Raw genomic sequence first — 54,656 nt, 5'->3', positions numbered from 1 at the left:
AGATCGCCGGCCGGCTCGCCGCCGGGGAGTGGGTGGTCGACCTGCGCAACCGGATCGCCTTCGCCGAAGGGCATGTCGCCGGTTCGTTCAACTTCGAGGCCGAGGGACAGCTCGCCACCTATACCTATCTGGCCTGGCTGGTCCCGTGGGGCAAGCCGGTGACCCTGCTCGCCGAGTCCGCCGCACAACTGGCCGAAGCCCAGCGCGAGTTGGCCCGGGTCGGCATCGACCGCCCGGCCGCCGCGGCCATCGGGGAGCCGTCGCGCTGGGCCCGTGAAGGCGAAGCGCTCGCCTCCTTCCCGCGGGGCACGTTCGCCGACCTCGCGGCGCATCCCGGGGACGGCATCGTCGTGCTGGACGTCCGCCGGGACTCGGAGCGGGCGACCGGCCATGTCGCGGGCTCGGTCCACATCCCCGTGCACACCCTGCGCGACCGCCTCCACGAGGTTCCCGACGGTCAGGTGTGGGTGCACTGCGCCGGCGGTGTGCGCGCCGCCATCGCCGCCTCCCTGCTGGACGCCGCGGGCCGTGACGTCGTCGCGGTCGACGACCGCTTCGACTCGGCCGAGAGGGCCGGGCTCACCGTCCGTACCCCCTGACGGCGTCCGCCGCCGGGCATCGCCACCGAGAAGTCGAAGAAGACCAGGATGACGAACAGGAGCGAGACCAGGATGAGCCTCTTCCAACGCGGCCGGGGCGGCCCGGCGCGGGTGACCGTGCGGGAGGCCGCCGTCCGCACCGTGGACGCGTGGGCGGCCGGAAACAGTGCGACCTCCGTGTTGCTCGACATACGCGAAGCCGACGAGTGGCAGGCCGGACACGTCCCCGGCGCCGTGCACCTGTCCCTCACGGCACTGGCCGCCGGTGCCGGGCTTCCCGGTGAGGCGCAGGCGCGGCCGGTCGTCGTGATCTGCCGCTCGGGCCGTCGCTCCCAGCGGGCCGCCGAACTGCTGCGGGCCAGGGGCGTCGAGGCCGTCGACGTCATGGGCGGCATGCAGGAGTGGGCCCGGGCGGGACTGCCGGTCGTGGACACACGGGGCGGGAACGGGACCGTCGCGTGAGCGCTGTGCTACTCGCTCTGATCGCGGGGGCCGTCATCGGTCTGGCGCTCGGCGCCCTGGGTGGCGGCGGCAGCGTGCTGACCGTGCCCGCCCTGATCTACCTGCTCGGTTTCACCCCGGTCGCGGCCACCACGGCCGGCCTGGTCATCGTCACCGTCACCTCCGCGACCGCCCTGTCAGGGCACGCCCGCGACGGCCACGTCCGCTGGCGTACGGGGCTGCTGTTCGCGGCGGCAGGGATCGGCCCGGCCATGCTGGGCGGCGCGCTCGCCGGACACCTTCCGGCGGCCGCGCTGACCGTGGCCTTCGCCTCGGTCGCGGCCGCCGCCGCGGTACGCATGCTCAGGCCCCGCTCGGTCTCGGACAGCACCGTGCACGTGCGGCCGGGCCGGGCGGCGGCCGCCGGTGCCGGACTGGGCGCGGTCACCGGCGTGCTCGGTGTGGGTGGTGGCTTCCTCGCGGTCCCCGCGCTGGTCAACGTCCTCGGCATGCGGATGCGGTCCGCCGTGGGCACCAGCCTCCTCGTGATCACCGTCAACTCACTGGCGGCGCTGGCGATGCGCGCGGGTACGGCCCACGGCCTCGACTGGTCCGTCATCGGACCGTTCGCCGGGGCGGCGATCCTGGGCGCCTGGGACGGCAGGCGCCTGTCGGCGAAGCTGTCCGGGCCCACCCTGCAGCGGGCCTTCGCCCTCGTCCTGCTGGCGATGGCCGGCTTCATGCTGGTCGACGCGGTGGCGGGATGACCGGGCGAACGCGCTCGCCCGGCTGTGGCGCCCGCTGTCCCGGTTCCCGATCCCCTACGCCAGCGACAGGAACAGCTTCTCCAGCCGGGCCCGCATCGCCTCCGGGTCCTCACCGTTCTTGCGGCCCGATTCGATGTCCGTCACGCACTGCTGCAGGCCGGTGGCGATGATCGCGAAGCCCGCCCGGTCAAGGGCCCGCGAGGCGGCGGCCAGCTGCGTGATGACGTCCTCGCAGTCCCGCCCCTCCTCGATCATCCGGATCACGCCGGCGATCTGGCCCTGCGCACGCCGCAGCCGGTTCAGCACGGCCCTCAGGGACGCACCCTCAAGCTCCAGTTCCACCATCACTCCTCCGATACCCCTAGGGGTACTGTACGTCCCGGTTCGGGACGGCGGCGACCAGCAAGGATCACCTCTGCCATGACCACCACCCCCCTCACCCTCGACACCACCCAGGCCCGCGCCCGGCTGGCGGAACTCACCGTCATCGACGTGCGCACCCCCGGCGAGTACGCCTCCGGCCATCTGCCCGGTGCCCTCAACATCCCCCTGGACCAGGTCCGGCGCGCGCTGCCCGGGATACGGCACGCCGCCGGACGCGGCGACGTCCTCGTGGTGTGCGCCTCCGGCGCACGCTCGGAGACCGCGTGCAGGCTGCTGGCCGAGGAGGGCATCCCGACGGCCACCCTCACCGGCGGCACCACCGCCTGGGCCGGCGAGGGACACGACCTGCACCGGCCGGCCGTCTGCGACACCCGGGCCCGCTGGAGCATGGAGCGGCAGGTGCGCTTCACTGCGGGCACGGTCGTGCTTCTGGGCCTGCTCCTCGGCCTGCTCGTGCATCCGGCCTTCCAGATCCTCTCGGCCGGCATCGCGGGCGGCCTCGTCTTCTCCGCGCTCACCGACACCTGCGGCATGGCCGCCATACTGGGCAGGCTGCCGCACAACCGCCCCCGCCCGGCGGACCTCGCCGCGACGCTCGCCGCACTGCGCCGGGGCTGACCACCGCTCTCACGGACCTGCTCACGACGCCTGCCGGATGTCCGTCTCCGGTGGCTGTCCGAGTGTGGTGTGGACGGTGCGGTGCGGTGTGAGGCAACGGTCGGGGAGCTACGGCGATGGGAGGGACGGGACGCACACGGGGGCGACGCGGGCCGGGCGCTCGCCGGCCGTCCTGCTCCGAGGCCGCAGGGCCGGCTCACATCAGGAGGTGCCGTTCTACGGCCGGGCATCTGCGGGCTGTTCGGCCGCACCGACCCGCTGGAGGAGCAGGCGGGCCAGACCGCGCGCCTCCTCCGGGGTGAGCGCCGCCCAGACGCCTGGTTCACCACCCCGGTCCTCCCCCACGTCCAGGGCGATCCGGCTGACGGGCCGGTCCGGGTGTCCGAGGCTCAGGCACCGCACCTCGATCCTGCGACCGCACCTCGTCACCAGGGATTGTCGTCGGCACAGCGCTCTTCAGGCCGGTAAGGCCGGTCGAGCCGGTCGTTCGCTGCCGTCGTCATCGGTCTCACGCTCCTCCGCCGTCGGGTTCCTCCCCCGGCGGCCGCCACCCCTGCGGCCCTCATACCGGGCGGGGTATGAGGAAGAGCGCTTTGTGCGCGGGAGTTGTTCCCACGCGCCGGGGACGAGAGCCCTCGGAAAGAGCCGATGGGCCCTCGTGCCGCGCCCGCAGCGGATGCAACCGTGAAGTTGGGCCCCTGTGCGCCGTAGACCTCACTGACAGCCCCTGGAAAGGCGGTGGGGACGATGACACTCCCTCTGGTGGTGGGCGTCGACGGATCGGACTCGTGTCTGCTCGCGGTCGACTGGGCGGTGGACGAAGCCGTCCGGCACGGCGTTCCCCTGCGCTTCGTCTACGGCTCCCTCTGGGAGCGTTACGAGGGCGCGCTGCCGGGCACCGGCATCGGTCGTCCCTCCGAGCAGGTGCTGGCCGAGCACATCGTGGCCTCCGCGGCCGAGCGCGCCGAGCGGCACAACCCCGCTGCGAAGGTCACCACCGACATCGTCCCGGAGGACGCCGCGACCGCCCTCGTGCGCGAGGGCGGGGCCGCCTTCGCGGTGGTGACGGGCTCGCGCGGGCGCGGCCCGCTCAAGGGACTGCTGCTCGGCTCGGTCGGTCTGGCCGTCGCGGCCCGGGCGCGCTGCCCCGTGGTCGTGGTCCGAGGTGATCGGGCGGGTCTGTCCGGTACGCACGAACGGATCCTGCTCGGCCTCGGGGACGCGGACACGGGTTCCGAGGCCCTTCGGTTCGCCTTCCGCGAGGCCGACGTCCGGGGCTGCGTCCTGGACGTCGTACGTGCCTGGCGCCACCCCGCCTTCGAGGCGAGCGGTGAGCGCAGCCGGGCGGAAGAGCCGGCCGACGCGTCGGCCTCCGCGCTGCTCGATGCGTCGCTCCGTGCGCCGGTCGCCGAGTATCCGCGGGTCCGGACCCACCGCTCGGCGCTCGAGGGGCCGGCGAGCAAGGTCCTGGTGAACCGGTCGGCGGCCGCCGACCTCGTGGTCATCGGTGCCCGCCGCAGGAGCAGCCACTTCGGCCTCCAGCTCGGCCGGGTGGGCCACACGCTGCTGCATCACGCCCAGTGCCCGGTCGCGATCGTGCCCCAGCAGCCGTGAGCGCCGGTGCGCCACGCCGCTCCGCTCTCAGCCGAACAGACTGCGCACCCTGATCGTCTCGACGTGCCGCCACGAGCCACCGGGCAGCAGCAGCCAGTCGCCCTTCGTCGACGAGGCCTTGCGCACGACGGCGGTCCGCGCCGCCCTGCGGGACGGCAACCGGGAACCGCAGCCCGCTGCCTCGGCCCGCGGCCGGGCCAGTGCCCCCTTGCTCATGGCTCCTCCCACAACCTGGGGCGCGGTACGTCAACCGCGTTCGCCTGCATGAGCCCTCACTCCCTCAGACATCATCGTCCTTTTCTCGGAGGATCGCCCTCGGACGTGTTGCCCTGGCGAGATCGCCGGAGCGCGTGCAGCGTGGAAGCGAACGTGGCCGATCGACGGGGTGCAAGAGCCGTAGGAGAGGTGGGACACATGGACAGGGATGCCTCCGGCCCCCGGGTGGTCGTCGGTGTCGACGGATCGCCGTCCTCGTACGAGGCCCTGCGCTGGGCCGTCCGGTACGCGGGCCTCGTCGGCGCCACCGTGGACGCGATCGCGGTGTGGGAGCTGCCGGGGCTGTACGGGTGGTCGGCGCCCGCGGTGGACACGGACGTCGACGAGGAGGAGACCCGGCAGCGGATGCACCACGAGCTGACCGACGTGCTCGGCGCGGACGCGAGCGGCTCGGTCCGTAGCCAAGTGGTGCACGGCAACGCCGCCGACGTGCTGCTGCGGGCCGCCGAGGGAGCCGAGCTCCTGGTCGTCGGCAGCCGGGGCAGGGGCGGGTTCGCCGCCGCCCTGCTCGGCTCGGTCAGCCAGCATGTCTCCCAGCACGCGAGCTGCCCGGTCGTGATCGTGCGCGCTCAGCGGCAGTGACCCGGTCGCGCCCTGCCCGGCCCGTTCAGCGCACATGCGACGCCCGTTGCGCTCCCGGCGGTCCCGGGGGTTCCCGCAGCACGCTCCAGGCGATGGGACCCAGCAGGTCGGCCAGCCGCCGGAAGACGTCCAGCAGGAGGTCGTCGATGGTCACCACGCCGACGAGGCGGTGTCCGTCCAGCACCGGCAGCCGGCGTACGCCGATGCGGCGGAAGGTGCGGTAGACCGTCTGGACGTCGTCCGCGGCGTCGACCGTGACCACGCCCGCAGACATCACCGCTTCGACCGCCGTGGCCGGGGGCAGCCCGCCACCGAGCCCGCGCACCGCTATGTCGCGGTCGGTGACGATGCCGCGCAGCGTCCCGTCCTCCACGACGAGTACGGAGCCCACGCCGGACTCGGACATCGTCCGGGTCACCTGCGTCAGGGAGACGTGCGGTGGGACGGCCACCGCGGGAGCGGTCATCATCTCGGACACCTTCACCCGGGCTCTCCCTCCAGGTCCGACGCCCGTGGGCGTCGCTGTGTCATACGACGTCGAGCACGTCGGCAACGGGCCGACGGGGACTTGGACGGCCTTCGGGCCCGTAGCCGAGCCGGATGGCCATCTGCACATGAGCCATGGCCGAGACGGGGTCGCGGACCGCCCACCGCAACTCGTCCCATTCCAGGGGCTGGGACGTCAGCGAGGCGACCAGCCCGTCCGTCGTGGCCCGGAGCAGGACCCGCTCCAGCGCCTGCCCCGCGCACAGCCAGTCCTCCGGCCGGTCGCGGGGGGTGCCGAGCAGGGCGATCTGGGGGTTCCGTTCGAAGGCCGCCCAGCCGCGACCGGGCACTGGGCGTCCCGCGGCGAAATCGCGTACCGGAGCGGCGGTCCGGCGGCTGCGGGGCCCGAACGCCTCGGCGGGGATGCCGTCCGAGGCCTCGGCGCCGGCCGTCGGTTCCGTTCTGGCCCAGCGTGCCGTCTCACCCCGTACACCGGGATCCACGGCCTCCCGGCCCTCGGCGTCACCCACCAGTTCCAGCAGCAGCGCCACATGCCAGGGGCCCGGGAACAGCAGCTCCGCTCCCTCGGCGCGGGCCGCCTCGCGCAACCGGTCCTTCAGCGCGCCCGGTATCTCCTCCTCGAGGTAGGGATGACGACTGGAGTGCCGGCGGCGGATCGCCGGCTGCAGTGCGGCGAGGGCTTCATCGGGCCGAGCCGCGCCGCCGAGGTCCAGTTCGGCCAGCAGCGCGGGATCGGCCGGGTCGGGCAGCAGCCGGACCACCGGATCCCGGCCGGCCGCGGCGGCGGCCACGCGCAGGTTGAGAAGCGCCGCGCCGCAGCCGAGGTACAGGCCGCGGTTGTCGGGATCCGTTCGCGGCAGGGCGCGCTCCAGGTCGGCGTAGATGCACAGGACCCCGCTGTCGTGCCGGTAGCGGAACCTCCAGGGCTGGGCGTTGTGCAGCGAGGGGGCCGCCGTGGCATCGGCCACGAGGGCGGTGATGTCCGGCGTGGCGAGGGGTGGCGTGATCACGATGGCCTCCCGGGGGTCGCGGGCCCGGCCGTCGCCCGCGGTGACGAACCGCACCTGCATACCGGACGGCATACCGGGTCCCGTCTCCAGCCTGGGCGGCACTCGCTGTCCGGGGCAGGGCCGCCCGGACCCGACCCGGGGGCCGGTGGGCCCTCGTGCCGAGTCCGGCGGACGCCGACCGCCGTCAAGGGCCACATGTCCCGCCGGCTCCCGGAAGGTCCGCTGTACGCATGCCTGCACGAGGCCACAACGCCGGCTCCCTGGTGGGCGGGTGTCGCGGCCGCGGGGAGTTGCGGTACACACGCCTCGGGACCGTGGCCCTCGCCGTCGCCGGTCGGGCGGCCGGGCCGGTTGTCGTGGTCCGGGGCGAGACCTCGGGCCTCCGCGGGCCTCGCGGGCACACACGGCCGGGTCGTACTGGGCGTCGGCGAAATCCCGGCGGCGGTCGCCCCGCCGGTCCGTGGTGCACCCTCCGCTCACCGGCGCCCCAGGCCTCGGCCGGGAGGAGCAGGCGGCCGCAGGCCCGGTTCGACTGCGCCCGGCTGCCCCGGATGATCGGCGAGAAGATCCGCCAGCCGCTCGTTGCGCACACGGTGCCACGCCGCACCGGTCGCGACATGGCCGTCGCACCGGGCTTCCCGTGCCGCCCTGGCGATCTGCGCGCGTACGTTCAGGCCCGCGTCGGCGGAACGACGAGGACGGGGCACTGGGCGTAGTGCAGCACTCCCTGGCTGACCGAGCCCAGCAGCATCCCCGTGAAGCCACCGTGCCCTCGTGTGCCCACCACCAGGCCCAGTGCGTGGGCGGAGGCCTCGGTGAGCGCCTGTACCGGGTGCCCGGCGACCAGTTCGTGCCGCAGGTCCACGTCCGGGTAGCGGGTGTGGCGGCCCGCCACGGTCTCCGAGAGCAGTCGCCGGCACTCCTGCTGGACTCCGTGCTCGTCGAAGATCCTGAGCGGTCCCCGCTGCCAGACGTACAGTGCCCGCACCTCGGCACCGCGCAGAGAAGCCTCCTCGAACGCCAGGTCCACTGCGGCGGCCGAGTGCTCGCTGCCGTCGACGCCGACGACGTAGAACGCGGGCTCCTGGGAGACGTGTTCCGTTTCCGGGACGACCACGACCGGGCACCTTGCCCGAGCCATCAGGGGCAGGGCGACCGCGGCGGAGCCGAACACCTCCTGGGTTCGGCTGAGGTGCTCCGAGCCCAGCACGACGGCCGTGGCGGTACGGCTCTCCTCGCCCAGCACCCACACGGGGTCGCCTTCGGCGAGTACGGCGTCCACCTCGACGGCGGGATGCCGGGCCGCGACGAAGTCCACGGCCTCGGCGAGGAGTTGCTTTCCGCTCCGGTGCAGACCCTCGTTCCACCCCTCCCAGGACGCCGGGACGTCGGGCCCCCGTTGCCCCCTGGTCGGCACGCCCTCCGCGCGGACCGGCCGCAGCGGCAGGCCCCGGCGGGCCGCCTCGTCGGCCGCCCAGGCCAGCGCCGTCCGACGGGTGGGACCGGTCTCCACACCGACCACGATCGGCCGGCGCTCACTCGGCGAGGACATGATCGCCTCCAGCCTCCGGCCCGGCGGCCGTCGGCGGCACGTGGGCCGCGGCGTCCACCGGTTCCGGCTCGTGCACCAGGTGCCGGACGCAGGCGCCCGGACCCGGGAAGTACAGGGTGACTCGTCCGTCGTCGGACGGGCGCACGTCGTAGGGCGGGCCGCCGTCGGCATGGTGGACGCCGACGACCTCGCCGTACCGGGTGACGACACCGGCCGTGGTGCCGCGTACGACGATCCCGTCGCCGGCGCGGGCGGGCATGAGGGCGGCACGCTCACCGCGGTGTGTGGGCGGCGCGGCCCGGTCGGTTCGCCGTCTCGGTGCCGGCGTGGTCATGGTCCTCGCCTCCTTGCCGCGGTGGCCCGTGGTGCGGCGGCCCGGGACGTGCCGCCACCTGCCGTCCCGCGGTCCTGCCGCCGCCGTCCGGTCCCATGCAAGTCGCGCGCCGTACCTGCTGCCAGGGGCCGTTGGTCCCTGTCCCGGGCAGGTCGGCCTCACCTGTCTTCGGAGTCACCCGGTGCCTCCGGAGTCACCCGGCGGCCCCGGCCGTCGGATCCGGCGAGAGGATCCGGGACTCGATGTCCGCGCGCACCTTCATGGTCAGCTCGTCCAACGCCCGTGAGCGGACGGCCCGGACGGGCTCGGGGTCCTCGATCCGGCGGGCGGCGGCCGGCAGACCGGCGACGTCCTCGCGGAAGCGCTCGCGCGCGTCCTGCCAGCGGTCCGGGGGGCCCGTCCGCCGCCCGCCGGACATGACCGTGCGCAGCAGCGGTCGCGCCGAGCCCGGAGGTTCCTCCCCGGCCAGGGCGACGACGTCCGGGTGTCCGGCGCGCCGGTGGACCTGCTTGCGTCCGGGGGCCGAGACTTTCGCCGAGGACAGCTTCATCACGGGCCGGCCGTCGTACTCCACGAGCTTGTACGCCGCGTCCAGGTAGGGGGCGTCCGCGGCCACGCCGACCCGCGTACCCACGGCGTACACGTCGATCGGGGCGCCGGAGCGCACCAGCCGGGCCACGCCGTACTCGTCGAGTCCGCCGCTGGCCACGATCCGCACGTCGGTCAGCCCGGCGGCGTCCAGGAGGGCCCGCGACCGGCGCGCGAGGGTGTCGAGGTCGCCGCTGTCCAGACGGATCGCACAGCCCGGTCCGCGCCGCAGGTCGTGCAGGACCCGGGCCGCGATGCGGACCCCCGCCTCGGTGTCGTACGTGTCCACGAGGAAGGTGACGGGGCCGCGATGGCAGCGCGCGAAGGCACGGAAGGCCTCCTCCTCGTCGTGGAACGTCTCGATGTAGGAGTGCGCCATGGTGCCCGATGAGGGAATGCCCAGGGCCGTCGCAGCGGCGACGTTGCTCGTGCCGGCGAAGCCCACCAGGGCACCGAGGCGGGCCGCCTGCAGACCGGCCCACGGGCCGTGCGTACGGCGCAGGGAGAAGTCCACCACCTGGCGCCCGGCCGCGGCCAGCACACAGCGTGCCGCCTTCGACGCCACCACCGTCTGGTGACACACCTGGTTCAGCAGGTACGTCTCGACGAGCTGGGCCTGCGGCAGTGGTGCGGTCACCTCCAGCAACGGCTCCCCGGCGCACACCGTGTGCCCCTCGGGAACGGCGCGCACCTCGCCCTCGAAGGCCAGGCCGAGGAGCGGTTCGAGGTCCCGCACCGGGCGGTGCAGGGCTGCGGCGAACTCCTCGGCGTCCTCCCGCTCGACGCGGTATCCGGCCAGGAAGTCCAAGGCCGGTTCCAGGCCGGCGGCGACCAGGAAGCCACGGCCGGGCGGAAGATCGCGGACGAACAGGCCGAAGGTGGCCGGTGCCCGCATGTCCTCCCGCAGATAGGAAAGGGCCATGGTCACTTCGTAGAGGTCGGTGGTCGTGACGTCGGACATGGTGATCGCCGCCGTGTGTGGTCGTGCCCCCGTCACCAGTCTGATCGCGCCCGGTAGGGGCAAAAGGGACTTTGAGGACCCGTGACGGGGGCTGTTCGGCCTCGGCACGGGAGCCCGGAGCGTGCTGAACTGGAATCAGGAGAAGAGCGAGGAGGTATGGCCATGGGCACACTCACCCGCAGGCAGAGGATCCCCTTCCCAGACATGCCCGACTGGTTCGAGACCATTCCGAGCAGGTTCGCGATGCCCTCCATCCGTATCGAGGACTACACCGAGAACGACCGTTACGTCATGCGCGCCGAGCTTCCGGGCATGTCTGCCGAGGACATCGACGTCGTCATCGGCGACGGGGTTCTCACGGTCAAGGCCGAGCGCACCGAACGGGACGCGGACAAGAACCACAGCGAGATCCGGTACGGCGCGCTGAGCCGCAGCGTGACGTTGCCGCCCGGCGCCGACGAGGACGACGTCAGGGCCGACTACACCGATGGCATGCTGACCGTCAGCGTGGGCCTGGGCTCCGAGAAGGCAGAGGCCAGGCACGTCGAGATCAAGCACGGCGGCTGACGCGTCCGCCCACGCACCGGCGGGCTCCGTGGGGGGCCCGTCGTTATCCGCGGCCAGTTCGTCTCGCAGCCGGGAATCCAGCGGCGGGGCGGCGCGCAGACCCTTGCGGCGGGTCCGTTCGGCCTCCCGCCCGATCCCTTCGCCACGGTCCGGACACTCGCCGCCCGCTGCCGAAGGGCCGCTGGCTGCGCCCGGGCCGGCGCCCACTCGGCGGCGCGCACCGGGAAGGGCCGTCGTGCCGTTCCACCGGGGCCGTTCGGCTCTAGGCGGCGGGCGGCAGGGCGCAAGACTGGGACCGTAGGCACCCGACGGAATCCGGAGGCGGCCGTGAACGCACACGAGACTTTCTCCGCAGGGGGCGACGCCCGGCGGAACCTGCCGTCCCGCCCCTGGAGCCCGGGCGAGGCCGGACGGCAGGACAGGCTGGTCCGCTACCTGGGCGCCGTCGCCACCGCCGCTGCCAGACACGCGGCGGTCGCCGAACGGCCGCCGCAGGCTCCGGCCGAGGAGACCCCCTGGCCTGCCGCGCAGATGCCCGAGGCCACGCTTCCGCTGGTGCGGGACGTGATGGAGGTGCCCGCCGCCTGTCTGCGGGACGACCTGCCGTTCCGGGAGATCGCCCGGCTGCTCGCGCGCGAGCACGTCGGAGCGGTCCCGGTGGTGGACGACAGCGACCGTGTGGTGGGGATCGTCTCGGAGTCGGACCTGCTGGCGAAGGTGGCGTTCGAGGCCTCCGGTCACCGGCCCGGGAGGGTCGGCAGGCTGCGCGAGCGGCAGCTGCACAGCAAGGCCCGTGGCGAGACGGCGGCGGATCTGATGACCAGCCCCGCGATCACCGTGCTGCCGGGCTCGACCGTCGCCGAGGCGGCCTGGCTCGCCGCGCTGTCCCGGCTGAAGCGGATCCCGGTCACCGACCACGAGGGCCGGCTGGTGGGCGTCGTGCGCCGCGACGCGCTGCTTCAGGCGCTGATCAGGGATGACGCGGGGATACGGGAGGAGGTCGAGGGGAGGATCGAGGCCGTCTGCTCACCGGGCGACCGGAAGGCCGTCGAGGTGACCGTGCACGACGGCATCGTGGAGCTGACCGGGCGGGTGCCGTCGGCGACAGGAGCCCGGCTGGTGGCCGAGGTCGAGCAGATCGCCGATGTGGTCGAGGTGAAGAACCTGCTCACGGCGGGCTGACCGCGCCTCCCCTGCCCTGTCAGCCGGTCAGCGTGCCCCGGGGCTCAGGAACTCCGCGGCGCCAGGTGGGATGCGAGGACCGCCGCCTGGACTCGCCGCTGGACTCCCAGCTTCGCCAGCATCCGCGAGATGTGGTTCTTGACGGTCTTCTCCGACAGGTACAGCCGCTTGCCGATCTCGCGGTTGGTGAGACCGTCGCCGATCAGGGCGAGGATGTCGCGTTCGCGTGGCGACAGGCTGGCCATCTCGGGCGGCAGCGACGACGAGGGCTGCCCCGGGTCGGTGCGCAGGGAACGCATCAGACGGGACGTCGTCGCCGGGTCGAGCATCGACTGTCCGGAGGCGACGGTACGTACGGCGGAGACGAGGTCGGAGCCCTTGATCTGCTTCAGCACATAGCCGGAGGCTCCGGCCATGATGGCGTCCAGCAGGGCGTCCTCGTCGTCGAACGAGGTCAGCATCAGACACGCCAGCTCCGGCATCCGGCTGCGCAGCTCCCGGCAGACCGAGATGCCGTCGCCGTCCGGAAGCCGCACGTCGAGCACGGCGACGTCCGGGCGCAGCGCGGGCCCTCGGGTGAGGGCGTGCTCGGCGGTGTCCGCGTCACCGACCACGGAGATGTCCGGTTCGGCGTCGAGCAGATCGGCCAGGCCACGTCGTACGACCTCGTGGTCGTCCAGCAGGAACACCCGGATCGGGTTCTGCTCCGTGAAGGTCCGTGTCTCGGTCATGACGGCCTCTCGTTCCCCGGGAAGGCACGGACCGCGGGATGTCCGCGAGGCGGATCATCCATCCAGCGGTCCCGTACTGGCTAGGGCCGACCGGCCCCGGTCACTCCGTGGTGGGCGGGTGCGAGGTCGAACTGCACGTCCACCACGCCTTCCACGGCCCGCACCAGGTGTGCGGCCACCGGGACCAGGGCGGTGTCGCGGATCCGGCCCGTCAGCGTGACGACTCCGTCGTGCACTTCCACGTGGATCGCCGAGGCCGGTGCCGGGAAGAGGTACGACACGACCTCGCGCCTGACCTCCTCGGCGATGTCTTCATCGTTGCGCAGGAAGACCTTGAGCAGGTCGGTGCGGCTGACGATGCCGGCCAGCAGTCCGGCGTCGTCCACGACCGGCAGCCTCTTGACCCCCTCCTGCGCCATGGCGCGCGCGGCCTCGGCGAGAGTGGCGTTCGCCCGGACCGTGACGGCGGGCGAGGACATGAGGTCGCCGGCGGTCAGGGCGCCGGCCTTCGCCATGTCGGCCGGCCGGCGCAGCCGCAGGTAGCCGGCCTGCGGGGCGTCCCGCAGTTCCTCCGTGGGCAGCATGTCGGCCTCGGAGACCACGCCGACCACCCGGCCCTCGCCCTCGATCACGGGCAGGGCGCTGACCTGCCAGTCCTGCATCAGCCGCACGATCTCCTTGAAGGGGGCGCGCCGCCCCACGGCGACGACCGTGTGGGTCATGACATCGCTGACGATGTGCGGAGTGCCGTACATGGTGACCTCCGTAAGGTCCTGGCGGCCGGTCCGTTCTCAGCATGTGCCGGTGCCCGGGGAACCGGCCAGGGGCCACCGGTCCCCCGGGTGGGCCGTTCGGCTCCCCGCCCGCCGGTCGTCGGTCGCGGGCAGCGGTTGCTTGGCACGACGGCGTGGGGCGCCCTGCGCGGTCCGGCCGCCGGAGGAGGGGTTCCGGTCCGGGGCCGGTCGGTCCCGTATGGGGACTTGCGGCCCTTCGCCCCGCGAGCGCAGCGGCACCACGCTGGACTGGATCCCTCGTCCCGGGAGGTGGAGACGATGACTCGAACGGTCACGGCAGGTCTCGACGGCTCGCCCGAGAGCCGGGCCGCCGCCGAATGGGCGGCGCGCGAGGCAGCGTTGCGCGGTCTGCCGCTCAAGATCGTTCACGTCTGGGAGCCGGTGCCCGAATCCGTGGCCCAGGCACCGCTGCTCGGCGGCGAGACCCGGCAGCACTGGACCGAGGAGGTCACCCGTGAGGCCGCCGAAGGGCTGCGGCTGCGCCATCCCGGAGTCGAAGTGATCACCGACCGGGTCACCGGGGATCCGGCCCACGCCCTGACCGAGGCGGCGGACGCCGCCGAGCTCATGGTGCTGGGCTCGCGCGGCTTCGGCGGGATCGCCGGCTTCATGGTCGGCTCGGTGAGCCTGGCCGTCCTCGCCCACTCCGAACGTCCCGTGGTGCTGGTCCGGGCCGGAGAGCAGGCCGCCGACGAGCACAAGACGGACCCGGTGGGGGTACCGTCCGCCGCGACCCCCTTCCGGCCCGTCGTGCTGGGCCTGGACATCGGCACGCCCGACGAGACGCTGCTCGGATTCGCCTTCGACGCCGCCGCCCGGCGCGGGGCGTCCCTGCGGGTCCTGCACGCCTGGAGCGAACCGCCCACCTCCTTCTACCGCTTCTACGGTGACGCCGAGCTGTACGACGAGCTCGCCCGCGGGCAGGCCAAGGCCCTGACCGAGCTGCTGCGGTCCTGGCGGCAGAAGTTCCCGGACGTGGAAGTGATCGAGGCGAGCCGGTGCGGCAGTGCCGCGCAGGTTCTCGTCGACGCCTCCCGCGGGGCCTCCCTGGTCGTCGTGGGCCGACGCGTCCGCACCAGCCCGCTCGGCGTCCACATCGGCCACGTCGCGCATGCCGTGCTGCACCACGTCGTGGCCCCGGTCGCCGTCGTTCCGCACGACTGATCCCTCGAGGGAGCGGTGAACACCAATGGACCTTCCGATGGACCTTCCGATCGTCGTCGGCGTCGACGGTTCCGAGCCGAGCCTGCGGGCCGTCGACTGGGCGGCCGACGAGGCCGCCCTGCGCGGAGCCCCGCTCCGGCTCGTCTACGCCTCCCTCTGGGAGCGCTACGAAGGCGCGCTGCTCGCGCAGGAACTCGACAAACCGCTGGAGGAGGTGATGGCCCGGGATGTCGTCGGTACGGCGGAGGAACGCGCCCGGCGCCGCCGGCCGGAGCTGAAGGTCACCACCGATGTACTGCCCGAGGAGCCGGAGTACGGGCTCGTACGGGAGAGCGGCGCCGCCCTCGCCATGGTGCTGGGCTGTCGTGGCCGCAGCGGCATGGCCGAGGCGCTGCTGGGTTCCGTGAGCCTCACGGTCGCCGGGCACGCGCACTGCCCCGTGATCGTGCTGCGCGGCGCCCACGACAACCGGGCCCGCTCCGGGATCCGGGGCCGGATCGCGCTGGGGGTGGGCGAGCAGCCGACCGGCTCGGCCGCCGTACGGTTCGCCGTCGAGGAGGCCTCCCTGCGCGGGGTGCCCCTGCAAGCCGTACGGGCCTGGCGGCGCCCGGCGCACGCGACCCCGCATTCCCAGAGGCAGCAGGCGGTCGAGTTGCTGGAGCAGGCACTGCGGGACGTACCGGCCGAGCTGGACGCGGACCGCCGTACGGTCGAGGGCCACGCCCGTGACGCCCTGATCGCCGTCTCGCGCGAGGCCGACCTGCTCGTCGTCGGCGCCCGGCGCAGGCACGGTCCCGTCGGCCTCCAGCTCAGCCGCGTCGCCCACGGGGTGCTGCACCACGCGGCCTGCCCGGTGGCCGTCGTACCCGAGCACGCCTGACGGAACGCCAGGCGGACGGCGGGACCCTGGTGCCCGAGCGGCGGGGGCCACGGCCCAGCACCTTGTCGCAGCCATCGTGTCGCTGCCTCACCACCAGGCACCGGCAGGCCGACTCGCACGCTGGGGACGTCGCGGGGAGGCGCGCCCGGTCCCTCCCGGCGGCGGTGCGGATCAGCCCGTCCGGTGGCCCCAGCGGGGCTCGACCAGGTCCCACTCCCGGTCCCAACGGGCCATGCGACGCCGGTCGAGCCACACCCGGCCGAGCGCTCCGGCCCCATAGGCAGGGGCGGCGACGGCCAGGGCGGCCGCCGCGCCGAAGAGACCGGCCTCGATCGCGCCCTCGGTGGGGTTCGCCGGCTTCGCGGGGGTGAGGCCGCCGTGGTCGTCCTGCCAGACCACCACCCCGGCGCCCGCCTTCAGACCGCTGTCGACCAGCGTGTCACCGGTACGGGGAGTGCCGTCCGGCGCTGTCCAGCGCACCTTCGCCCGGACCAGGCCGCCCGCAGGCCAGGCCGACGTGGTGCCGTGCGGTGCGTCGGCGAGGAGTACGGCGCGGACGGGATGCCGGTGAGCGCGCTGGGCCGCGAACACATCCCCGGCGGCGCGTGCCGTCACCAGCCCTGCGACGGCCCCGCCGACGACGACCAAGATCCAGACGGCCAGGACGAGCCAGGCCTCCACGACGTCCTCGCGTCGCCGCAGCGGATTGCTCCGCCAACGCCACATCCCGGCCTTCGCGTTCATCGCCGTTCCTCACTGGGGTCCCGGCAACGGCTGGGGTGGTCGCGTGTGCACCTCGAAGACGTCCCCCAGTCCTGTGACCCGCAGGATCCGCCGGAAGTCCGCGCTCTCCGTGATCAGCCGCAGCCGGCCCTGCCGGGCCAGCGTCCGGTTGCGTGCGCGGCACAGGACTCCGAGTCCGGTGCAGTCGATGAACGTGACCGGCCGCAGGTCGAGCACCAGGTCGAGCTGGGGGCACGTGGTGAGTGCGTCGAGCCGGCGCGACAGTGCGGGGGCGCTCAGCACATCGATCTCGCCGTACAGGGCCACGACGGTCGCTCCGTCGGCCACGCGGTGGGCCGCGAGCGCTTCCGGTGCGGTGGGGTGCTCTGCCGTGCGGGCCGCGTCGTTCTCGGACATGGCACGAGCGAACCGGGCGGGCCGGGCGGGCCACAAGGGCCGTCCGGCCCCGGTCGCCGGTCCGTGCGGGGCACTCCCTCGTCCTCGCGACGGCCGCGGCTCCCGATCGGCACCGTCCGGCCGCGGCTCCCGATCGGCACCGTCCGGCGGCGGGCGAGGGCCGGACGGCCCAAGCGCCACCGCTCCCCCGCTGGGGAAGCTGAAGGTGCGGGCGGTCCCGGCATCGTGCCGGGACCGCGATCCCGCGGCGGAGCCGACGAAGAGCCACAGGGAGCTGCCATGAAGGGCTTCGTGTTCCACGGTCCGGGGCAGGCGTCCTGGCAGGACGTCCCGGACCCCGCCCTCAAGGAACCCACCGACGCCATCGTGAAGGTCGGCGCCGTGACCATCTGCGGGACGGACCTGCACATCCTCAAGGGCGATGTCCCCGAGGTCCGCCCCGGCACGGTGCTCGGGCACGAGGCGGTCGGCGAGATCGTCGAGGCCGGCAGCGACGTGCGCACCGTACGGCCGGGGGACCGGGTGCTGATGTCCTGCATCGCCTCGTGCGGCCGGTGCCGGTTCTGCCGGGACGGCTCGTACGGCCAGTGCCGGGGCGGCGGAGGCTGGATCCTGGGCCATCTGATCGACGGCACCCAGGCCGAATACGTCCGCGTTCCCTACGCCGACCTGTCCGTGCATCCGCTGCCCGCCACCGTGCCCAGCGAGGACGCCGTCCTGCTCGCGGACATCTTCCCGACGTCCTACGAGGTCGGTGTCCTCAACGGGCACGTGCGGCCCGGCGACACCGTCGCCATCGTCGGCGCCGGACCCATCGGACTCGCGGCCGTCGTCACGGCGCGCCTGTTCGCCCCGGAACGGATCATCTCGGTCGACATGGCTCCGGCCCGGCTGGAGGCCGCCCGGCGGCTCGGCGCCGACGCCGTCGCCGACGCACGCGAGGAACCAGGCCAGTTGGTCGCCGATCTGACCGACGGTCTCGGCGCGGACGTGGTCATGGAGGCGGTCGGCGTCCCGGAGAGCTTCGAGCTGTGCACCCGCATGGTCCGCCCCGGCGGGCACGTGGCCAACATCGGCGTGCACGGCAAGCCCGCGACGCTGCACCTGGAAGACCTCTGGATCAGGAACGTGACCATCACGACCGGGCTGGTGGACACCTACTCCACGCCCACTCTGCTGCGGATGGCCGCCGCCGGCCGGCTGCCGACCGGGCAACTGGTCACCCACACCTTCCCGCTGGACCGCATGGAGGAGGCCTACGACGTCTTCTCCCGGGCCACCGAGACCGGCGCGCTGAAGATCGTGCTCGGCGGGGAGCAGCACGCGGAGGTGGCCGTTCCCGCGGCCTGACGCAGAAGGAGCGTGACGGCCATGGCCGAACGGACGAGAGCGAACGTGGCGACCGAGGCGCCGCTGGGCGATCTGGGCCGCCGCCTGGCCGCCCGGCGGGCCGGGCTCGGGCTGACACGAGGGGAGGTGGCCGCCCGTGCCGGGATGGCCGTCACCTACCTCGGGTATCTGGAGGAGCATCCCGGTGCCGCCCCGGGCCCCGGCCCCCTGACCAGACTGGCCGAGGCGCTGGAGACCACGGTGACCGAGCTGACCGGCGGCGCCGTCGATCTGCCACCCGGCCCCGGACGTGCCGTTCGCGAACCGCACTTCGCCGAGCTGACACCGGGCGAGTGCCGGGCGCTGCTCGGCTCGCACGGGGTGGGACGACTGGCGGTGCCCACGGATACGGGGCCGGTGATCGTGCCGGTCAACTACAGCGTGGTCGAGGGTGCTTTCGTCTTCCGGACCGTGCTCGGCGCGACACCGTCCCTCGCGGCCGGCCAGGCGGTGGCCCTGGAGGTCGACCGCATCGACGACACGTTCAGCCAGGGCTGGAGCGTCCTGATCCGCGGCAGTGCACGGTCGGTGACGGATCCTCAGGAACAGCAGAGGCTCACCGAGCAGGCGTACAGCGCCCCTTGGGCGGGCGGAGGGCGTGACCTGTGGGTGCGCGTCGAGCCACGCACGGTGACCGGTCGTCGGATCACGGTCTGAGAGCGGCCGCCCACGCCCTTCTTCGCATGCGCAGCAGTGGTGCGTGGGTCACCTGCTGTCGCCGCTGTCGACGCCGCCCAGCGCGGCCCGGCCGGCCTCCAGCCGTGCCACCGGTACCCGGAACGGTGAGCAGGAGACCTAGTCCAGGCCGAGCACGGAGGCGCCGTTCAGGCCGATGTCCGGGACCGTCTCCATCATGCCGGGCGTGGAGAAGCGCGTGCCGGAGCGCACGGACAGCAGCGGCGGGTCGTCCGGCTGCCCCAGCCGTCGCCCGGTGACGGTCTCCGGTGCCGAGAGGTGCCGGGAGGCCTCCGGCGACAAGCCCTCCGGCTCCTCGCCCGTGGCGAGGAAGGCGCGGCAGGCCTCGGTGGTGACGGTGACACCGGGCGGCACGGGCAGGCCCAGCCGGGTCATCTCGGCCAGGTTGGCGCCCTTGCCGCCGAGCAGGTCGGCCAGGTCACGTCCGCCGTCCCGGGAAGTCGTACACGTGACGGACCATGGCGGCGCTCCTACGCTGAGCGGTCTGTGTACGGCTCCAGCGTCCCGCGGGGGAGAGGCCCTCGGGGGAGGTGCACTCGGTCCCGCCGGGCGGCCCGACCGGCCCAACGGCGCCGGCGCGGGGCGCGGGCCGGTGAAGCGGTTCGCGCCTCCCGTGCCCACCCGGCCCGGGAGGCGCTACGGTGTGGGAAGACCCATCGGTTCCGAGCCATGTGCTGATGGGGACTGGAGGACGTGGTGACCGATTCGGAGGAGCCCCGCGTACGACTGCCGCAGCTGAAACTCGACGAACTGCTGGAGGAGCTGCAGGCTCGGATCAGCGCAGCCCGCGGCACACAGGATCGCGTGCAAGGTCTGCTGGAGGCGGTCCTCTCCGTCGGCCGCGAGCTCGACCTGGAGCAGGTCCTGCACTCCATCGTGGAGGCGGCCGCGGTGCTCGTGAACGCCGAGTACGCCGCCCTCGGCGTCATCGGACCGGACGGCACACGGCTGTCCGCCTTCCACACGGTGGGCGTCACCGCGGAGCAGATCGCCGCGATCGGCCCCTATCCGGAAGGACACGGCATCCTCGGCGAGCTGATCCGGCACCCGCAGCCGCTGCGGCTCGGCAAGATCTCCGCACACGTGTCCTCCTACGGCTTCCCGCCGGGCCACCCGCCGATGAACAGCTTCCTCGGCGTCCCGATCCGGGTCCGCGACCAGGTCTTCGGCAACCTCTACCTGACCGAGAAGCGCGGCGGGCGGGAGTTCGACGAGGAGGACGAGTCGGTGCTGTCCACGCTGGCCGTGGCCGCCGGCGTGGCCATCGACAACGCACGCCTGTACGAGGACTCCAGGCTGCGCGAGCGCTGGCAGCGCGCGAACGCGGAGATCAGCCACAGCCTGATGTCCGGCATCGACCGTGCCGAGTCCCTGAACCTGATCGCCGAGCGTGCCCGGGAGATCTCGGGCTCGGCCCTGGCGGCGGTCGCCATGCCCATGGAGGGCACGAAGTCGCTCACCGTGGAGATCGCCGTCGGAGTGGACGCGGAGGCGCACCGGGGACTGGTGCTGCCCATGGACGCGAGCCTCATGGGGCTGGCGTACACCGCGACCGCCCCGGTCACCAGCGACGACGTGGTCCACGACGAGCGAATCACCCCCGAACCGCCGCGCTTCGATGGGCTCGGACCCGCCGTGGCCGTCCCGATCGGCACGGGCGAGAACGGCGTGCGTGGCGTCGTGCTGGTGGCCCGCGAAGCCGGCCGGCCGGTCTTCCTCCAGAAGGAGACCGAGTTGCTGCAGGGGTTCGCCGCCCAGGCCGCGATCGCGATGGAGCTCGCCGACCGCAGGCATGACGCCCAGCAGATCGCGCTGCTGGAGGACCGCGACCGCATCGCCCGGGACCTGCACGACCTCGCCATCCAGCGGCTGTTCGCCACCGGGATGACCCTGCAGAGCGCGGGCCGATTCATCGAACATCCCGAGGCCGCCGAGCGGGTGCTGCGGGCCGTGGACGACCTCGACGAGACCATCAAGATCATCAGGTCGACGATCTTCGGGTTGCGGGCGCACACGGGCCCCTCGAGCAGCGGACTGCGGGCGAGGGTCGTCCGCGCCGCCGGCGAAGCCACCCCCGTGCTGGGCTTCGCCCCCAGCGTGCGCATGGAAGGCCTGGTCGACACCGACGTGCCGCCGGAGATCGCCGACCATGTCGTCGCCGTGCTGACCGAGGCCCTCACCAACATCGCCCGGCACGCCCACGCCGACCGGGCCCAGGTGACGCTGACGACCGACGGCCGCGAGGTGCGTCTGCGGGTCGCGGACAATGGCGTGGGCATCCCTTCCGGCGGCCGGCGCAGCGGCCTGCTCAACATGGCCGAACGGGCGGACAACCTCGGCGGACGGCTCGAGGTGACCAGCCCCGAGGGAGGCGGTTCGGCACTGGACTGGCACGTTCCGCTGCCCGCCGGGTAGGCCGCGTGGTCCTCGGTCCCCTCGCCGCCGGGCGCGCAGGGCCGACGGGGGCACGGGATCGGGACCACTCGGCCCATGTCACCAACGGCTCCGCCGCCGCAGCCTGAAGGTGTCCGAAGACGGCACCCACGCCTCTGGAGGACGCCATGAACGGCACTCCGGCCCTGGTGAACGACGTGATGACCCACCGGGTCGTCGCCCTGCGCACAGGGGCGGCCTTCAAGGACATCGTGAAGGTCATGCGCGACTGGCAGGTCAGCGCCCTGCCGGTGCTGGACGATGCGGGCCGGGTCGTCGGCGTCGTCTCCGAGAGTGATCTGCTGGCCAAGCAGGAGTACCAGGACGGTGACATCGGCCGGTACGGGCAGATCCGCCACCCCGCGGAGGTCGGCAAGGCGGACGCGGTGACCGCCGCCGAGCTGATGACCGCCCCGGCTGTCACCGTGGCGCCCGACGCCACGCTCGCCCACGCCGCGCGCCTCATGGCCCGCGCCCGGGTCAAGCGACTGCCCGTCGTCGGCCGTGACTTCGCTCTCCGTGGCATCGTCAGCCGCTCCGACCTGCTGAAGGTCTTTCTGCGGGACGACGAGGACATCGCCGAGGAGGTCCGGCGCGAGGTCGTCGTACGCCTCTTCGGCCCGCGCGCCGTCACCGTCCGGGTGGAGGTGTACGACGGTGTCGTGACACTGGCCGGCCGGGTCCGTGAGACGGCCCTGGTCCCGCTCGCCGCCCGGCTCGCACGGGCCGTGGCGGGCGTGGTGGACGTGCACTGCGCACTGGCCGGACCGCCCCGCCGTCCGGACCTCGACCCCGACCTCCCCGAGGCCGGCAGGGCGCCCACGCCCTGACGGACGGCGCACGACAGGAGGCGGCGACGATGACGCGGAAACCTCCCACGGCGGCCGGCCGGGTACGGCTCTGGCGCTGGCGCCGCAATCCGCTCAGGCGGCGCAGCGACCTCGTCGAGGGCTGGGTCGTGCTCGCCGCCTGGCTGCTCGTCCTCGTCGGCGGAGGCCTCGCGGGCGTCGTGGCGGCCCAGGTCACCGACTCGGCGTTCGCGGCGCGGGCGGCCCGGGCGCATGCCGTGTCCGCCGTACTCACCGACGACGCGCCGAAGACGCCTGTCACCGCCGGCGGGTACGACGACGGCCGTGTGTCGGCCGCCGTGCGCTGGACGGACCCGGACGGATCCGTGCACACGGGCCGGACACAGATCTACCCGGGAGCCCCGGCGGGCACCCCGGTGGCCGTGTGGGCGGATCGCGCCGGCCATCTGGTCTCGGCACCGGTCACCGGTGAGGCGGCGACCGTGCAGGCGGCCCTGACCGGCGCCCTCGTGGCCGTACCGGCCGGTGCGGCTGTCTGGACCGTGGGGTGGGTGGTCCGCTCCCGGCTCGTGCGGCGGCGCATGGCCGAATGGGACGAGGAGTGGAAGCAGATCGGGCCGGAGTGGGGGAACCTGAGCGGAGGGCGGGGCTGAACGCGGATGCGGCCGTCGGTGCGTCACCGACGGCCGCACAGGCCTGCACAGGTTTGTCGTCTTGTCGGCACTCGGCTTTGTCGTCTTGTCGGCACTCGGCTCGTCACTCGGCACCGGACGCGGTGAGCCGGCAGTCCACGCCCACGACGCCCTCCACGCCGCGTGTCATGCGCGCGGCGAGCTGGATCCGCGCGGGGTCCTGCACCCGCCCGGTCAGGGTCGCGACGCCCTCGGTGACCACGACGTGGACCGGTTCGACCGGGGCCGGGAAGAGCGGGTCGACGACATCGCGCCGGATCTCGTCGGCCAGGTCGTTGTCCGGCCGCAGGAACACCTTCAGCAGGTCCCCGCGGCTGACCACGCCTTCCAGCACGCCCTCCGCGTTCACCACGGGCAGGCGTTTGACGTGCCGCAGCGCCATGATGCGTGCGGCCTCGGCCAGCGCGGCGTCGGCGTGCACGGTGACTGCCGGGGTGCTCATCACCTCCTCGGCGCACACGGCCCCCGCCTTGGCCAGGTCCGGCAGCCGGTGCAGTTGCGTGAACCGGTCCGGGTCGCTGTCCCGGAACTCCTCCTTGGGCAGCAGGTCGGCCTCGGACACCACGCCGACCACCCGGCCGTCGCCCTCCAGCACGGGCAGGGCGCTGACCTGCCACTGCTCCATGCGCTCGACGATCTCCTTGAACGGAGCCTTGCGGCCCACGGCGACGGCGGCTCGCGTCATCACGTCGCTCACCCGGTGCGGGCTGCTGTCCATCGCGCTCTCCTCACAGGACCGGGGTCACGTCAGACTGCCGCTGCCGTAGGGGGCGTAGAGGTCGAGCAGCCGGACCCGGGAGGCATGCAGCCGCTGGGCGACCACACGCCCGACCCAGACGGCGATCGCGCGCCCGAATTCCGGGTCCTCCGCGCACGTCGCCCGTACGGCCTCGGCGTCGAACTCCCAGGCCCGCACCGGGCTCATGGCCTCGGCGCCCAGGTGCCAGAGGTACGGCGGGAAGTGCCAGGACCAGCCGACCAGTTCGCCGTAGCCGAGGGTCTCGATGACGGCGGTCCGGCGGCCCGGTATGTGCAGGTCGAGGGCGACGGTGCCGGTGCGCACGATCCAGAACCGGTCGGCGCGCCGGCCCTCCTCGAACAGACGGGTCCCGGCCTCGAAGGAGACGTCGTGGGCCAGGCGCAGCAGCCGTTCGCGGTGCATGGGCTCAAGAGCCGCGCTCATGGTGGTGGTGGAGGTCATCGCACCGGCTCCCTTCGTGGCTTCTGCTCCCAGCGTGGGCCCGTCCGGCCGAGGGCGCCACGGGCCACTCGGGCCGGGCCGGGGGTCCTTCGGCCCCGGGACGGACGAACGGCCGGCCGACGGGTCGCGACAGGCTCGAAAGGGCGGCACGGCGTCCGCGACCTCGCACATTGTCGGCACGCACAGCACGGCGAGAGACACCATGAGCGGCTCCACCCGCCCGGCGGAGGGCGTCGTCCGGCACCGGACCGCCACGGCACCCGGACCCACGGCTCCGTCACGGCATGACAGGGCGGGAAGGACGCCACGAGAACCGGCGGTACGGCAGGGACGCCGAGGGCCCCGGCGCGGAACTCCGCGCCGGGGCCCTGGCCGAGCAGTGGGCGCCGGATCAGCCGTTGTGGTCCTTCGACCCCGTCGCCGTCTTCGAGTAGGCGTCGTGCCAGGCGGCCTTGGCTCCGGAGTCGCCGATCCGGTAGACGTCCACGACCGCTCCCATCGCGACGGCCAGCGAGAGCACACCGACGACGATCCGTACCGGCAGGGCGGACCAGCGCGTGCCGTTGCCCTGTCCGGGCTCGGCGGGAGTGCGCCGCCCCGCCCACCACACGACCGCCGCCAGTACGAACAGGCCCAGCGCCCACGGCAGCAGTCCGTCGCCCAGCTCGGTGTGCCGGCGTACCAGGGCGTCATCCTCCACGTGTCGTTCGAGCCACTCTCCGGCGTGCGTGGTCAGCGGCACGCCGGCCAGGGCCACGAAGGCGAGCACCGGGAGCAGGACGCCCAGCCGCCGGGCGGCGCGCGGCCAGAGCGCGGCCGTCACCAGAGCCAGCGCGGTGAGGGGTATCAGCACGACGACCACGTGGACGAACAGGACATGGGCGGGCAGACCGTTGATCAGAGTCATCCAGGGGCTCCTGAGGGGGGTGTGGGCGCGCGCCAGCCTTACACGGCCACCTCTCAGTCAGCTCTGAGCCATTCAAGCCACAGGGAGCTCGCGGCGGAGACTTCGCCACGGCACTCCAGGGGCCGGACGAGGGTGACCACCGGGCGCACAACGCCCGTTCAGACAGCTCGAGTTGAGCGGTGCGACGGATCTCTCGTCGTCGGGGTGCCGGAAGAGGTGCAGCAGTGATCGGCCGGGCGGCCTCGGGAGGGGTGCCGCCGGGACCGGGCCGGGGCTCGCCTGAGCAGGCGGCGCTCGTGCAGCGCCGTGGCGTACGCGTCCGCCGTCCCACCGGGCCTCCATCCGCCTGCTCAGCACTCGATGACGTTGACGGCGAGTCCGCCGCGGGCCGTCTCCTTGTACTTGACCTTCATGTCGGCGCCGGTCTCCTTCATGGTCTTGATCACCTTGTCGAGGGAGACGTGGTGGCGGCCGTCGCCGCGCAGGGCCATCCGGGCGGCGGTCACGGCCTTGACCGCGGCCATGCCGTTGCGCTCGATGCACGGGATCTGGACCAGGCCGCCGACCGGGTCGCAGGTCAGGCCGAGGTTGTGCTCCATGCCGATCTCGGCCGCGTTCTCCACCTGCTCCGGGGAGCCGCCCAGCACCTCGGCGAGGCCGCCCGCCGCCATCGAGCAGGCGGAGCCGACCTCGCCCTGACAGCCGACCTCGGCGCCGGAGATGGAGGCGTTCTCCTTGAAGAGCATGCCGATGGCGCCGGCGGCGAGGAGGAAGCGGACGATGCCGTCCTCGTCGGCGCCGGGCACGAAGTTCCGGTAGTAGTGCAGGACCGCCGGGATGATGCCGGCCGCGCCGTTCGTCGGGGCGGTCACGACCCGGCCGCCGGCGGCGTTCTCCTCGTTCACCGCCATCGCGTAGAGCGTCACCCACTCCATCGCGCTGCTCGCCGGGCCGCCCTCGCTGCGCAGCGCCCGGGCCGCCGCCGCGGCCCGCCGACGGACCTTCAGGCCGCCGGGGAGGATGCCCTCGCGGGACAGGCCGCGGGAGACGCAGCCCTCCATGACCCGCCAGATCTCCAGCAGACCCGTGCGGATCTCGTCCTCGGTGCGCCAGGCCTTCTCGTTCTCCAGCATCAGCGCGGAGAATGACAGGCCGGTGTCACGGGTGAGTCGCAGCAGCTCGTCACCCGTGCGGAACGGGTGGGCCAACTCGGTGTCGTCGGCCTTGATCCGGTCGGCCCCCACGGCGTCCTCGTCGACGACGAAGCCGCCGCCGACCGAGTAGTACGTCTTCTCCAGCAGCGGCAGCCCGTCGGCGTCGTACGCGAACAGGGTCATTCCGTTGGCGTGGTACGGCAGTGCGCGCCGACGGTGCAGGACCAGCTGGGTCGAGGCGTCGAAGTCGATCTCGTGGCCAGAGCCGATCTCGGCGCCGAGGAGACGGATGCGCCCGGTGGTGCGGATCCGCTCCACGTCCAGGTCGGCCTGGGTGACGTCGACGGTGTGCGGTTCGTTGCCCTCCAGGCCGAGCAGGACGGCCTTGGGGGTGCCGTGGCCGTGGCCGGTGGCCCCGAGGGAGCCGAACAGCTCCGCTCGTACCGCGGCGGTCTGGGCGAGTGCGCCGTCCTTCTTCAGCCGGGCGGCGAACATCGCGGCGGCGCGCATCGGGCCGACGGTGTGCGAGCTGGACGGGCCGATGCCGATGGAGAACAGGTCGAAGACGCTGATTGCCACGCCGTACTCCGTGGGGTGGGCGGGAGTGCCCGAGCGGTCCCGGGGCACTCCCCTGCGGGAGGGTTGTCGGTTACCGGCCGGGGTGGGCCGCGGCCGCGGTGATGCCGGCGGTGGCGTTGGCCTCGTCCACGACGAGCCACGCGTGGTCCCTGGCGTAGCGCAGGTGCCGCGGAATCCTCATGGCGAGCTCCCGGTGGGACCGGATGGGGAGTTGACGCGCAGGGTCATGGGAGGGCGGGTACGGCGGCGGGGGCAAGTGTGCGGCGGAGCCGGTTGAACAGCTTCGGCTGGTTCAGGGAGAGCACCGCGACCGGGGTGTCCTCGCGCCGGTAGACGGCGGTGAAGGAACGGCTGTCGAGGTCGCCGTCCACGACCTGCGGCTCCGCGCCGGGAGCGACGTGTCCGGCGAGCTGGATGCGCACCTGGTACTGGTCGGACCAGAAGTACGGCGCGGTGACCGGGGCGGGGGCCGGCACACCCGAGAGCAGGGTGCGGGCGGCGGTCGTCGCCTGTTGCGTGGCGTTGCTCCAGTGCTCGATGCGGGCGTGCCGTCCGGTGAACGGGTTGGGGCAGCGAGCGACGTCACCGACGGCGACCACGCCCGGGACGCCGGTGGCGCAGCCGGCGTCGCACACCACGCCGTCGTCCACCTCGACGCCGGAACCGGCGAGCCAGTCGGTGGCGGGCCGTACGCCCACCCCGGCCACCACGATGTCGGCGGGCAGCACGCGCCCGTCCGCCAGCCGCACTCCGGTGACCCGGTCCTCGCCGATGAGTCCCGCCACGCCGGTTCCGCACAGCAGGCCGACCCCGTGATCGCTGTGGAGGGCGGAGCACACCAGCCCCATCTCGCGCCCCAGTTGGCGTTCCAGCGGTACGGCGAGCGCCTCGACGACGGTGACGTGAAGCCCCAGCCGGTGGGCGGTGGACGCCACTTCGGCACCGATGAAGCCGGCGCCGATGACGACGACCCGGGGCAGACCGTTCAACAGCTCGGCGCGCAGGGCGGTGGCGTCGTCCAGGGTGCGCAGGGTGTGGACGCCGGCCAGGCCGTCGGTACCGGGGAGTGTCCGCGGGGCGGCGCCGGTCGCAATGACGACGCCTTCGGTGCGCACGTGCCGGCCTCCGGCCAGAGTGACGGTACGGGCGGCGGGGTCGAGCCGCACCGCGCGCTCGCCGAGCAGCCACTGCACGTCCAGGTCCGCGTACTCGTCCGCATCGCCGAGGGCGAGGGCGTCGGCGTCGATGTCGCCCTTGAGGAAGTCCTTGGACAGCGGCGGCCGGTCGTAGGGGGCGTGCCGCTCCTCGCCGACGACGACGATCCCGCCGTCGTAGCCCTGTGCGCGCAGCGCGCGGACCGTGCTCAGGCCTGCCAGTGACGCCCCGACGACGGTGATGCTCCTCATGCGGGCTCTCCGAGGATGTGGAGCCGTCGGCCGCACGGTGACAGCCCGTACGGCGACGGCGTGAGAGGTGACGGTCTCGAATGGATGGCTCGAATTGGTTGCCTCACCCGCATGTCTCAGATGACACAACATCATTCGCTATACGCAACATGCTTCCCGGTGCTTCGGGTCACTGTCAAGGGGAAGGGAGGCAGCAGTCCCCGATGGCGAAGAGAATTGCGCATCGCGCAACACCGTGAGGTGGCAGATGGACGGGCGATACCGGGGGCAGGTGGCGTGCAGCGGCGTACGCGACGGCTCCACGGCACCCGCGAAGACAAGAGTTGTTGCGCATGGCGCATCTTCTTGTACCAAGCAGAACGCGCCTCTTGACCCGGCACCATCTGCACCGGAAACATGTTGCGTATCACTCTCATCGTTGCGTATTGCGCACTAACGGAGGATGTCATGTCTCCTCGCCCGCAGCCCGGCCGCGAGTTCGTCCTCACCCTCTCGTGCCCCGACCGGGCCGGACTCGTCCACGCCGTCACCAGCTTCCTCGTGAGTCACTCAGGCAACATCCTCGAGAGCCAGCAGTTCGACGACCGTCTGCAGGACCGCTTCTTCATGCGGGTGCACTTCGAGGTCTCGGACCCGGCCACACGCCTGGAGCACCTGCACACCGGCTTCGGCCCCGTCGCGGAGGCGTACCGGATCACGTGGCAGCTGCGCGACGCCTCCACCCCGACCCGCACCCTGATCATGGTGTCGAAGTTCGGTCACTGCCTGAACGACCTGCTCTTCCGCCAGTCCACGGGCTCGCTGAACATCGAGATCCCGGCGATCGTCTCCAACCACCGCGAATTCGAGCCACTGGCGCGGAACTACGGCATCCCCTTCCACCACGTCCCGGTGACCCCGCAGACCAAGGGCGAGGCGGAGGCCCGGCTGCTGGAGCTCGTCGCCGAGATCGACGTCGACCTGGTGGTGCTCGCCCGCTACATGCAGATCCTCTCCGACGACCTGTGCAAGCGACTCGACGGCCGGGCCATCAACATCCACCATTCCTTCCTGCCGAGCTTCAAGGGCGCCCGGCCGTACGTGCAGGCGCACCGGCGCGGGGTCAAACTCGTCGGGGCCACGGCGCACTACGTCACCCCCGACCTCGACGAAGGCCCGATCATCGAACAGGACGTCGTCCGCGTGAACCACTCCCACACGCCGGACGAGTTGGTCGCCATGGGCCGCGATGTCGAGGCCCGGGTCCTCTCGCGCGCCGTGCAGTGGCACAGCGAGAGCCGTGTGCTGTCCAACGGCAACTGCACGGTCGTCTTCCACTGACACCGCCCAGAGCGCGGCCCGGCGAACCACCGACGACGGCTCCCCTCCCGGGGAGCCGTCGTATAGCCTCCCTCTGTCCTTCCTCCGCGACGCGTGGGCCGCACGGGACGGCAGTGCGTATAGTTGCGCTATGAGCAACCACGCCGCAGATAGCGAAACAGCTGCACCGGCGGTGAACGGGGTGCAGTCCGTCGACCGTGCCGTCAGCGTCCTGGAGATCCTCGCCCAGCGCGGCGAGGCGGGTGTCAGCGAGGTCGCCGCCGAGATCGACGTGCACAAGTCGACGGCGTTCCGTCTGCTCGGCGCACTGGAGGCACGTGGTCTGGTCGAGCAGACCGCGGAGCGCGGCAAGTACCGGCTCGGCTTCGGCATCGTGCGCCTGGCCGGGGCGGTCACGGGCCGCCTCGACATCACACAGCAGGGCCGGGAGGTGTGCGAGCGGCTCAGCGAGGAGATCGGCGAGACCGTCAACATCGCCGTCCTCCAGGAGCACTACGCCGTCAATCTGTACCAGGTGCGCGGACCGGGCGCCGTCGGCACCCACAACTGGGTCGGGCAGCTCACCCCGGTGCACGCCACGTCCAGCGGCAAGATCCTGCTCGCACACCTGCCCACGCAGGAGCGTGCCGAGGTGCTCGCGGCCTCCGGGCTGCGGAAGCACACCCCGCACACCCTGACCGCCCGGACGAAGCTGGAGAAGAACCTCACCGAGGCGCGCGAACGCGGGTACGCGGTGACGCTGGAGGAACTCGAGATCGGACTGCACGCCATGGCGGCCCCGATCCGTTCCCATCACGGCGAGGTCATCGCCGCCCTCAGCGCCTCCGGCCCCGCCTACCGCTTCACCGAGGAGCGCATCCACGAGCTGGCACCCCTGCTGATCAAGGGTGCGGAGGAGATCAGCCACCGGATGGGCTACGTGGGCTGAGGCCCGTTCATTGCCAGGGCAGCAGCTCCCAGCTGTGCTCGGGCACCTTGGCGAAGCCCAGCCCGGGCCGACGATCAGGCAGGCACCGGCGCGGGCACCGGCTCCTCGCGTAGTTCCGCCGAGCGGGCTCAGGTCAGCCGCACCTCGAAGTCCGCACAGACCGCCCGGAAGCGCGCGGACTCCAGGGCGGCATCGCTGGTCACATCGAGGAGGCCGGTGGAGACGCGGTCGCCGAAACCGGCCGGGGAACGGCGGTGCCGGGCCGGCTGTCCGCGTCTGCCCGGCACCTCCGAGTCAGCTCCGCCGCCCTGCCGGGCCGCTCACCGGTATTCGACGGCCGCGTCCAGGAGCCAGTCCGCCAGGTAGCCGGCGAAGGAGGAGCGCACCAGTACCCAGAAGCCGGCCCTGGGCTCGTCGCGGGCCACCAGGACGACCTGGGTGCGGGCCAGCGTCGTCTGGGCGCAGCGACCGGGGCCGAAGGCACGCGGGTGCAGGTCCAGCGCGCAGCCGTGGGCCAACAGGTCGCGAGCGCGGGGCCCGGCGACCAGCAGGGTGGTGCGCTGGGCCGAGACGTCGGTGACGGAGACCGGTTCGTCCGCCGCCGAGCGGATCCGGCTCTCCAGGTCCCGCTCGGTGCCCCGCCGGCCGACCACCAGCCATTCGTCGGGGCCGAGCCACACCGCGGTCACGTCCCCCGCGTGCACGACGGTGTTGGGTTCCAGGGGCAGTTGGAAGCCCAGGGCGAGTCCGACGGCGTCCGCCGCCGGGCCCTTGGCGTCGAGGCGGACGTTCACCTGGGCCAGGAAGGGGAGTTCGGCCAGGCGGATCGCGCCCCGGGAGGAGCGCGTCGCGGCGGCCAGGCGGTGGGCGGCGTCGGCCAGGGGGCTGCGCTGCCATGCGGTCAGGGCGGTGTCAGCCATCGCGGCGGGCTCCCTCGGGGTCGTAGAGGACGGGGCTTGCGACGGTCACCGGGACCAGCCGGTCGCCGACGGGTGCGAAGAGTCGGTCGCCGATCCGGTCCCGGCCGCCCTTGATCAGGGCCAGTGCGAAGGTCCGGCCGAGCGCCGCGCTCCGGTAGCTGGAGGTGACATGGCCGAGCATCGGCACGGGCGGGGCGGGCAGTTCGCCGTCGGGGACCAGGTGCGTGCCCTCCGGGAGGAAGACGGCCGGGTCCTCGGGGAGCAGCCCGACGAGGTGCTTGCGGTCGGGACGGACGGTGTCGGGGCGGCCGTAGGAGCGCTTGCCGATGAAGTCGGGCTTCTTCTTCGACACCGCCCAGCCCATGCCGAGGTCCTGCGGGGTGACCGTGCCGTCGGTGTCCTGGCCGACGATCGGGTAGCCCTTCTCGGCGCGGAGGACGTGCATGGTCTCGGTGCCGTAGGGGGTGATGCCGTACGGGGCCCCGGCCTCGTACAGCGCCTCCCACAGTGCGAGGGCGTCCCACGGTGACACGTTGATCTCGTAGGCGAGTTCGCCGGAGAAGCTGATCCGGCACACGCGCGCGTCGATGCCGGCGACGGTCGTGTCCCGCCACGCCATGAACGGGAAGTCCTCGTTGCTCACGGACAGTTGGGGTGCGAGCGAACCGAGCACCGCACGGGAGCGCGGGCCGACGAGGGCAACGGTGGCCCACTGCTCCGTGACCGAGGTGCAGTGGACCTGCAGTTCGGGCCACTCGGTCTGCAGCCACTCCTCCATCCAGTCCAGGACGGCCGCCGCGTTGCCGGTCGTGGTGGTGACCAGGAAGCGGTCCTGGGCGAGCCGGATGACCGTGCCATCGTCGAAGACCATCCCGTCCAGGCGGCACATCACGCCGTAGCGGATCATGCCGACCTTCAGGGTGCTCATCATGTTGGTGTAGAGCAGGTCGAGGAAGACCGCCGCGTCCGGGCCCTGCACGTCGATCTTGCCGAGGGTGGAGGCGTCCATGAAGGCCACGCCCCCGCGGGCCGCACGGCACTCGCGCAGCACGGCGGTCTCCATGTCCTCGCCGTCCTGGGGATAGTACCAGGGCCGCTTCCACTGGCCGACGTTCTCGAACAGCGCGCCGTGCCCCACGTGCCACCCGTGCAGGGCCGTCGTACGGACCGGGTCGCTCAGCGCGCCACGGTCGCGCCCCGCGAGGGCGGCGAAGGAGACCGGGGTGTACGGCGGCCGGAAGGTCGGCAGGCCGAGCGCCGAGATGTCCACGCCGAGGAGTTCGGCGACGACCCCGCTCGCCAGCACGCCGGCCGTCCTGCCCTGGTCGCCCCCGGTGCCGGCGGTGGTGTAGCGCTTGGTGTGCTCCACCGAGCGCAGGCCCGCGCCCGTCGCCCGCGCGAGGTCGTCGACCGTGACGTCGCGCTGGAGGTCGACGAACCGGGGGGCGCCGGTGCCGGTCGGGATGGTGAAGACCTGCGTGGGCGGGGTGTACGGCTGGGCGGCCACGGCCGGGAGGGCGGGCGTCCCGGCCGTGTAGCCCTCCGCCTCGACGGCTCGGGCGCCGGCCGCCGCGCCCTGTGCGAGGACCGTGGCGAGGTCGAAGGCGCCGTTCGCGCTGCCCGCGACCTCCACCGCCTGACGACCGCTGCCGGGCACGAACGTGCCGAGCGCGTCGTCGTGACGGAGCTTGCCGCCCGACTGGCTGAACAGGTGCGCGACCGGGTTCCAGCCGCCGGAGACGAGGAGCAGGTCGACGGCGAACTCCCGCTGTCCGGTGGACTGCCGGTCTCCGGCGGCCTCCCCGTACGGGGCCACCGTCACGGCGGTGAGGCGGGCCCCGCCCTCCGTGCCGGTGACCGCGTGTCCGGCCAGCACCTCGATTCCGGCGGACCGGGCACGCTCCGCCCACTCCCCCGGCTCGGGCCGGGTGTCGACGATCGCTGCGAGGTCCACGCCCGCCGCCGCCAGGTCGAGTGCGGCGGCGTAGGCGCTGTCGTTGGTGGTGAACACGACCGCGTGCCGGCCGGGCAGCACGGCGTACCGGTGGAGGTACGTCCGGGCCGAGGAGGCCAGCATCACGCCGGGGCGGTCGTTGTCGCCGAACGCCAGCGAACGCTCGTGGGCGCCGGTCGCGAGGACCACGCGCCGCGCCCGGATCCGCCAGACCCGCTCGCGGGAGACGTTCGCCGGGGCATCGGCGCCGAGGTGGCTGGTGCGGCGCTCGACGGCGAGCAGGTGGTTGTCGTCGTAGTGGCCGAAGACGGTGGTGCGGCGCAGGACGCGTACCTCGGGGGCCGCTTCGAGCCGTGCGCGCGTCGCCTGGACCCAGTCGAGGTGCTCGCCGGTGCCGAGCAGGCTGCCGCCGGGCTCCGGCTGGTCGTCGGCGAGGATGACACGTGCACCGGTGTGCGCCGCCGCCTCGGCGGCGGCCAGGCCGGCCGGGCCCGCGCCGACGACCAGGAGGTCGCAGTGTGCGTGTACGGCGTCGTAGCGGGCGGGGTCGGGTTCGGTGGCGAGCCGGCCCTGGCCCGGGAGGCTGCTCGCGACGAGGCCGTCGTAGAGCTCGACGGTCGTGGCGGGGAGCATGGGCTCGGGGAAGGGCTCCTCGATCTGGACGACCGCGTTGGGTTCCTCCCCACCGGCCGAGAAGATGCCGCGGGGGCGCCCGAGCCTGATGCTGGTGGCGGCCTGGATGACGCCATTGGCCAGGAGGGCGGAGGCCAGGGTGTCGCCCCGGTGGCCCTGGTGTGCGATGCCGTCGAAGGTGAAGGTGAGGGGGGCGTCGCGGTCGATTCGGCCGCCGGTGGGGGTGCGGAATGGTTCGCCCCCGCCGCCCCTGCCCGTCCCGTCCTGAAGGGGCTCCGCCCCTTCGAGCGCGCTGGGGACTGCGCCCCCGGGCCCCCGTTCGGCCTGAACGGCCTCGTCCTCGCGCTCCCCCAGAGGGGGTACCCCCGGACGGGCTGATGCGGCCGAAGCCGGCTGAGAAGTCACCGGACGCGGCCCCACCGTCTCCGGACGCGACTCCCCCATCCTGTAGACGGCGAGGACCTCGTTGGTCGCCGTGTCCCGCACCGCGTTGAACCACCGGCGGCAGCCTGCCGCGTGGCTCCACCGCTCGGCGAACGGGCCCTTGGGGTTGTCGCGGAAGAACAGGTAGCGCGCCCACTCCTCGTCGCTGAGGGCGGCGGGGTCCTCGGGGTAGGGGACGTGGGCCTGGCCGCCGTAGTGGAACTCGGCCTCGTCACGGGGCCCGCACCACGGGCAGGGGATCAGCAGCATGGTTCGGCTCCCTAGTGGGCCACCGCGGCAGCGCCGTGCTCGTCGACGAGCGCGCCGGTGGTGAAACGGTCGAGCGAGAAGGGGGCGTTCAGGGCGTGCGGGGTGTCGTGGGCGATGGTGTGGGCGTAGACCCAGCCGACTCCCGGGGTGGCCTTGAATCCGCCTGTCCCCCAGCCGCAGTTGACGTAGAGGTTGTCGACCGGGGTGAGGCCGACGATGGGCGAGGCGTCGGGGCTGACGTCGACGATGCCGCCCCAGGTGCGCAGTACGTGGGCGCGGGCGAAAACGGGGAAGAGTTCCAGGGCCGCCGACATCTGGTCCTCGATGATGTGGAACGCGCCGCGCTGGGTGTAGGAGTTGTACGCGTCGATGCCCGCGCCCATCACCAGTTCGCCCTTGTGCGCCTGGCTGACGTACACGTGGACCGCGTTGGACATGACCACCGTCGGGTGGACCGGCTCCAGGAGTTCGGAGACGAGTGCCTGCAACGGGTGGCTCTGGAGCGGGAGTTCGATGTCCGCCATGGCGGCGAGGACCGAGGTGTGGCCGGCCGAGCACAGGGCCACTTTGCCGGCCGCGATCGGACCGCGCGTGGTCTGGACGCCGACCACCCGGCCGCCGGCCATGTCCAGGCCGGTGACCTCGCAGTTCTGGATGATGTCGATGCCGGCGGCGTCCGCTGAGCGGGCGAAGCCCCAGGCCACGTAGTCGTGCTTGGCGATGCCGGCACGCGGCTGGTAGGTGCCGCCGAGGACCGGGTAGCGCACGTCGGGTGAGGTGTTGACGATCGGGCAGACCTCTTCGACCTGGTCGGCGTCGAGCCACTCGGCGTCGACTCCGTTGAGCCGGTTGGCCTCGACCCGGCGGACGCTGTCGCGGACGTCCTGCAGGCTGTGGGCGAGGTTCAGCACGCCGCGCTGGGAGAAGAGGATCGGGTAGTCGAGCTCCTCCTCCAGGCCCTCCCAGAGCTTGAGGGCGTGCTCGTAGATGCCCGCGCTCTCGTCCCACAGGTAGTTGGAGCGGATGATCGTGGTGTTGCGGGCCATGTTGCCGCCCGCGAGCCAGCCCTTCTCGAGCACGGCGACGTTGGTGATGCCGTGGTTCTTCGCCAGGTAGTGGGCGGTGGCCAGGCCGTGGCCGCCGCCGCCCACGACCACCACGTCGTACGACCGCTTGGGTTCGGGGGTGCGCCAGAGCCAGTCCGGGTGGTCGGGCAGGTCGGCGCCGGGGGTGCGGGGGCTCATCGGGCGTCTCCGTCGTGCGAGAGGTGCGGATAGAGCGGGTGCTTGGCGGCCAGCGCCTCGGTGCGGGCGCGCAGGGCGGCCACGTCCGGCTCGGGCTGGAGGGCCAGCGCGATCACGTCGGCGACCTCGGCGAAGTCCGCCTCGGTGAAGCCCCGGGTGGCGAGCGCCGGGGTGCCGATGCGCAGGCCGGAGGTGACCATGGGCGGGCGCGGGTCGAAGGGGACGGCGTTGCGGTTGACGGTGATGCCGATCTCGTGCAGCAGGTCCTCGGCCCGCTTGCCGTCGAGTTCGGAGTCCCGCAGGTCGACGAGGACCAGGTGGACGTCGGTTCCGCCGGTCAGCACCTTCACTCCGGCTGCGGCCGCGTCGGGCCGGGTGAGGCGTTCGGCGAGGATGCGGGCGCCGGCCAGGGTGCGGGCCTGGCGCTCGGAGAACTCGGGCGAGGCCGCGACCTTGAAGGAGACGGCCTTGGCCGCGATGACGTGCTCCAGCGGGCCTCCCTGCATGCCGGGGAAGACCGCCGAGTTGATCTTCTTGGCGAGGCCGGCGTCGTTGGTGAGGATGACTCCGCCGCGGGGCCCGCCGAGTGTCTTGTGCGTGGTGGTGGTGACCACGTGCGCGTGCGGGACGGGGCTCGGGTGCAGTCCGGCGGCGACCAGGCCCGCGAAGTGGGCCATGTCGACCATGAGGAGGGCACCGACTTCGTCGGCGATCCGGCGGAAGGCCGCGAAGTCCAGCTGCCTGGGGTACGCCGACCAGCCCGCGATGATCATCTTGGGCCTGTTCTCCTTGGCGAGCCGCTCCACCTCGTCCATGTCCACGAGGTTGTCCGCCTCGGAGACGTGGTACGGCACGACGTTGAGCATCCTGCCGCTGTAGTTGATGCGCATGCCGTGGGTGAGGTGGCCGCCGTGCGCGAGGTCGAGGCCGAGAATCGTGTCGCCGGGCTGGAGAAGGGCGAAGAACACGGCGGTGTTGGCCTGGGCGCCCGAGTGCGGCTGGACGTTGGCGTAGGCCGCCCCGAAGAGGGACTTCACGCGCTCCATGGCCAGGCGTTCGGTGACGTCGACGTGTTCGCATCCGCCGTAGTAGCGGCGGCCGGGGTAGCCCTCGGCGTACTTGTTGGTCGCGACCGAGCCCTGTGCCTCCATCACGGCCGTGGGCGCGAAGTTCTCGGAGGCGATCATCTCCAGGGTGGACTGCTGCCGGTGCAGCTCGGCGAGCAGGGCTTCGTGGACCTCGGGGTCAAGCTCCGCGAGGCGGGTGTTCAGGGCGTTCATACGGTGATCGCGTTCCTCTCGGCGGCCTCGACGACATTCGCGAGGAGCATCGCTCGGGTCATGGGGCCCACACCTCCGGGCATCGGCGCGAGCCGGCCGGCGACCTCGGCGGCCTCCGGGTGGATGTCGCCGACGAGCCCGTGCTCGGTGCGGGTGATGCCGACATCCAGGACGGCCGCGCCGGGGCGCAGCATGTCCTTGGTGATCAGTCCGGGCGAGCCGGCCGCGGCGACGACGATGTCCGCCTCGCGCACGTGCCAGGCCAGGCCCTTGGTTCCGGTGTGGCACAGGGTGACGGTGGCGTTCTCGGAGCGGCGGGTGAGCAGCAGCCCGATGGGCCGTCCGACCGTGATGCCGCGGCCGACCACGCACACCCGGGCTCCGGCGATCGGTACGTCGTGGCGGCGGAGCAGTTCCACGATGCCGCGCGGGGTGCACGGCAGTGGGGCGTCGACGCCGAGGACGAGGCGGCCGAGGTTGACCGGGTGGAGTCCGTCGGCGTCCTTGGCCGGGTCCATGCGGGCGAGGACGGCGCCCGCGTCCAGGTGGCGCGGCAGCGGCAGCTGGACGATGTAGCCGGTGCAGGCGGGGTCGGCGTTGAGGTCGTCGATGACGTCCTCGACCTGTCGCTGGGTGGCGTCGGCGGGCAGTTCGCGGCGGAGGGAGGCGACGCCGACCTGCGCGCAGTCGCGGTGCTTGCCTGCGACGTAGGCGCGGCTGCCGGGGTCGTCGCCGACGAGGACGGTACCGAGGCCGGGCGGCCGGCCGGTCAGGGCGGTCAACTTGGCCACGCGCTCGGCGAGTTCACGGCGGATGGCGGCGGCGGTGGCCTTGCCGTCGAGGAGTTGTGCGGTCACCGGCGGTGCTCCTTGTCCAGGACTAGCCACGGAGGCGGGACATGGTCGGGTCGGACAGGGGCTCTTCGGCGACGACCGCCTCGACACGCTGGTCGAAGTAGCCGATGTGCACGGTCGTACCCGGCTCGGCCAGCTCGGCGGGGAGCCACGCGTAGGCGATGCCCTTGCCGATCGTGTAGCCGTACGCGGCGCTGGTGACGTAGCCGACGGCGCGGTCGCCGTCGTACACCGGCTCCTTGCCCATGACGATCGCCCGCGGATCGTCGATGGTGAGGCAGCTGAGCCTGCGCCGGACGTCGGTCTTGCGCCGCTCCAGCGCGGCCTTGCCGATGAAGCCGCCCTTGTCGAGCTTGACGGCGAAGCCGACGCCGGCCTCGTAGGGGTCGTGCTCGTAGGTCATGTCGGTGCCGAAGGAGCGGTAACCCTTCTCCAGGCGGAGGCTGTTGAAGGCGCCCCGGCCGGCGATGATTCCGCCCACCGGCTCGGCCGCGGCCCACAGGGTGTCCCACAGCTTCCGGCCCTGGTCGGCGGTGGTGTAGAGCTCCCAGCCGAGCTCGCCGACGTACGACAGACGCATCGCCGTGACCGGGACGCTGCCGATGTAGGCGTGCTTGGCGCGGAAGTACTTCAGGCCCTCGTTGGAGAAGTCCGCGTCGGTGAGGGGCTGGAGGACCTCGCGGGCGAGCGGGCCCCACAGGCCGATGCAGCAGGTGCCGGCGGTGATGTCGCGGACCTGGACCGTCCCGTCGGCGGGCAGGTGGCGGGTGAACCAGTCGAGGTCCAGGTTGCCGTTGGCGCCGACCTGGAAGCGGTCGCGGGCCAGCCGGGCGACGGTGATGTCGCTGCGGATGCCGCCGTCGTGGTCCAGGAGCAGCGTGTACGTCACCGAGCCGACGGACTTGGCGACCTTGCCGGTGACCAGACCCTCCAGGAAGTCGGCGGCACCGGGGCCGCTGACTTCCAGGCGCTTGAGGGCGGTCATGTCGTACAGGGCGGCCTTCTCGCGGGTGACCTGGGCCTCGGCGCCGACGATGGGCGACCAGTAGCGGGCGGCCCAGTCGTTGGGGGTGGGGATGTCGCGGCCTTCGACCAGGGATGCGTTGGCCTCGTACCACTGGGGGCGCTCCCAGCCGTTCGCCTCCAGGAAGAACGCGCCGTGTTGCTGCTGGCGGGCGTGGAAGGGGCTGGTGCGGATCGGGCGCGGGTCGCCGGTCGGCTGGAGGGGGTGGATGATGTCGTAGACCTCGACGAAGTTCTGGCAGTCACGGGCCAGGACGTACTCCGGCGAGAGCTGGTGCGGCTCGAAGCGGTTGACGTCGCACTCGTGCAGGTCGAAGGAGGAGCAGTAGCCGTCGACCAGCCATTCGGCGACGGCGCGGCCGACGCCCGCGGAGTGGGTGACCCACACGGCCTCGGCGACCCAGAAGCCCTTGACGTCCGGGGACTCGCCGAGCAGCGGGCAGCCGTCGGTGGTGAAGGAGAACAGGCCGTTGATGCCCTCCTCGACCTTCGCCTCCTTGGTCGCCGGCAGCAGGGACTGCGTCTCGGTCCAGGCGTCCTCGAAGTCCTCCTCGGTGAACTTCAGCACCGAGGGCATCTCCTCGGCCTCGTCCACGGAGAGGATGTCGTCGGCGGAGACCGGCATGGGGCGGTGGCCGTAGTAGCCGATGCCGAGGCCGTCGTAGCGGTCGCGGTAGTAGAGGTCGGCGTCCTGGTGGCGCAGGATCGGGCGGACGGCCTCCTCGGTCTGGCCGGCGAGGGCGGGGACCGGGCCGGTCCAGGCGAGCTGGTGGGCGAGCGGGGTGAGGGGCAGGTTCATCCCGACCATGCGGGCGATCTTCGGGCCCCAGATGCCGGCGCAGCAGACGACGATGTCGGCTTCGATCTCGCCCTGGTCGGTCACCACCGCGGTGACGCGGCCCTCGCTCTGCCGGATGTCGAGGACCTCGTGGCGGGCAAGGAAGCGCACGCCGCGCTCGGTGGCCCGGCGGATCTGGGCCTCGACGGCGAGGACGGCCTTGGCGAGCCCGTCGGTGGGGACCAGGAGGCCGCCGAGGACCTTGTCACGGTCGACCAGCGGGTGCTTCTCCACGCATTCGTCGGGGGTCAGCAGGCGCGCCTCGATGCCCCAGGCGGTGATCCAGCCGTGACGGCGCCGGAGTTCGGCGAGCCGCTCGGGGCTGGTCGCCACCTCGAGGCCGCCGACCTGGAGGAAGCAGGGCTTGCCGTCCACGTCGAGGGAGCAGAACTTCTCGACGGTGTAGCGCGCCAGCTCGGTCATGGTCTTCGAGGCGTTCGTCTGGAAGACCAGGCCCGGGGCGTGCGAGGAGGAGCCTCCGGTGGCCGGGAGGGGGCCCTGGTCGACCACGGTCACTTCGGTCCAGCCGCGTGCGGAGATCTCGTCCGCCAGGGCCGCTCCCACGACACCCGCTCCGATGATCACCACTCGGGGTCCCGCCATCGCCCAACCTCCGAACTTGAGACCGGTTCAGTTGCTTGTTGCGCAACATAATTCAGGTTACGCAACTCAATGTGCCCGTCGTCGTGAGGGGTGTCAAGGGGTCGGTGACGTCGGAAAACAGCCCGGAGAACGGCCGGGCGGACGGCCCGGAGAACGGCAATGCCCGGCGGGCGGTGCGCACGCGTGCACACCGCCCGCCGGGCGTCCTCGGCCGGCCCCTTCCCGACCTTCCGCTACTTCAGCCAGGCGTCGACCTTGTCGCGGTTGGCGTCGACCCACTTCTTGGCCGCCGCGTCGTCCGACATCTTGTCCACGGCGATGTACTTGGCCACGGTGTTCTGGTCGTCGTTCGTCCAGTGGAAGTTCTTGACCAGCTTGTACGCCGGGCTGCCCGACTTGGCGAACTGTGCGCTGACGATCTTGTCCAGGTCGTAGACGGGATAGTCACAGGCCACCTTGGCCGCGTCGGCGTCGCAGCCCTTGGTGTACGCGGGCAGGTTGACCTTCACGAGCGGCACTTCCGACAGGAACCACTGCGGTTCGTAGAAGTAGCCGATCACCCATTGCTTGTTCTTCTCGGCGGTGCGGTAGGCCTGGATGAGCGCGGTCTCGCTGCCCGCGTACACCACCTTGAAGTTCAGCTTGAGGTTCTTCACCAGGGCGGCGTCGTTGGTGACGTACGACGGGTCGCCGTCGAGCAGCTGGCCCTTGCCGCCCGACTCGGAGGTCTTGAAGTTGCCGGCGTACTTGTCGAGGTTCTTCCAGTCGGTGATGTCCGGGTGGGCCTTGGCCAGCCACGGCGGCACGAACCAGCCGATGACGCCCTTGTTGCCCGTGGAGCCCGCCTCGACGGCGGTCTTCTGCCCGGCGATGTACTTCGCCTTCAGATCGTCGTGGCCCCAGTTCTCCAGGACCGCGTCGACCTCGCCGGTCCCGAAGCCCTGCCAGGCGATCTCCTCCTTCAGGTCCTTCTTGTTGACCGTGCAGCCGAGGTCGTGCTGCGCCACGTACGCGACGACCGCCGCGTCCGCCTCGTAGCCGACCCACGGGTTCACGGCCAGGTTGAAGCCGCCGCATTTCCCGCCCGCGGACTTCGAGCCCGCGGAGCTGCTGTCGCCGACCTTCGCCCCCGAGCAGGCCGTGAGGGTGAGGCCGAGGACGGCCAGGCCGGCCGCGCCGGCTCGCCAGTGTCTTGCCATGGTGTCGTGCTCCTTATGCCCTGGTGCGTCGCGCCGCAGCCTGAGTGATCCGGTCGAACATGACTCCCAGCAGTACGATGGCGAGCCCAGCCGCCAGCCCCTTTCCGTACAGCTGTCCCTGCGAGAATCCGGCCACGACGTCGTAGCCGAGGGCGCCTGCCCCTACCAGGCCGCCCACCACAACCATCGACAGCACATAGATCAGACCCTGGTTGGTCGCCAGGGTCAGGGCGCTGCGTGCCATCGGCAGTTGGACCTTGGTGATGATCTGCCAGGTGTTGCACCCGGCGGAGGTGGCCGCCTCGACGGTGGACTCGGACACGTTCCGCACACCGTCCGCGATGATCTTGATCGCGACGGGCGCCGCGTAGACGACGGCCGCGACGATCGCGGTGAACCGGGTGGCACCGAAGAGGGCCAGGAACGGCACGAGATACACGAACGGCGGCATGACCTGCGCGGCGTCCAGGCTGGGCCGCACGATCCGGTCCACGAGTTGGCTGCGCCCCATCCACACACCGAAGACGACGCCGAACAGCATCACCAGCACGGTGGCCACGGCGGTGGAGGCGAGGGTGGTCATGCTGTCCGACCACAGCCCGGTGCCGACGAGCAGCCCGACGCACACGGCGGCCGTCACCGCGGCAAGCCGGCCGCCGAGGACCGCGCCGAGCGCGACCAGGGTGACGCCGACGAGCCACCACGGGGAGTCCGTGAGCAGCGTCTGGAACGGGTTCAGCAGGCCGTTGGTGATCACGTCACGGATGCCGTTGGTCAGCCCGGAGAGGTGGTCCTGCAGCCACGTGGTCGTCGTGTCGGCCGCGCTCGCGATGTGGCTGCCGGTGCTGCCGCTGCCGGGGAACTCGGCCGCCCACACATAGGTGTGCGACAGGTAGACCAGGACGGCGGCCGCGATCCCGCCCGCCACCAGCAGCGGGCGGCGCCACTTCAGGAGGTGGCCGCCCGCGCGCCGGGCCGTCTCGGTGCGTGCGGCCGCCGCGGTGGTGACCCGGTCGAGCACGATGGCCATGACGACGATGGCGAGCCCTGCGTTGAAGGCCGTGCCGACGTCGAGCGACTGCAGGGCCTGGACGACGGTCTTGCCGAGGCCGGGCGCGTCGATCAGGGCGGCGATGGTCACCATGGCCAGGGCGGCCATGATGGTCTGGTTGACGCCCATCACCACCGTGCGCTTCGACATGGGCAGCAGCACCTTCAGCAGTTGCTGCGTCCGGGTCGTGCCCAGCGAGTCGGCGGCCTCGACGGTGGTCTCGGGCACGGACCGGATGGCGTGCGCGGTGATGCGGATGGCGGGCGGCGCCGCGTAGATCACCGTGGTGATCACGGCGGAAGCCCCGCCGATGAGGAAGATCAGGGTCAGCGGGGCGAGGTAGACGAAGGTCGGCATCGTCTGCATGAAGTCCAGGAAGGGCGTCATGATCCGGTTGAACCGGTCGGAGAGACCGGCCCACACACCCAGCGGGATGCCGATGAGCAGCGCCACGAGGACCGCCGACAGGGTCAGCGCGAGGGTGTCCATGCTCTCCTGCCACAGGCCCTGCAGCCCGAAGAAGGTGAAGCCCGCGACCGCCAGCAGTGCGACCCGCCAGTTGCCCACGGCCCAGGAGACATAGCCGGTGAGTCCGACGACGCCGAGCCAGCCGATCTGCGGGACCGGGCGGCCGACGGTGGGCTGGGAGATCAGGGACTGGACGAAGGTCACCAGGTTGTCGATGGCCAGCCGGATCTCGTTGAAGAAGTACAGGAAGAGCGGGTTGGAGTTGCGGTTGGCCCCGACGCTGTCGTTGAGGTCGTTCAGCCGGCGGTGCAGGCCGGTGAGGTCGGCCGCCGCGAGGGCGAGCGTCTGCCGGCCGCGCAGCACGGCGAAGAGCACCAGCCAGGCGAGCAGGATCGCGGCCACCACCATGGGGCGGCTGACCTTGTTGCGCATCGTCGCGACCGGCGCGGTCGCGTCGGCGACGGCCATCACGCACCGCCCTGCTGACCGGCGACGACGGAGAGGATCTCCTCGTCGCCGACGATGCCGAGCAGCTTGCCGTTCTCCACGACCTTGACCGGCTTCTCGGCGGCCAGGACGGCCCGGGTGGCCTCGCGCACCACGACGTCCGGTCCCAACTCGGGCCCGTCGAGGGCGTCGTCGGGCTCGGCGGGACGCATGATCCAGCGCAGGGTGAGGACGTCCCCGCGCGGTACGTCCTTCACGAAGTCCCGTACGTAGTCGTCGGCCGGGGCGCCGACGAGTTCGTCCCCGGTACCGCACTGGACCGTCTTGCCGTCGCGCATGATCAGGATGCGGTCGCCCAGCTTCAGGGCCTCGGACAGGTCGTGGGTGATGAACACCATGGTCTTGCCGACCTCGTGGTGCAGGCGGATGACCTCGCTCTGCATGTCACGGCGGATCAGCGGGTCGAGCGCGGAGAAAGGCTCGTCGAAGAAGAGGACGTCGGGGTCGCCGGCGAGGGCGCGGGCGAGGCCGACGCGCTGCTGCATACCGCCGGAGAGCTGGTCGGGGTAGGAGTTCTCGTATCCGGCGAGGCCCACCAGTTCGACGGTCTCCAGGGCCTTCCTGGTGCGCTCGGCCCGGCCCATGCCGCGTATCTCCAGGCCGAAGGCCACGTTGTCGACGACCTTGCGGTGCGGCAGCAGACCGAAGTGCTGGAAGACCATGGAGAACTTGCTGCGCCGCAGTTCGCGCAGCCGCCGGGCGTCGGCGCCCCGGATGTCCTCGCCCTCGAAGACGATCTCTCCGGCGGTGGGTTCGATCAGCCGGGTCAGACATCGCACCAGGGTGGACTTGCCGGAGCCGGACAGGCCCATGACGACGAAGACCTCGCCCGGCGACACCTCGAAGTCGACGTCACGCACGGCGGCGGTGCAGCCGGTGCGATCCATGAGCTCGCGGCGCGTGAGTCCGCACAACTCCTCGGAGCCCGGCACCTCGTCGGCCTTCGGCCCGAACACCTTCCACAGCCGGCGCACGGAGATGACCGGGGTGCGGTCCTTGGGATCCTGGGACGTGTCGCGCCGCTGCGACACCTCGGTCTGTGCTGGGGTCATGATCGACCTCTTTCGGCGTTCAGCCGCGGAACCAGTGTTGCGGCCGGGGTTGGATGTTCTGCCAGACGTGCTTGGGCTCTCGGTACTCGTCGAGGCCGGTCGGTCCCAGCTCGCGGCCCACGCCCGAGTGCCCGAAACCGCCCCACTCCGCCTGCGGCACATAGGGGTGGTAGTCGTTGATCCACACGGTGCCGTGGCGCAGCCTGCGGGCCACCCGCTGGGCCTTGCCCGCGTCCTGCGTCCAGACGGCACCGGCGAGGCCGTACTCCGTGTCGTTGGCGATGCGGACGGCGTCGTCCTCGTCGTGGAAGCGCTCGACGGTGAGCACGGGTCCGAAGGACTCCTCGTGCACCACGCGCATGTCCTGCCGGCACTCGTCCAGGACGGTGGGCGGGTAGTAGAAGCCGTCCGCCAGCGCGGGGTCGTCGGGGCGTGCGCCGCCGCAGCGCAGTACGGCGCCCTCGGCGAGCCCGGCGGCGACGTACGCCTCGACCTTCTCGCGGTGCTGTGCCGAGATCAGCGCGCCGGTCTCGGCCTCGGGATCGAAGGGTCCGCCGAGGCGGATGTGCCGGGCTCGGCGCACGACCTCGTCCACGAAGGCGTCGTGGATCGAGTTCTCGACGATCAGGCGGGCGCCGGCCGAGCAGACCTGCCCGGAGTGCAGGAAGACGGCGGTCAGCGCGAAGTCGACGGCCGTGGCGAAGTCTGCGTCGGCGAAGACCACGTTCGGGTTCTTGCCGCCGAGTTCCAGCGCGACCTTCTTCACCGTGGCCGCGGCGGTGGCCATGATGCGCCGCCCGGTCTGCAGGCCTCCGGTGAAGGACACCATGTCGACGGCCGGGTGCTCGGCGAGCGGCGCGCCCGCCTCGGCTCCGGCGCCCAGCACCAGGTTGGCGGCGCCGGCCGGGAGCCCCGCCTCCTCAAGGGCCTTCATGAGCAGGACGGAGGTGGAGGGCGTGAGCTCGCTGGGCTTGAGGACGACGGTGTTCCCCGCGAGAAGAGCGGGAGCGACCTTCCAACTGGCCTGCAGCAGCGGGTAGTTCCAGGGAGTGATGAGTCCGCACACGCCGACGGGCTCGTAGGTGACCCGGCTGAGGGCGTCGTCGCGGCCGGTGTCGACCACCCGGCCGGAGCTGGTGCCGGCGATGCCGCCGTAGTAGCGGAAGCAGGAGACGACGTCTGCGATGTCGTACTCGCTCTCGACCAGCCGCTTGCCGGTGTCGAGGGATTCGGCGCGGGCGAATTCCTTGGCGTCGCGCTCGAGGATGTCGGCGGTGCGCAGCAGCAGGGCGCCGCGCTCCCGCTCGGGGGTGCGGGGCCAGGGGCCTTCGTCGAAGGCGCGCCGGGCGGCGGCGATCGCCGCCTCGGTGTCGGGGCGGGTCGCCTCCGAGACCGTCGCGACGAGCGTGCCGTCCGCGGGACAGCGGATCTCCCGGTGGCCGCCGGCCACCGCAGCGCGCCATTCTCCGTCCACGTACAGATCTGCCACGGTCGCGCCCTTCGAAGGAGCTCGTTGCGTAATGTGCACTGCATTGCTTGTGGTGGAACACCCTGGCTGACTGGGCCGACACCCGTCAAGGGGTCGGGGTATGCCGATTTCAGGCGGCCAGCCGGTCCAGCAGGGCCCGGCGCCAGCGCTCCGTCTCGGCGATCTGGTTGAAGGTGAAGAGGTGAAGGCCGGCCACCGCGGCCGCGGGCCCGGAGAACGACTCCGCGCCGCGGCCGAGCAGCCGCTCGGGGGCGTACCCGCCGGGCGCCGCGAACCGCAGGAACCAGGAGGGGTGCCGGGTGAGGAAGCGCGTCGACTCCCCCACCCCGATCTTCGTCGCCATCGCCAGCAGCTTCGCCCGCTGGACGGGCCCGGCGACGCCCACGTACACCGGCAGGGTGATGGCGCGGCGCCGGATCCGGGTGATCCAGTCGCCGAGCACCCGCGGGTCGAAGCACAGGTTGCTGACGATGTACGTGGCGTGTGTCCGCTTGTCCCACATCGACTGGACGGTGATGTCGTCGTGGATGAGCGGATGGCTCTCCGGATAGCCGGTGATGCCCATGTCGGCGAAGGGCCTGCCCAGGTCGCTCAGCGCGCGCAGCACCGGCAGCGCTCCGTCGTACGGCCCGGCCGGCGGATCGGCGTCGCCCGCCGGCACGAACACGTCGTCGACGTGCGCCGCACGCAACCGCTCGGCCACGTCCTTCAGGTGCGTGTCGTCCCGCAGCAGCCGTGCGGGGACATGCGGGACGACACGGTAACCATGTGCCGCCAGCCGCTCGGTCAGGCCGAGCGTGGGCTCCAGCCCCTTGACCGGGGACGCCGTGACCGTGACCACGACGTCGCGGGGCACCTGTGCGAGGACCTTCTCCTCCGTCGCCCTCGCCGGCAGCACCTCGTAGCGAACGCGGCCGAGCAGCGCCCGCAGGGCCTCGGCGCCCATGGTCTACCCGGCCTGCTTCTGGCCGTCGCGGTGCCGGTAGTACGCGGCCTTCGACGGCTCCAGCGGCTCGTTGCCGAGGATGAGGTCGGCCGCCTTCTCGGCGATCATCATCACCGGTGCGTAGATGTTGCCGTTGGTGACGTACGGCATCACCGAGGCGTCCACCACGCGCAGTCCGGCCAGTCCGTGCACCCGCAGGGTGAGCGGGTCGACGACGGACATCTCGTCGGTGCCCATCTTGCAGGTGCAGGACGGGTGCAGGGCTGTCTCGCCCTCCTTGGCGACCCAGGCGAGGATCTCCTCGTCGGTCTCGACAGAGGGTCCGGGCGAGATCTCGCCGGCGTTGTAGGGGCCGAGGGCGGGCCGGCCGAGGATCCTGCGGGCGACGCGGATCGCCTCGACCCACTCCCGGCGGTCCTGCTCGGTGGAGAGGTAGTTGAAGCGCAGCGCGGGCTTGGCCCGCGGGTCCCTGCTCTTGATCTTGACCGAGCCGATGGCGTCCGAGTACATGGGTCCGACGTGCACCTGGTATCCGTGTCCGCCGGCCGGCGAGGAGCCGTCGTAGCGGACGGCGACCGGCAGGAAGTGGAACATCAGGTTGGGATAGTCCACGTCCTCGTTGCTGCGGGCGAAGCCGCCCGCCTCGAAGTGGTTGGTGGCCGCGGGCCCCTTGCGGAACAGCCACTGCAGTCCGATGAAGGGGGCGCGCCACTTCGCCATGTACGGCTGCATGGAGACGGGCTGCTTGCAGCCGTACTGGACATACACCTCGAGGTGGTCCTGCATGTTCTCGCCGACGCCCGGCAGGTCGTGGACGACGTCGATGCCGAGGGCGGACAGTTCGTCGGCGTTGCCGACGCCGGAGAGCTGCAGCAGCTGCGGGGAGTTGATGGCACCGCCGCACAGGATGACCTCGCCGGCGCGGACCTGCTGGGGAGCGCGCTTGCCGCGCCGGAACTCGACGCCGACGGCCCGCTTGCCCTCGAAGAGCACCCGGGTGACGAGGGCACGTGTCTTCACCGTGAGGTTCGGCCGCTTCATCGCGGGCTTGAGGTAGGCCTTCGAGGCCGACAGCCGGCGCCCGCGGTGGACATTGCGGTCGAACTTGGCGAAGCCCTCCTGCCGGTAGCCGTTGACGTCGTCCGTCGGCGCGTAGCCCGCCTCCTGGGTGGCCTTGAGGAAGGCGGTGAAGAGCGGGTTGGTCGCGGGGCCGCGTTCGAGGACGAGGGGTCCGTCATGGCCGCGGAACTCGTCGTCGGGGTCGGCCGCCAGACAGTTCTCCATCCGGCGGAAGTAAGGCAGGCAGTGGGCGTAGTCCCAGGTCTCCATGCCGGGGTCGGCCGCCCAGCGCTCGTAGTCCATGGGGTTGCCGCGCTGGAAGATCATGCCGTTGATGCTGCTGGAGCCGCCGAGCACCTTGCCCCGGGCGTGGTAGATGCGGCGGCCGCCCATGTGCGGCTCGGGCTCCGACTCGTACTTCCAGTCGTAGAAGCGGCTGCCGATCGGGTAGGTCAGCGCCGCGGGCATGTGGATGAAGACGTCCCAGGGATAGTCGGAGCGGCCGGCCTCCAGGACCAGCACCCGGTTGCCGGGGTCGGCCGAGAGCCGGTTCGCCAGTGCGCTGCCGGCCGATCCACCGCCGACGATGACGAAGTCGTACTGCAGGGGAGCCATGGTGCCTCGTCTCGCTCGCGCCGTTGATGTGCGGGCATGCTAGTACGGGTATCGCTATACGCACCAGGTTGCGAAACACGCAACCTGTGAGAACTTTGTTCACAGTGCGTTACTTGCTAGAAAGTTGTTTACTGCGCGTATAGTTTCGCTATGAGCAACTACAGTCCGGATACCGAAACGAGCGGGCCACCGTCCGGCGGGGTGCAGTCCGTCGACCGCGCCATCAGCGTGCTGGAGATCCTGGCCCAGCGCGGCGAGGCCGGCGTGAGCGAGGTGGCCGCCGAGATCGACGTGCACAAGTCGACGGCGTTCCGTCTGCTGGGCGCTCTGGAGGCGCGCGGCCTCGTGGAGCAGTCGGGCGAGCGCGGGAAGTACTCGCTCGGCTTCGGCATCGTACGCCTGGCCGGCGCCGTCACGGGACGCATCGACATCACCCAGCAGGGCCGCCCGGTGTGCGAGCGCCTGGCGGAGGAACTCGGCGAGACGGTCAACATCGCCGTGATGCAGGAGCACTACGCGATCAACCTCTACCAGGTGCGCGGCACGGCCGCCGTCACCGCCCACAACTGGGTCGGCCAGCTGACCCCGCTGCACGCCACCTCCAGCGGCAAGATCATGCTGGCCCACATGCCCGCCAAGGAACGCGGCGCGCTGCTGACGGAGACCGGCCTGAAGAAGCTGACCCCGCACACGATCTCCTCGAAGGCGAAGCTGGAGAAGAACCTCGCCGAGGCCCGCGAGCGCGGTTACGCCTGGACGCTGGAGGAGCTGGAGATCGGTCTGCACGCCATGGCCGCCCCGATCCGCGACCGGGAAGGGCAGGTCATCGCCTCGATCAGCGCCTCCGGTCCCTCGTACCGGTTCACCGAGGAGCGCATGCACGAGCTGGCTCCGGTGCTGGTGAAGGGCGGGGAGGAGATCAGCCACCGGATGGGTTACCTGGGCTGAGCACACACGGTACGACCGCCGTACGGCCCGCGCTCGCCCCCCGCGCGGGCCACGGGCCCCCGTCACTGCGGGTTGTGCGTGCCGAGGCGCTCGTTCACCCAGTCGTGGAAGGCGCCGATGTGGTGCTCACTGGGCACGAGCACGCCGCCCTTGGCGTACAGCCGTGAGCTCATCCCCGGCTGGGTCCGTTCGCAGGCGTCGAAGTCCTGCCGGTTGACCCGGTCGAAGAGCTCAACGGACCGGCTGACGTCCTTGCCGCTCTCCACGACGTGCGGGAGGTACAGCCAGTCGCACTCCACCATCGTGCGGTCGACGGCCACCGGGTACATCCGGTGGAAGATCACGTGGTCGGGCACCAGGTTGATGAACACCTGCGGCTTGACGGTGATCGCGTAGTACCGGCGGTCCTGGTCCTCGGACACCCCGGGAATGCGGTCCAGTCCCTCGGAGCCGTCCACGGTGAAGCCCTGGATGTCCTCACCGAACTCGGCGCCGTGCCCGACGTAGTACTGGGCGGCGTAGCCGTCGGCGAACTCCGGGAGGACCTCGGTGAGTTCGGGGTGGATCGTGGCGCAGTGGTAGCACTCCATGAAGTTCTCGATGACGAGCTTCCAGTTCGCCTTGACGTCGTAGACGATCCGCCTGCCCACCGAGAGGTTCGCGACGTCGTAGCGCTCGATCGACTCGGTGTCGCCCAGCCGCTCGATCACCGCCCCCATCACGTCCTCCTCGAAGGAGGGCGGGTTCTCCGCCAGGCAGACCCAGACATAGCCGAGCCATTCGCGCACGGCCACACTCACCAGGCCGTACTCGGTACGGCCGACGTCGGGCATCTTGGTCAGGTTGGGCGCTGCGACGAGCTTGCCGTTCAGGTCGTAGGTCCAGGCGTGGTACGGGCACTGGAAGGCCCGCTTGACCTCGCCCGCCTCCTCGGTGCAGAGCTTGGCTCCGCGATGCCGGCAGACGTTGAAGTAGGCGCGGATCGAGTTGTCCCGGGCCCGGGTGACGAGGATGCTCTCGCGGCCCACGTCCACGGTGCGGAAGGCCCCGGGCCCCGCCAGGTCGGACGAGCGCGCGGCGCAGAACCACATCGCCTCGAAGATGCGCTCCTGTTCCTGGGCGAAGATGCCGGGATCCGTGTAGGCGGAGCCGGGAAGAGTGGCGATCAGGCTGTCCGGCAGGCTGGTCGAGGTCACGGTGCACTCCTCGGGAAACGTCGTGGATCGATAGGTCACGCGCCGGGAAGAGCGACTTCGGGCGGCGTTGTGCATGGAGCAACACTGCGTTTCATATGCAACGCAGAATGTGTTGCCGCGTGGGTGGTGTCAAGACGCGGCGGAGGCGAACTGCTTGCGCCGGCGGGTGAACAGCCGCGGCTGGTTCATGCCGAGCACGGCGACCGGCCGGCCTGCCCTGCGGTAGACGGCCAGAAAGCTGCGGTCGTCGGTCGAGCCCTCCTCGACCGTCACGCTGTCGGCCCCGGTGGCGTGGCCGACGAACTGGATCTTCACGCCGTACTGATCGGACCAGAAGTACGGCGGCCGGGGCACGCCCGGCTCCGCCGCACCGTGGGCGAGAAGAACGGCGACGGCGGCGTCCGGCCGTTCCAGCGCGCCGGTCCAGTGCTCGACCCTGCGGTGGGCCCCGGCGTGCGGGTCGTACCAGTTGGCGCAGTCGCCCACGGCGACCACTCCGGCGACACTCGTGCGGCCGTCGACGCCGCACTTCACGCCGTTGTCGAGTGCGACGCCGGAGCCCTCCAGCCACTCGACGCAGGGGCGCGCCCCCACGCCGACGACGACGGTGTCGGCGGGGAGGCTGCGACCGTCCTCCAGGAGCACCGCGTCGACCCTCCCCCAGACTCCGTCCGGGGGGACCCCCATCTCGCTTCGGTCGTCCCCGCTCAGTCCCTTGACCCCCACTCCGCACAGCAGTCGTACGCCGTGGTCCGCGTGGAGGGCGGAGACGACCTTGCCCATGGCCTCGCCGAGCGGTCCGGCCAGCGGCGTGGGCGCCGCCTCGACCACGGTCACGTCGAGGCCGAGGGCGTACGCCGTGGAGGCGACCTCGGCGCCGATGAACCCGCCGCCGATCACCACCAGCCGTCCGCCCCGGGCCAGGTCGTCCCTGAGGGCGCGGGCGTCGTCGAGCGTGCGCAGCACATGGACGCCGGCGAGACCCTCGGTCCCGGGCAGGGTGCGGGCGGCGGCGCCGGTCGCGATGACCACGCCGTCGGCGCGTATCTCCCGGCCGTCGGCGAGCCGGACCGCCCGCTCGGTGCGGTCGAGGCCGGTGGCGCGGGCGCCGAGCACCCACTCCGCCCGGAGCTCCTCGTCGTCCCGCTCCAGCGAGAGTTCCGCTTCACCGATGGCACCGGCCAGGAACTCCTTGGACAACGGCGGCCTGTCGTAGGGGCGGTGGAGCTCGGCGCCGACGACGACCAGCCGGCCGTCGTACCCCCGCTTCCGCAGCGAGCGCGCGGCCGACAGACCGGCCAGCGAGGCGCCCACCACGGCGACGGTCCTCACGCGGGGCCTCCGGCCAGGCGGGCGGCGACGCAGGGCGGCAGGTTGGGCGCCTCGGTGGACAGCCGCACGTAGACCGTGCCGTCCTCGACGACGACCTCGTGGGTGCGGACCGGGAGCTTGGCCGGTGGGGCGTCCACGGCTCCGGTCCTCAGGTCGAACCTGGAGGCGTGCAGGGGACATTCCACCTCACAGCCCTCCAGCCAGCCATCGGCGAGCGACGCGTCCTGATGGGTGCAGGTGTCGTCGATGGCGAAGAGCTCGCCGTCGTCGGTGTGGAACACCGAGACGGGCGGGTCGATGTCGAGCCGGTGGGCCTCGCCTCGCGGCAGATCCGCGAGTCGGCACGCGGGAATCATCATGACACCTCGGTGCGTATAGCGAAACGGATTGCGATTAGCGCAACGTCAGTCTGCTGGCCGCTCCGAAGGCTTGTCAAGGCATCCACGGGCCGGTTTCCGCGGCGTCCGGCGACCGATGTCCGGGCACGCCGGAGCGACCTCGAAAGCGCAGGTCAGCAGGCAGATCAGGGGGGTGGCGAGGTGCGACGACGGCCCTGCCGCCGGTGCCGTCCGCATCGGTACGCCACCGGGCCAGGGCCGCCGTTCGCCGGGCGGTCAGAAGCCGCGCTCGATCCACTCCTGAAGATGGGGCGCCTCGGCGCCGACGGTGGTGGTGTCGCCGTGGCCGGTGTGCACGACGGTGTCGTCCGGCAGGGCGAGGAGGCGTTCCCTGATCGAACGGATGATGGTCGGGAAGTCGCTGTACGACCGTCCCGTGGCCCCGGGGCCGCCGGCGAACAGCGTGTCGCCGCTGAACAGCGCGGACAGGTGCGGGGCGTACAGACAGACGGCGCCCGGGGCGTGTCCCGGGGTGTGCAGGACGGTCAGCTCCGTTCCGGCGACGGTGAGACGCTGCCCGTCGGTCAGCTCGCCGTCGGGCGCCCGGTCTGGATGGGTCTGTTTCCACAGCGGCAGATCGTCGGAGTGCAGCAGGATCGGGGCGCCGGTCCGGGCGGCGAGGTCCGGTGCGGCGTCGATGTGGTCGTTGTGCGCGTGGGTGCACACGATCGCCCGCAGGGTTCGGCCGCCGAGGGCCCGGGCGATGGCATCGGCGTCATGGGCGGCGTCGATCACGACCGCCTCGGTGTCGTCACCCACGATCCACACGTTGTTGTCGACGTCCCAGGTGCCGCCGTCCAGCGAGAACGTCCCCGAGGTGACGAGACGTTCGATGCGGGCGCCCGCCATCAGAGGACCACCACCGAACGCAGCACGTCCCCGCCGTGCATCCGCTCGAAGGCCTTCTCGACCTCGTCCAGCGCGATGGTCTCGGTGACGAAGGCGTCCAGGTCGAGACGGCCCTGCAGATAGAGGTCGATGAGCATCGGGAAGTCACGGGAGGGCAGGCAGTCGCCGTACCAGGACGACTTGAGGGCGCCGCCGCGGCCGAAGACGTCCAGCAGGGGCAGTTCGAGCTTCATCTCGGGAGTGGGGACGCCGACGAGGACGACGGTGCCGGCGAGGTCGCGGGCGTAGAAGGCCTGCTGGTACGTCTCCGGGCGGCCGACGGCCTCGATGACGACGTCGGCGCCGAAGCCACCCGTCAGCTCGCGCACCGCGTCGACCGCGTCGGTCTCCTTGGAGTTGACCGTGTGGGTCGCGCCCAGCTTCTTCGCGGTGTCCAGCTTGCGGCCGTCGATGTCGACGGCGATGATCCTCGCCGCGCCCGCGAGCCTGGAGCCGACGACCGCCGCCGCTCCCACACCGCCGCAGCCGATCACGGCGACGGTGTCCCCGCGCCCGACGTTCCCCGTGTTGATGGCCGCGCCGAGGCCGGCCATCACGCCGCAGCCGAGCAGCCCGGCGGCAGCGGGCGAGGCGGCCCGGTCGACCTTGGTGCACTGGCCGGCCGCGACGAGCGTCTTCTCGGCGAAGGCGCCGATGCCGAGCGCCGGCGAGAGTTCCGTGCCGTCGGTCAGGGTCATCTTCTGCTTCGCGTTGTGCGTGTTGAAGCAGTACCAGGGCCGCCCGCGCAGACAGGCCCGGCACTGACCGCACACGGCACGCCAGTTCAGGATCACGAAATCACCGGGAGCCACGTCGGTGACCCCCTCGCCGACCGCCTCGACCACACCCGCGGCCTCGTGCCCCAGCAGGAACGGGAAGTCGTCGCTGATGCCGCCCTCGCGATAGTGCAGATCGGTGTGGCAGACCCCGCAGGCCTCGATCCTGACCACCGCCTCGCCCGGGCCGGGGTCGGGCACGACGATCGTCTCCAGACTGACAGGGGCGCCCTTGCTCCGCGCGACGACACCACGGACCTGCTGCGTCATGGCCACTCCTCGGCTCACAGAGGATCGAGATGTTGCCTATTACGGCACACCTCTCACGTTTCGCAACACAGCATCGCGGAGGCCGAAGCAGCGGTCAAGGATCCGTCAGCCGTCAAAGATTTCGCCGACGACTCGGCCGCGTACGCCGGCTGCTGTGACCGGAGCCGGCGGACGCGGCCGCGGGCTCGCCCCCGGAGTGCCGAGTGCCGTCCGCG

The 54,656-nt window shown here is 72.1% G+C and carries 54 protein-coding genes and 1 pseudogene (1 of these 55 running past the window's edge); 19 read left to right on the top strand and 36 right to left on the bottom strand.

Annotated elements, in window-relative coordinates; genetic code table 11:
• The 3 genes from ACWGJ5_RS38720 to ACWGJ5_RS38710 all read left to right on the top strand — a co-directional run.
• A protein-coding gene (locus tag ACWGJ5_RS38720; protein WP_453314313.1) for a rhodanese-like domain-containing protein crosses the window boundary here: on the top strand, positions 1–599 show its end. Its footprint begins 772 nt before the window's first position; the window shows 599 of its 1,371 coding nt (coding positions 773–1,371); its start codon lies off the left edge, out of view; it ends in the stop codon at positions 597–599.
• Between the two features lie 72 nt (positions 600–671).
• A complete protein-coding gene (locus ACWGJ5_RS38715; RefSeq protein WP_453314339.1) occupies positions 672–1,061 on the top strand; it encodes a rhodanese-like domain-containing protein in 390 nt (129 codons plus the stop codon).
• On the top strand, positions 1,058–1,807 hold the full coding sequence (locus ACWGJ5_RS38710) for a sulfite exporter TauE/SafE family protein (protein ID WP_453314312.1): 750 nt from the start codon (positions 1,058–1,060) through the stop codon (positions 1,805–1,807). The genes ACWGJ5_RS38715 and ACWGJ5_RS38710 overlap by 4 nt, the downstream gene beginning before the upstream one ends.
• A 54-nt stretch (positions 1,808–1,861) precedes the next feature.
• On the opposite strand, the gene ACWGJ5_RS38705 is transcribed toward ACWGJ5_RS38710, so the two are convergent.
• Positions 1,862–2,149, bottom strand: a complete 288-nt coding sequence (locus ACWGJ5_RS38705) for a metal-sensitive transcriptional regulator (RefSeq protein WP_453314338.1) — start codon at positions 2,147–2,149, stop codon at positions 1,862–1,864.
• Between the two features lie 78 nt (positions 2,150–2,227).
• On the opposite strand from ACWGJ5_RS38705, the gene ACWGJ5_RS38700 reads away from it, so the two are divergent.
• Complete coding sequence (locus ACWGJ5_RS38700; protein ID WP_453314311.1) at positions 2,228–2,809, top strand: rhodanese-like domain-containing protein; 582 nt, start codon at positions 2,228–2,230, stop codon at positions 2,807–2,809.
• Positions 2,810–3,025: 216 nt separating this feature from the next.
• Here the strand turns inward: ACWGJ5_RS38700 and ACWGJ5_RS38695 are convergent, their stop codons facing one another.
• Positions 3,026–3,238, bottom strand: coding sequence for a hypothetical protein (locus ACWGJ5_RS38695; RefSeq protein WP_453314310.1), 213 nt, complete (start codon positions 3,236–3,238; stop codon positions 3,026–3,028).
• A 318-nt stretch (positions 3,239–3,556) separates the two neighbouring features.
• Here ACWGJ5_RS38695 and ACWGJ5_RS38690 point away from each other — a divergent pair, with 318 nt between their 5' ends.
• Complete coding sequence (locus ACWGJ5_RS38690) at positions 3,557–4,423, top strand: universal stress protein (protein WP_453314309.1); 867 nt, start codon at positions 3,557–3,559, stop codon at positions 4,421–4,423.
• 27 nt (positions 4,424–4,450) lie between these two features.
• On the opposite strand, the gene ACWGJ5_RS38685 is transcribed toward ACWGJ5_RS38690, so the two are convergent.
• Complete coding sequence (locus ACWGJ5_RS38685) at positions 4,451–4,639, bottom strand: hypothetical protein (RefSeq protein ID WP_453314308.1); 189 nt, start codon at positions 4,637–4,639, stop codon at positions 4,451–4,453.
• A gap of 198 nt (positions 4,640–4,837) precedes the next feature.
• Here ACWGJ5_RS38685 and ACWGJ5_RS38680 point away from each other — a divergent pair, with 198 nt between their 5' ends.
• Entirely contained in the window at positions 4,838–5,281 is a 444-nt protein-coding gene (locus tag ACWGJ5_RS38680) for a universal stress protein (RefSeq protein ID WP_453314307.1), read from the top strand.
• Between the two features lie 25 nt (positions 5,282–5,306).
• Here the strand turns inward: ACWGJ5_RS38680 and ACWGJ5_RS38675 are convergent, their stop codons facing one another.
• The 5 genes from ACWGJ5_RS38675 to ACWGJ5_RS38655 all read right to left on the bottom strand — a co-directional run bounded on the left by ACWGJ5_RS38675 (position 5,307) and on the right by ACWGJ5_RS38655 (position 10,233).
• Positions 5,307–5,750, bottom strand: a complete 444-nt coding sequence (locus ACWGJ5_RS38675; RefSeq protein WP_453314306.1) for a CBS domain-containing protein — start codon at positions 5,748–5,750, stop codon at positions 5,307–5,309.
• 58 nt (positions 5,751–5,808) lie between these two features.
• Positions 5,809–6,798 carry an Acg family FMN-binding oxidoreductase gene (locus tag ACWGJ5_RS38670; protein WP_453314337.1) on the bottom strand — a complete coding sequence of 330 codons (990 nt, stop codon included), beginning with the start codon at positions 6,796–6,798 and terminating at the stop codon, positions 5,809–5,811.
• 670 nt (positions 6,799–7,468) lie between these two features.
• Positions 7,469–8,350, bottom strand: coding sequence for a universal stress protein (locus ACWGJ5_RS38665; RefSeq protein WP_453314305.1), 882 nt, complete (start codon positions 8,348–8,350; stop codon positions 7,469–7,471).
• Entirely contained in the window at positions 8,334–8,684 is a 351-nt protein-coding gene (locus ACWGJ5_RS38660; RefSeq protein WP_453314304.1) for a DUF1918 domain-containing protein, read from the bottom strand. Before ACWGJ5_RS38660 ends, ACWGJ5_RS38665 begins: the two co-directional genes overlap by 17 nt.
• 193 nt (positions 8,685–8,877) lie before the next feature.
• Positions 8,878–10,233: a nicotinate phosphoribosyltransferase gene (locus ACWGJ5_RS38655; RefSeq protein WP_453314303.1), complete on the bottom strand. Its 1,356-nt coding sequence runs from the start codon at positions 10,231–10,233 to the stop codon at positions 8,878–8,880.
• A 162-nt stretch (positions 10,234–10,395) separates the two neighbouring features.
• Between ACWGJ5_RS38655 and ACWGJ5_RS38650 the strand changes: the two genes are divergently transcribed.
• Positions 10,396–10,800: an Hsp20/alpha crystallin family protein gene (locus tag ACWGJ5_RS38650; protein WP_453314302.1), complete on the top strand. Its 405-nt coding sequence runs from the start codon at positions 10,396–10,398 to the stop codon at positions 10,798–10,800.
• Positions 10,801–11,127: 327 nt separating this feature from the next.
• Positions 11,128–11,982, top strand: a complete 855-nt coding sequence (locus ACWGJ5_RS38645) for a CBS domain-containing protein (protein ID WP_453314301.1) — start codon at positions 11,128–11,130, stop codon at positions 11,980–11,982.
• A gap of 44 nt (positions 11,983–12,026) precedes the next feature.
• Here ACWGJ5_RS38645 and ACWGJ5_RS38640 read toward each other — a convergent pair whose 3' ends face one another.
• Positions 12,027–12,713 (bottom strand): response regulator, encoded by a 687-nt coding sequence (locus ACWGJ5_RS38640; protein WP_453314300.1) that lies wholly within the window; start codon positions 12,711–12,713, stop codon positions 12,027–12,029.
• Positions 12,714–12,793: 80 nt separating this feature from the next.
• Positions 12,794–13,468 (bottom strand): CBS domain-containing protein, encoded by a 675-nt coding sequence (locus ACWGJ5_RS38635; protein ID WP_453314299.1) that lies wholly within the window; start codon positions 13,466–13,468, stop codon positions 12,794–12,796.
• 297 nt (positions 13,469–13,765) lie between these two features.
• Between ACWGJ5_RS38635 and ACWGJ5_RS38630 the strand changes: the two genes are divergently transcribed.
• A complete protein-coding gene (locus ACWGJ5_RS38630; protein WP_453314298.1) occupies positions 13,766–14,671 on the top strand; it encodes a universal stress protein in 906 nt (301 codons plus the stop codon).
• Between the two features lie 37 nt (positions 14,672–14,708).
• The gene (locus tag ACWGJ5_RS38625; RefSeq protein WP_453314297.1) at positions 14,709–15,551 is read left to right on the top strand and encodes a universal stress protein; all 843 of its coding nucleotides are present in this window, start codon (positions 14,709–14,711) and stop codon (positions 15,549–15,551) included.
• 171 nt (positions 15,552–15,722) lie between these two features.
• Here the strand turns inward: ACWGJ5_RS38625 and ACWGJ5_RS38620 are convergent, their stop codons facing one another.
• A complete protein-coding gene (locus ACWGJ5_RS38620; RefSeq protein ID WP_453314296.1) occupies positions 15,723–16,295 on the bottom strand; it encodes an Rv1733c family protein in 573 nt (190 codons plus the stop codon).
• Positions 16,296–16,304: 9 nt separating this feature from the next.
• Complete coding sequence (locus tag ACWGJ5_RS38615) at positions 16,305–16,691, bottom strand: STAS domain-containing protein (RefSeq protein WP_453314295.1); 387 nt, start codon at positions 16,689–16,691, stop codon at positions 16,305–16,307.
• Positions 16,692–16,970: 279 nt separating this feature from the next.
• Between ACWGJ5_RS38615 and ACWGJ5_RS38610 the strand changes: the two genes are divergently transcribed.
• Both ACWGJ5_RS38610 and ACWGJ5_RS38605 read left to right on the top strand, forming a co-directional pair.
• Positions 16,971–18,041, top strand: a complete 1,071-nt coding sequence (locus ACWGJ5_RS38610; protein ID WP_453314294.1) for a zinc-dependent alcohol dehydrogenase family protein — start codon at positions 16,971–16,973, stop codon at positions 18,039–18,041.
• 21 nt (positions 18,042–18,062) lie between these two features.
• Positions 18,063–18,737, top strand: coding sequence for a helix-turn-helix domain-containing protein (locus ACWGJ5_RS38605; protein ID WP_453314293.1), 675 nt, complete (start codon positions 18,063–18,065; stop codon positions 18,735–18,737).
• Between the two features lie 144 nt (positions 18,738–18,881).
• On the opposite strand, the pseudogene ACWGJ5_RS38600 reads toward ACWGJ5_RS38605, so the two are convergent.
• A pseudogene (locus ACWGJ5_RS38600) lies at positions 18,882–19,236 on the bottom strand (PEP/pyruvate-binding domain-containing protein); the annotation flags it as partial.
• Between the two features lie 236 nt (positions 19,237–19,472).
• On the opposite strand from ACWGJ5_RS38600, the gene ACWGJ5_RS38595 reads away from it, so the two are divergent.
• From ACWGJ5_RS38595 to ACWGJ5_RS38585, 3 genes are all read left to right on the top strand, one after another.
• Positions 19,473–21,191, top strand: coding sequence for a sensor histidine kinase (locus tag ACWGJ5_RS38595; protein WP_453314292.1), 1,719 nt, complete (start codon positions 19,473–19,475; stop codon positions 21,189–21,191).
• 146 nt (positions 21,192–21,337) lie between these two features.
• On the top strand, positions 21,338–22,039 hold the full coding sequence (locus ACWGJ5_RS38590) for a CBS domain-containing protein (RefSeq protein ID WP_453314291.1): 702 nt from the start codon (positions 21,338–21,340) through the stop codon (positions 22,037–22,039).
• A gap of 29 nt (positions 22,040–22,068) precedes the next feature.
• Positions 22,069–22,671 carry an Rv1733c family protein gene (locus ACWGJ5_RS38585; protein WP_453314290.1) on the top strand — a complete coding sequence of 201 codons (603 nt, stop codon included), beginning with the start codon at positions 22,069–22,071 and terminating at the stop codon, positions 22,669–22,671.
• A 103-nt stretch (positions 22,672–22,774) separates the two neighbouring features.
• Here the strand turns inward: ACWGJ5_RS38585 and ACWGJ5_RS38580 are convergent, their stop codons facing one another.
• Positions 22,775–23,428 carry a CBS domain-containing protein gene (locus ACWGJ5_RS38580; protein ID WP_453314289.1) on the bottom strand — a complete coding sequence of 218 codons (654 nt, stop codon included), beginning with the start codon at positions 23,426–23,428 and terminating at the stop codon, positions 22,775–22,777.
• A 24-nt stretch (positions 23,429–23,452) separates the two neighbouring features.
• Complete coding sequence (locus tag ACWGJ5_RS38575; RefSeq protein ID WP_453314288.1) at positions 23,453–23,911, bottom strand: Crp/Fnr family transcriptional regulator; 459 nt, start codon at positions 23,909–23,911, stop codon at positions 23,453–23,455.
• 284 nt (positions 23,912–24,195) lie between these two features.
• Here ACWGJ5_RS38575 and ACWGJ5_RS38570 point away from each other — a divergent pair, with 284 nt between their 5' ends.
• A complete protein-coding gene (locus ACWGJ5_RS38570) occupies positions 24,196–24,345 on the top strand; it encodes a hypothetical protein (protein WP_453314287.1) in 150 nt (49 codons plus the stop codon).
• Here the strand turns inward: ACWGJ5_RS38570 and ACWGJ5_RS38565 are convergent.
• The 3 genes from ACWGJ5_RS38565 to ACWGJ5_RS38555 all read right to left on the bottom strand — a co-directional run bounded on the left by ACWGJ5_RS38565 (position 24,303) and on the right by ACWGJ5_RS38555 (position 27,957).
• Positions 24,303–24,818, bottom strand: a complete 516-nt coding sequence (locus tag ACWGJ5_RS38565; RefSeq protein WP_453314286.1) for a DUF2231 domain-containing protein — start codon at positions 24,816–24,818, stop codon at positions 24,303–24,305. The two genes, ACWGJ5_RS38570 and ACWGJ5_RS38565, sit on opposite strands and share 43 nt — an antisense overlap.
• Positions 24,819–25,168: 350 nt before the next feature.
• A complete protein-coding gene (locus ACWGJ5_RS38560; protein WP_453314285.1) occupies positions 25,169–26,551 on the bottom strand; it encodes an L-serine ammonia-lyase in 1,383 nt (460 codons plus the stop codon).
• Between the two features lie 224 nt (positions 26,552–26,775).
• Entirely contained in the window at positions 26,776–27,957 is a 1,182-nt protein-coding gene (locus ACWGJ5_RS38555) for an NAD(P)/FAD-dependent oxidoreductase (protein WP_453314284.1), read from the bottom strand.
• Between the two features lie 447 nt (positions 27,958–28,404).
• Between ACWGJ5_RS38555 and purU the strand changes: the two genes are divergently transcribed.
• Positions 28,405–29,277 carry a formyltetrahydrofolate deformylase gene (purU, locus tag ACWGJ5_RS38550; protein ID WP_453314283.1) on the top strand — a complete coding sequence of 291 codons (873 nt, stop codon included), beginning with the start codon at positions 28,405–28,407 and terminating at the stop codon, positions 29,275–29,277.
• A gap of 130 nt (positions 29,278–29,407) precedes the next feature.
• Positions 29,408–30,205 (top strand): IclR family transcriptional regulator, encoded by a 798-nt coding sequence (locus tag ACWGJ5_RS38545; protein WP_453314282.1) that lies wholly within the window; start codon positions 29,408–29,410, stop codon positions 30,203–30,205.
• A 128-nt stretch (positions 30,206–30,333) separates the two neighbouring features.
• Here ACWGJ5_RS38545 and ACWGJ5_RS38540 read toward each other — a convergent pair whose 3' ends face one another.
• The 13 genes from ACWGJ5_RS38540 to betA all read right to left on the bottom strand — a co-directional run bounded on the left by ACWGJ5_RS38540 (position 30,334) and on the right by betA (position 48,633).
• On the bottom strand, positions 30,334–30,492 hold the full coding sequence (locus tag ACWGJ5_RS38540; RefSeq protein ID WP_453314340.1) for a hypothetical protein: 159 nt from the start codon (positions 30,490–30,492) through the stop codon (positions 30,334–30,336).
• Positions 30,493–30,525: 33 nt separating this feature from the next.
• Complete coding sequence (locus ACWGJ5_RS38535; RefSeq protein ID WP_453314281.1) at positions 30,526–31,125, bottom strand: sarcosine oxidase subunit gamma; 600 nt, start codon at positions 31,123–31,125, stop codon at positions 30,526–30,528.
• Positions 31,118–34,405, bottom strand: coding sequence for a sarcosine oxidase subunit delta family protein (locus tag ACWGJ5_RS38530; RefSeq protein ID WP_453314280.1), 3,288 nt, complete (start codon positions 34,403–34,405; stop codon positions 31,118–31,120). Before ACWGJ5_RS38530 ends, ACWGJ5_RS38535 begins: the two co-directional genes overlap by 8 nt.
• 11 nt (positions 34,406–34,416) lie before the next feature.
• Positions 34,417–35,649 (bottom strand): sarcosine oxidase subunit beta family protein, encoded by a 1,233-nt coding sequence (locus ACWGJ5_RS38525; protein ID WP_453314279.1) that lies wholly within the window; start codon positions 35,647–35,649, stop codon positions 34,417–34,419.
• A complete protein-coding gene (gene glyA / locus ACWGJ5_RS38520) occupies positions 35,646–36,929 on the bottom strand; it encodes a serine hydroxymethyltransferase (protein ID WP_453314278.1) in 1,284 nt (427 codons plus the stop codon). The genes ACWGJ5_RS38525 and glyA overlap by 4 nt, the downstream gene beginning before the upstream one ends.
• Positions 36,926–37,786 (bottom strand): bifunctional methylenetetrahydrofolate dehydrogenase/methenyltetrahydrofolate cyclohydrolase, encoded by an 861-nt coding sequence (locus tag ACWGJ5_RS38515; protein WP_453314277.1) that lies wholly within the window; start codon positions 37,784–37,786, stop codon positions 36,926–36,928. The genes glyA and ACWGJ5_RS38515 overlap by 4 nt, the downstream gene beginning before the upstream one ends.
• A gap of 22 nt (positions 37,787–37,808) precedes the next feature.
• On the bottom strand, positions 37,809–40,247 hold the full coding sequence (locus ACWGJ5_RS38510) for a GcvT family protein (RefSeq protein WP_453314276.1): 2,439 nt from the start codon (positions 40,245–40,247) through the stop codon (positions 37,809–37,811).
• 233 nt (positions 40,248–40,480) lie between these two features.
• A complete protein-coding gene (locus tag ACWGJ5_RS38505) occupies positions 40,481–41,446 on the bottom strand; it encodes an ABC transporter substrate-binding protein (protein WP_453314275.1) in 966 nt (321 codons plus the stop codon).
• A 13-nt stretch (positions 41,447–41,459) separates the two neighbouring features.
• Entirely contained in the window at positions 41,460–43,433 is a 1,974-nt protein-coding gene (locus ACWGJ5_RS38500) for an ABC transporter permease (protein WP_453314274.1), read from the bottom strand.
• Positions 43,433–44,524, bottom strand: a complete 1,092-nt coding sequence (locus ACWGJ5_RS38495) for a quaternary amine ABC transporter ATP-binding protein (RefSeq protein ID WP_453314273.1) — start codon at positions 44,522–44,524, stop codon at positions 43,433–43,435. Before ACWGJ5_RS38495 ends, ACWGJ5_RS38500 begins: the two co-directional genes overlap by 1 nt.
• A gap of 19 nt (positions 44,525–44,543) precedes the next feature.
• Positions 44,544–46,013, bottom strand: coding sequence for an aldehyde dehydrogenase family protein (locus tag ACWGJ5_RS38490; protein WP_453314272.1), 1,470 nt, complete (start codon positions 46,011–46,013; stop codon positions 44,544–44,546).
• Between the two features lie 109 nt (positions 46,014–46,122).
• Positions 46,123–46,959, bottom strand: a complete 837-nt coding sequence (locus ACWGJ5_RS38485) for a 5,10-methylenetetrahydrofolate reductase (RefSeq protein ID WP_453314271.1) — start codon at positions 46,957–46,959, stop codon at positions 46,123–46,125.
• 3 nt (positions 46,960–46,962) lie between these two features.
• Entirely contained in the window at positions 46,963–48,633 is a 1,671-nt protein-coding gene (gene betA, locus ACWGJ5_RS38480; protein WP_453314270.1) for a choline dehydrogenase, read from the bottom strand.
• A gap of 150 nt (positions 48,634–48,783) precedes the next feature.
• Between betA and ACWGJ5_RS38475 the strand changes: the two genes are divergently transcribed.
• A complete protein-coding gene (locus ACWGJ5_RS38475; RefSeq protein WP_453314269.1) occupies positions 48,784–49,581 on the top strand; it encodes an IclR family transcriptional regulator in 798 nt (265 codons plus the stop codon).
• Positions 49,582–49,643: 62 nt separating this feature from the next.
• Here ACWGJ5_RS38475 and ACWGJ5_RS38470 read toward each other — a convergent pair whose 3' ends face one another.
• The 5 genes from ACWGJ5_RS38470 to ACWGJ5_RS38450 all read right to left on the bottom strand — a co-directional run bounded on the left by ACWGJ5_RS38470 (position 49,644) and on the right by ACWGJ5_RS38450 (position 54,441).
• Positions 49,644–50,777 (bottom strand): aromatic ring-hydroxylating oxygenase subunit alpha, encoded by a 1,134-nt coding sequence (locus ACWGJ5_RS38470; RefSeq protein WP_453314268.1) that lies wholly within the window; start codon positions 50,775–50,777, stop codon positions 49,644–49,646.
• Between the two features lie 129 nt (positions 50,778–50,906).
• The gene (locus ACWGJ5_RS38465; RefSeq protein WP_453314267.1) at positions 50,907–52,109 is read right to left on the bottom strand and encodes an NAD(P)/FAD-dependent oxidoreductase; all 1,203 of its coding nucleotides are present in this window, start codon (positions 52,107–52,109) and stop codon (positions 50,907–50,909) included.
• The gene (locus tag ACWGJ5_RS38460; RefSeq protein ID WP_228622233.1) at positions 52,106–52,468 is read right to left on the bottom strand and encodes a bifunctional 3-phenylpropionate/cinnamic acid dioxygenase ferredoxin subunit; all 363 of its coding nucleotides are present in this window, start codon (positions 52,466–52,468) and stop codon (positions 52,106–52,108) included. Before ACWGJ5_RS38460 ends, ACWGJ5_RS38465 begins: the two co-directional genes overlap by 4 nt.
• Before the next feature lie 255 nt (positions 52,469–52,723).
• On the bottom strand, positions 52,724–53,356 hold the full coding sequence (locus ACWGJ5_RS38455; protein WP_453314266.1) for an MBL fold metallo-hydrolase: 633 nt from the start codon (positions 53,354–53,356) through the stop codon (positions 52,724–52,726).
• Positions 53,356–54,441, bottom strand: a complete 1,086-nt coding sequence (locus tag ACWGJ5_RS38450) for an S-(hydroxymethyl)mycothiol dehydrogenase (protein ID WP_453314265.1) — start codon at positions 54,439–54,441, stop codon at positions 53,356–53,358. The genes ACWGJ5_RS38455 and ACWGJ5_RS38450 overlap by 1 nt, the downstream gene beginning before the upstream one ends.
• Positions 54,442–54,656 lie beyond the last annotated feature (215 nt).

It is taken from the genome of Streptomyces sp. NPDC054783, from assembly GCF_053611725.1.
The sequence above is the reverse complement of the archived record's forward strand: the minus strand, read 5'-3'. Positions and strand labels throughout refer to the sequence as shown.

What these genes read in the sequence shown, in the direction of transcription:
- ACWGJ5_RS38715 (WP_453314339.1), top strand. Translation starts at nt 672, where the DNA reads ATGAGCCTCTTCCAACGCGGCCGGGGCGGCCCGGCGCGGGTGACCGTG.
- ACWGJ5_RS38700 (WP_453314311.1), top strand. Translation starts at nt 2,228, where the DNA reads ATGACCACCACCCCCCTCACCCTCGACACCACCCAGGCCCGCGCCCGG.
- ACWGJ5_RS38690 (WP_453314309.1), top strand. Translation starts at nt 3,557, where the DNA reads ATGACACTCCCTCTGGTGGTGGGCGTCGACGGATCGGACTCGTGTCTG.
- ACWGJ5_RS38685 (WP_453314308.1), bottom strand. Translation starts at nt 4,639, where the DNA reads ATGAGCAAGGGGGCACTGGCCCGGCCGCGGGCCGAGGCAGCGGGCTGC.
- ACWGJ5_RS38680 (WP_453314307.1), top strand. Translation starts at nt 4,838, where the DNA reads ATGGACAGGGATGCCTCCGGCCCCCGGGTGGTCGTCGGTGTCGACGGA.
- ACWGJ5_RS38675 (WP_453314306.1), bottom strand. Translation starts at nt 5,750, where the DNA reads ATGATGACCGCTCCCGCGGTGGCCGTCCCACCGCACGTCTCCCTGACG.
- ACWGJ5_RS38665 (WP_453314305.1), bottom strand. Translation starts at nt 8,350, where the DNA reads ATGTCCTCGCCGAGTGAGCGCCGGCCGATCGTGGTCGGTGTGGAGACC.
- ACWGJ5_RS38660 (WP_453314304.1), bottom strand. Translation starts at nt 8,684, where the DNA reads ATGACCACGCCGGCACCGAGACGGCGAACCGACCGGGCCGCGCCGCCC.
- ACWGJ5_RS38655 (WP_453314303.1), bottom strand. Translation starts at nt 10,233, where the DNA reads ATGTCCGACGTCACGACCACCGACCTCTACGAAGTGACCATGGCCCTT.
- ACWGJ5_RS38650 (WP_453314302.1), top strand. Translation starts at nt 10,396, where the DNA reads ATGGGCACACTCACCCGCAGGCAGAGGATCCCCTTCCCAGACATGCCC.
- ACWGJ5_RS38640 (WP_453314300.1), bottom strand. Translation starts at nt 12,713, where the DNA reads ATGACCGAGACACGGACCTTCACGGAGCAGAACCCGATCCGGGTGTTC.
- ACWGJ5_RS38635 (WP_453314299.1), bottom strand. Translation starts at nt 13,468, where the DNA reads ATGTACGGCACTCCGCACATCGTCAGCGATGTCATGACCCACACGGTC.
- ACWGJ5_RS38630 (WP_453314298.1), top strand. Translation starts at nt 13,766, where the DNA reads ATGACTCGAACGGTCACGGCAGGTCTCGACGGCTCGCCCGAGAGCCGG.
- ACWGJ5_RS38625 (WP_453314297.1), top strand. Translation starts at nt 14,709, where the DNA reads ATGGACCTTCCGATCGTCGTCGGCGTCGACGGTTCCGAGCCGAGCCTG.
- ACWGJ5_RS38620 (WP_453314296.1), bottom strand. Translation starts at nt 16,295, where the DNA reads ATGAACGCGAAGGCCGGGATGTGGCGTTGGCGGAGCAATCCGCTGCGG.
- ACWGJ5_RS38615 (WP_453314295.1), bottom strand. Translation starts at nt 16,691, where the DNA reads ATGTCCGAGAACGACGCGGCCCGCACGGCAGAGCACCCCACCGCACCG.
- ACWGJ5_RS38610 (WP_453314294.1), top strand. Translation starts at nt 16,971, where the DNA reads ATGAAGGGCTTCGTGTTCCACGGTCCGGGGCAGGCGTCCTGGCAGGAC.
- ACWGJ5_RS38605 (WP_453314293.1), top strand. Translation starts at nt 18,063, where the DNA reads ATGGCCGAACGGACGAGAGCGAACGTGGCGACCGAGGCGCCGCTGGGC.
- ACWGJ5_RS38590 (WP_453314291.1), top strand. Translation starts at nt 21,338, where the DNA reads ATGAACGGCACTCCGGCCCTGGTGAACGACGTGATGACCCACCGGGTC.
- ACWGJ5_RS38585 (WP_453314290.1), top strand. Translation starts at nt 22,069, where the DNA reads ATGACGCGGAAACCTCCCACGGCGGCCGGCCGGGTACGGCTCTGGCGC.
- ACWGJ5_RS38580 (WP_453314289.1), bottom strand. Translation starts at nt 23,428, where the DNA reads ATGGACAGCAGCCCGCACCGGGTGAGCGACGTGATGACGCGAGCCGCC.
- ACWGJ5_RS38575 (WP_453314288.1), bottom strand. Translation starts at nt 23,911, where the DNA reads ATGACCTCCACCACCACCATGAGCGCGGCTCTTGAGCCCATGCACCGC.
- ACWGJ5_RS38570 (WP_453314287.1), top strand. Translation starts at nt 24,196, where the DNA reads ATGACAGGGCGGGAAGGACGCCACGAGAACCGGCGGTACGGCAGGGAC.
- ACWGJ5_RS38565 (WP_453314286.1), bottom strand. Translation starts at nt 24,818, where the DNA reads ATGACTCTGATCAACGGTCTGCCCGCCCATGTCCTGTTCGTCCACGTG.
- ACWGJ5_RS38555 (WP_453314284.1), bottom strand. Translation starts at nt 27,957, where the DNA reads ATGAGGAGCATCACCGTCGTCGGGGCGTCACTGGCAGGCCTGAGCACG.
- purU (WP_453314283.1), top strand. Translation starts at nt 28,405, where the DNA reads ATGTCTCCTCGCCCGCAGCCCGGCCGCGAGTTCGTCCTCACCCTCTCG.
- ACWGJ5_RS38545 (WP_453314282.1), top strand. Translation starts at nt 29,408, where the DNA reads ATGAGCAACCACGCCGCAGATAGCGAAACAGCTGCACCGGCGGTGAAC.
- ACWGJ5_RS38535 (WP_453314281.1), bottom strand. Translation starts at nt 31,125, where the DNA reads ATGGCTGACACCGCCCTGACCGCATGGCAGCGCAGCCCCCTGGCCGAC.
- ACWGJ5_RS38530 (WP_453314280.1), bottom strand. Translation starts at nt 34,405, where the DNA reads ATGCTGCTGATCCCCTGCCCGTGGTGCGGGCCCCGTGACGAGGCCGAG.
- ACWGJ5_RS38525 (WP_453314279.1), bottom strand. Translation starts at nt 35,649, where the DNA reads ATGAGCCCCCGCACCCCCGGCGCCGACCTGCCCGACCACCCGGACTGG.
- glyA (WP_453314278.1), bottom strand. Translation starts at nt 36,929, where the DNA reads ATGAACGCCCTGAACACCCGCCTCGCGGAGCTTGACCCCGAGGTCCAC.
- ACWGJ5_RS38510 (WP_453314276.1), bottom strand. Translation starts at nt 40,247, where the DNA reads ATGGCGGGACCCCGAGTGGTGATCATCGGAGCGGGTGTCGTGGGAGCG.
- ACWGJ5_RS38505 (WP_453314275.1), bottom strand. Translation starts at nt 41,446, where the DNA reads ATGGCAAGACACTGGCGAGCCGGCGCGGCCGGCCTGGCCGTCCTCGGC.
- ACWGJ5_RS38500 (WP_453314274.1), bottom strand. Translation starts at nt 43,433, where the DNA reads ATGGCCGTCGCCGACGCGACCGCGCCGGTCGCGACGATGCGCAACAAG.
- ACWGJ5_RS38495 (WP_453314273.1), bottom strand. Translation starts at nt 44,524, where the DNA reads ATGACCCCAGCACAGACCGAGGTGTCGCAGCGGCGCGACACGTCCCAG.
- ACWGJ5_RS38485 (WP_453314271.1), bottom strand. Translation starts at nt 46,959, where the DNA reads ATGGGCGCCGAGGCCCTGCGGGCGCTGCTCGGCCGCGTTCGCTACGAG.
- betA (WP_453314270.1), bottom strand. Translation starts at nt 48,633, where the DNA reads ATGGCTCCCCTGCAGTACGACTTCGTCATCGTCGGCGGTGGATCGGCC.
- ACWGJ5_RS38475 (WP_453314269.1), top strand. Translation starts at nt 48,784, where the DNA reads ATGAGCAACTACAGTCCGGATACCGAAACGAGCGGGCCACCGTCCGGC.
- ACWGJ5_RS38460 (WP_228622233.1), bottom strand. Translation starts at nt 52,468, where the DNA reads ATGATGATTCCCGCGTGCCGACTCGCGGATCTGCCGCGAGGCGAGGCC.
- ACWGJ5_RS38455 (WP_453314266.1), bottom strand. Translation starts at nt 53,356, where the DNA reads ATGGCGGGCGCCCGCATCGAACGTCTCGTCACCTCGGGGACGTTCTCG.
- ACWGJ5_RS38450 (WP_453314265.1), bottom strand. Translation starts at nt 54,441, where the DNA reads ATGACGCAGCAGGTCCGTGGTGTCGTCGCGCGGAGCAAGGGCGCCCCT.